Annotated in this window: 41 protein-coding genes and 1 rRNA gene (1 of these 42 running past the window's edge); 25 read left to right on the top strand and 17 right to left on the bottom strand. The window is 71.4% G+C overall.

What is annotated here, in order from left to right; translation table 11 throughout:
• The 7 genes from ACIRVH_RS36630 to ACIRVH_RS36600 all read left to right on the top strand — a co-directional run.
• Positions 1-1,669 carry the 3' end of an FtsK/SpoIIIE domain-containing protein gene (locus ACIRVH_RS36630; RefSeq protein ID WP_403962810.1) on the top strand. It extends 2,093 nt beyond the left edge of the window, so only the last 1,669 of its 3,762 coding nucleotides appear in the window; its start codon lies off the left edge, out of view; the stop codon is at positions 1,667-1,669.
• A gap of 155 nt (positions 1,670-1,824) precedes the next feature.
• Positions 1,825-3,207, top strand: a complete 1,383-nt coding sequence (locus ACIRVH_RS36625) for an ABC transporter substrate-binding protein (protein ID WP_403962807.1) — start codon at positions 1,825-1,827, stop codon at positions 3,205-3,207.
• Positions 3,208-3,214: 7 nt separating this feature from the next.
• Entirely contained in the window at positions 3,215-4,558 is a 1,344-nt protein-coding gene (locus ACIRVH_RS36620; protein ID WP_403962805.1) for a carbohydrate ABC transporter permease, read from the top strand.
• A gap of 91 nt (positions 4,559-4,649) precedes the next feature.
• Entirely contained in the window at positions 4,650-5,561 is a 912-nt protein-coding gene (locus ACIRVH_RS36615) for a carbohydrate ABC transporter permease (protein ID WP_403962802.1), read from the top strand.
• 181 nt (positions 5,562-5,742) lie between these two features.
• Positions 5,743-8,004, top strand: coding sequence for a CDP-glycerol glycerophosphotransferase family protein (locus ACIRVH_RS36610; RefSeq protein ID WP_403962799.1), 2,262 nt, complete (start codon positions 5,743-5,745; stop codon positions 8,002-8,004).
• A 125-nt stretch (positions 8,005-8,129) separates the two neighbouring features.
• Entirely contained in the window at positions 8,130-10,340 is a 2,211-nt protein-coding gene (locus ACIRVH_RS36605; protein ID WP_403962797.1) for a CDP-glycerol glycerophosphotransferase family protein, read from the top strand.
• A 6-nt stretch (positions 10,341-10,346) separates the two neighbouring features.
• Positions 10,347-12,572 (top strand): CDP-glycerol glycerophosphotransferase family protein, encoded by a 2,226-nt coding sequence (locus ACIRVH_RS36600; protein ID WP_403962794.1) that lies wholly within the window; start codon positions 10,347-10,349, stop codon positions 12,570-12,572.
• A gap of 44 nt (positions 12,573-12,616) precedes the next feature.
• On the opposite strand, the gene ACIRVH_RS36595 is transcribed toward ACIRVH_RS36600, so the two are convergent.
• A complete protein-coding gene (locus ACIRVH_RS36595) occupies positions 12,617-13,030 on the bottom strand; it encodes an organic hydroperoxide resistance protein (protein ID WP_403962791.1) in 414 nt (137 codons plus the stop codon).
• 97 nt (positions 13,031-13,127) lie between these two features.
• Here ACIRVH_RS36595 and ACIRVH_RS36590 point away from each other — a divergent pair, with 97 nt between their 5' ends.
• Positions 13,128-13,640 carry a MarR family winged helix-turn-helix transcriptional regulator gene (locus tag ACIRVH_RS36590; protein ID WP_403962789.1) on the top strand — a complete coding sequence of 171 codons (513 nt, stop codon included), beginning with the start codon at positions 13,128-13,130 and terminating at the stop codon, positions 13,638-13,640.
• Here the strand turns inward: ACIRVH_RS36590 and ACIRVH_RS36585 are convergent.
• The gene (locus ACIRVH_RS36585) at positions 13,588-15,156 is read right to left on the bottom strand and encodes a glycosyltransferase family 39 protein (RefSeq protein WP_403962786.1); all 1,569 of its coding nucleotides are present in this window, start codon (positions 15,154-15,156) and stop codon (positions 13,588-13,590) included. The two genes, ACIRVH_RS36590 and ACIRVH_RS36585, sit on opposite strands and share 53 nt — an antisense overlap.
• Positions 15,157-15,403: 247 nt before the next feature.
• On the opposite strand from ACIRVH_RS36585, the gene ACIRVH_RS36580 reads away from it, so the two are divergent.
• The 4 genes from ACIRVH_RS36580 to ACIRVH_RS36565 all read left to right on the top strand — a co-directional run bounded on the left by ACIRVH_RS36580 (position 15,404) and on the right by ACIRVH_RS36565 (position 20,370).
• A complete protein-coding gene (locus ACIRVH_RS36580) occupies positions 15,404-16,675 on the top strand; it encodes a glycosyltransferase 87 family protein (RefSeq protein ID WP_403962784.1) in 1,272 nt (423 codons plus the stop codon).
• A gap of 44 nt (positions 16,676-16,719) precedes the next feature.
• Positions 16,720-18,339, top strand: coding sequence for a glycosyltransferase (locus tag ACIRVH_RS36575; RefSeq protein WP_403962781.1), 1,620 nt, complete (start codon positions 16,720-16,722; stop codon positions 18,337-18,339).
• A 105-nt stretch (positions 18,340-18,444) separates the two neighbouring features.
• Positions 18,445-19,425 (top strand): UDP-glucose 4-epimerase GalE, encoded by a 981-nt coding sequence (galE, locus tag ACIRVH_RS36570; RefSeq protein WP_403962778.1) that lies wholly within the window; start codon positions 18,445-18,447, stop codon positions 19,423-19,425.
• Positions 19,426-19,434: 9 nt separating this feature from the next.
• Positions 19,435-20,370 carry an ADP-ribosylglycohydrolase family protein gene (locus tag ACIRVH_RS36565; protein WP_403962776.1) on the top strand — a complete coding sequence of 312 codons (936 nt, stop codon included), beginning with the start codon at positions 19,435-19,437 and terminating at the stop codon, positions 20,368-20,370.
• Positions 20,371-20,388: 18 nt separating this feature from the next.
• Here ACIRVH_RS36565 and ACIRVH_RS36560 read toward each other — a convergent pair whose 3' ends face one another.
• The gene (locus ACIRVH_RS36560; RefSeq protein WP_403962775.1) at positions 20,389-21,015 is read right to left on the bottom strand and encodes a TetR/AcrR family transcriptional regulator; all 627 of its coding nucleotides are present in this window, start codon (positions 21,013-21,015) and stop codon (positions 20,389-20,391) included.
• 201 nt (positions 21,016-21,216) lie between these two features.
• Here ACIRVH_RS36560 and ACIRVH_RS36555 point away from each other — a divergent pair, with 201 nt between their 5' ends.
• From ACIRVH_RS36555 to ACIRVH_RS36540, 4 genes are all read left to right on the top strand, one after another.
• Positions 21,217-22,131: an ABC transporter permease gene (locus tag ACIRVH_RS36555; RefSeq protein ID WP_403962772.1), complete on the top strand. Its 915-nt coding sequence runs from the start codon at positions 21,217-21,219 to the stop codon at positions 22,129-22,131.
• Positions 22,124-22,990, top strand: coding sequence for an ABC transporter ATP-binding protein (locus tag ACIRVH_RS36550; protein WP_403962769.1), 867 nt, complete (start codon positions 22,124-22,126; stop codon positions 22,988-22,990). The genes ACIRVH_RS36555 and ACIRVH_RS36550 overlap by 8 nt, the downstream gene beginning before the upstream one ends.
• A 102-nt stretch (positions 22,991-23,092) precedes the next feature.
• Positions 23,093-25,288, top strand: a complete 2,196-nt coding sequence (locus ACIRVH_RS36545) for a CDP-glycerol glycerophosphotransferase family protein (RefSeq protein WP_403962767.1) — start codon at positions 23,093-23,095, stop codon at positions 25,286-25,288.
• The gene (locus ACIRVH_RS36540) at positions 25,285-26,949 is read left to right on the top strand and encodes a glycosyltransferase family 2 protein (RefSeq protein WP_403962764.1); all 1,665 of its coding nucleotides are present in this window, start codon (positions 25,285-25,287) and stop codon (positions 26,947-26,949) included. Before ACIRVH_RS36545 ends, ACIRVH_RS36540 begins: the two co-directional genes overlap by 4 nt.
• 189 nt (positions 26,950-27,138) lie before the next feature.
• Here the strand turns inward: ACIRVH_RS36540 and ACIRVH_RS36535 are convergent, their stop codons facing one another.
• From ACIRVH_RS36535 to ACIRVH_RS36525, 3 genes are all read right to left on the bottom strand, one after another.
• Positions 27,139-28,650, bottom strand: a complete 1,512-nt coding sequence (locus ACIRVH_RS36535) for a hypothetical protein (RefSeq protein WP_403962761.1) — start codon at positions 28,648-28,650, stop codon at positions 27,139-27,141.
• Positions 28,631-29,104, bottom strand: a complete 474-nt coding sequence (locus ACIRVH_RS36530) for a GtrA family protein (RefSeq protein WP_403962758.1) — start codon at positions 29,102-29,104, stop codon at positions 28,631-28,633. The genes ACIRVH_RS36535 and ACIRVH_RS36530 overlap by 20 nt, the downstream gene beginning before the upstream one ends.
• A 160-nt stretch (positions 29,105-29,264) precedes the next feature.
• Positions 29,265-34,226: an NAD-glutamate dehydrogenase gene (locus ACIRVH_RS36525; protein WP_403962755.1), complete on the bottom strand. Its 4,962-nt coding sequence runs from the start codon at positions 34,224-34,226 to the stop codon at positions 29,265-29,267.
• Between the two features lie 588 nt (positions 34,227-34,814).
• On the opposite strand from ACIRVH_RS36525, the gene ACIRVH_RS36520 reads away from it, so the two are divergent.
• Positions 34,815-35,381, top strand: a complete 567-nt coding sequence (locus ACIRVH_RS36520; protein WP_393463717.1) for a DJ-1/PfpI family protein — start codon at positions 34,815-34,817, stop codon at positions 35,379-35,381.
• A gap of 108 nt (positions 35,382-35,489) precedes the next feature.
• Here the strand turns inward: ACIRVH_RS36520 and ACIRVH_RS36515 are convergent, their stop codons facing one another.
• Together ACIRVH_RS36515 and ACIRVH_RS36510 are read right to left on the bottom strand one after the other, a co-directional pair.
• On the bottom strand, positions 35,490-36,158 hold the full coding sequence (locus tag ACIRVH_RS36515) for an HAD family hydrolase (RefSeq protein ID WP_403962751.1): 669 nt from the start codon (positions 36,156-36,158) through the stop codon (positions 35,490-35,492).
• A gap of 59 nt (positions 36,159-36,217) precedes the next feature.
• Positions 36,218-36,730, bottom strand: a complete 513-nt coding sequence (locus ACIRVH_RS36510; RefSeq protein WP_403962748.1) for a DUF6912 family protein — start codon at positions 36,728-36,730, stop codon at positions 36,218-36,220.
• Positions 36,731-37,033: 303 nt separating this feature from the next.
• On the opposite strand from ACIRVH_RS36510, the gene ACIRVH_RS36505 reads away from it, so the two are divergent.
• A complete protein-coding gene (locus ACIRVH_RS36505) occupies positions 37,034-37,507 on the top strand; it encodes an Rv3235 family protein (protein WP_403962745.1) in 474 nt (157 codons plus the stop codon).
• 97 nt (positions 37,508-37,604) lie between these two features.
• Here ACIRVH_RS36505 and secA read toward each other — a convergent pair whose 3' ends face one another.
• Complete coding sequence (gene secA / locus ACIRVH_RS36500) at positions 37,605-40,415, bottom strand: preprotein translocase subunit SecA (RefSeq protein WP_403962741.1); 2,811 nt, start codon at positions 40,413-40,415, stop codon at positions 37,605-37,607.
• 253 nt (positions 40,416-40,668) lie between these two features.
• Between secA and ACIRVH_RS36495 the strand changes: the two genes are divergently transcribed.
• Positions 40,669-41,241, top strand: a complete 573-nt coding sequence (locus ACIRVH_RS36495) for a GNAT family N-acetyltransferase (RefSeq protein ID WP_403962738.1) — start codon at positions 40,669-40,671, stop codon at positions 41,239-41,241.
• 63 nt (positions 41,242-41,304) lie between these two features.
• Positions 41,305-42,480 carry a winged helix-turn-helix domain-containing protein gene (locus tag ACIRVH_RS36490; RefSeq protein ID WP_403962735.1) on the top strand — a complete coding sequence of 392 codons (1,176 nt, stop codon included), beginning with the start codon at positions 41,305-41,307 and terminating at the stop codon, positions 42,478-42,480.
• 3 nt (positions 42,481-42,483) lie between these two features.
• On the opposite strand, the gene ACIRVH_RS36485 is transcribed toward ACIRVH_RS36490, so the two are convergent.
• The 7 genes from ACIRVH_RS36485 to mtnA all read right to left on the bottom strand — a co-directional run bounded on the left by ACIRVH_RS36485 (position 42,484) and on the right by mtnA (position 51,666).
• A complete protein-coding gene (locus tag ACIRVH_RS36485) occupies positions 42,484-43,227 on the bottom strand; it encodes a response regulator (RefSeq protein ID WP_403962732.1) in 744 nt (247 codons plus the stop codon).
• A 204-nt stretch (positions 43,228-43,431) separates the two neighbouring features.
• Positions 43,432-44,121, bottom strand: a complete 690-nt coding sequence (gene hpf, locus ACIRVH_RS36480; protein WP_393466868.1) for a ribosome hibernation-promoting factor, HPF/YfiA family — start codon at positions 44,119-44,121, stop codon at positions 43,432-43,434.
• 313 nt (positions 44,122-44,434) lie between these two features.
• The gene (locus tag ACIRVH_RS36475) at positions 44,435-45,304 is read right to left on the bottom strand and encodes a ComF family protein (RefSeq protein WP_403962729.1); all 870 of its coding nucleotides are present in this window, start codon (positions 45,302-45,304) and stop codon (positions 44,435-44,437) included.
• A 186-nt stretch (positions 45,305-45,490) separates the two neighbouring features.
• A complete protein-coding gene (locus ACIRVH_RS36470) occupies positions 45,491-47,335 on the bottom strand; it encodes an LpqB family beta-propeller domain-containing protein (RefSeq protein ID WP_403962726.1) in 1,845 nt (614 codons plus the stop codon).
• Entirely contained in the window at positions 47,325-49,430 is a 2,106-nt protein-coding gene (gene mtrB / locus ACIRVH_RS36465) for an MtrAB system histidine kinase MtrB (protein ID WP_403962723.1), read from the bottom strand. The genes ACIRVH_RS36470 and mtrB overlap by 11 nt, the downstream gene beginning before the upstream one ends.
• A 1-nt stretch (position 49,431) precedes the next feature.
• Entirely contained in the window at positions 49,432-50,121 is a 690-nt protein-coding gene (gene mtrA, locus ACIRVH_RS36460; protein ID WP_199210776.1) for a two-component system response regulator MtrA, read from the bottom strand.
• A 423-nt stretch (positions 50,122-50,544) separates the two neighbouring features.
• On the bottom strand, positions 50,545-51,666 hold the full coding sequence (mtnA, locus tag ACIRVH_RS36455; protein WP_403962720.1) for an S-methyl-5-thioribose-1-phosphate isomerase: 1,122 nt from the start codon (positions 51,664-51,666) through the stop codon (positions 50,545-50,547).
• Between the two features lie 140 nt (positions 51,667-51,806).
• On the opposite strand from mtnA, the gene ACIRVH_RS36450 reads away from it, so the two are divergent.
• The 5 genes from ACIRVH_RS36450 to ACIRVH_RS36430 are packed head-to-tail and all read left to right on the top strand — an operon-like array spanning position 51,807 to position 57,498.
• Positions 51,807-53,219 (top strand): glycerophosphoryl diester phosphodiesterase membrane domain-containing protein, encoded by a 1,413-nt coding sequence (locus ACIRVH_RS36450; protein ID WP_403962718.1) that lies wholly within the window; start codon positions 51,807-51,809, stop codon positions 53,217-53,219.
• 4 nt (positions 53,220-53,223) lie between these two features.
• Positions 53,224-54,006: a DUF4129 domain-containing protein gene (locus ACIRVH_RS36445; RefSeq protein ID WP_403962716.1), complete on the top strand. Its 783-nt coding sequence runs from the start codon at positions 53,224-53,226 to the stop codon at positions 54,004-54,006.
• Positions 54,003-55,199, top strand: a complete 1,197-nt coding sequence (locus ACIRVH_RS36440; RefSeq protein WP_403962713.1) for a DUF4350 domain-containing protein — start codon at positions 54,003-54,005, stop codon at positions 55,197-55,199. Before ACIRVH_RS36445 ends, ACIRVH_RS36440 begins: the two co-directional genes overlap by 4 nt.
• The gene (locus ACIRVH_RS36435) at positions 55,199-56,188 is read left to right on the top strand and encodes an AAA family ATPase (RefSeq protein ID WP_403963069.1); all 990 of its coding nucleotides are present in this window, start codon (positions 55,199-55,201) and stop codon (positions 56,186-56,188) included. The genes ACIRVH_RS36440 and ACIRVH_RS36435 overlap by 1 nt, the downstream gene beginning before the upstream one ends.
• A complete protein-coding gene (locus ACIRVH_RS36430; RefSeq protein ID WP_403962710.1) occupies positions 56,188-57,498 on the top strand; it encodes a DUF58 domain-containing protein in 1,311 nt (436 codons plus the stop codon). The genes ACIRVH_RS36435 and ACIRVH_RS36430 overlap by 1 nt, the downstream gene beginning before the upstream one ends.
• Positions 57,499-57,585: 87 nt before the next feature.
• Here the strand turns inward: ACIRVH_RS36430 and rrf are convergent.
• Positions 57,586-57,671 (bottom strand): 5S ribosomal RNA (rrf, locus tag ACIRVH_RS36425); the annotation flags it as partial.

Below are 57,671 nucleotides of genomic sequence, written 5' to 3'. Positions count from 1 at the left end.
GACGGCCCACCACACCGCCCCGGACCCGGACCCCGTCTCCCCGCACGGCACCACCACCTCCGCCCGCCGCCCCTCCTGGGCCAGGGAAGGCGCCGAGCCGGCCGGATTCGGTGGCTTCCCGGGGCCGTTCACCGTCGTCGTCGTGGACGGGGACCCCGGCGGCGCCTCTCTGCAGGAAGCCCTGGCGCGGCTGGCCGTGTCCGGTCCGCGGGCCGGGATCCATGTCGTCTGCCTCGCCGAGACCGCGGCCACCACGCCCGCCTCGCCCGTGGCGCGGACGTACGAGGCGGCCTGCGCGGTCACGCCCACCTTCCGGCACTGTGGGGCCGTGGCCCTGCTCAGCGGCGACATCGCCGGTGCGCTGCACCTGATGCGCGTCGCGCCGACCGGGCCCGTGGGCCCGGGGACCGTCGCCACCGTCGACGCCGTCTCCCCCGCCTGGGCGGAGCGGTTCGCGCGGGCGCTGGCGCCGCTCCGGCCCGACGGCCCCGTCGGCGAGCGGCACGCGCGCGTGGCCGTACCGCTACCGCAGTCGGCGCGGCTACTGGACGAGCTGGGCCTGGCCCGGGCCACCCCGGCCTCGCTGATGGCGCGCTGGGCGGACGCGGCCGACGACACGGACTCGATGGGCGGCCGGGCCCGGGCGGTGCTCGGTGCCGGGCCGCACGGCCCGCTCACCGCCGACCTGGTGGCCGACGGGCCGCATCTGCTGATCGAGGGGCCGGCCGGCAGCGGCCGTACCGAGCTGCTGCGGGCCCTGATCGCCTCGCTGGCCGCCGCGGAGCGGCCCGACCGGCTGGGCATGGTGCTGATCGACGGCCGGGACGGCGTCGGCGCGGGCGCGGGGCACGGTGAGGGCCTGCGCGTCTGCACGGACATACCCCATGTCACGACCCACCTCATCGCCAACGACCCCGTCCGCATGCGGGAGTTCGCGCAGTCGCTGAGCGCCGAGCTGAAGCGGCGCGCGGAGTTGCTGGGCCGGACGGACTTCGCCCAGTGGCACGCGGGGCGCGAGGTGTCCGGCCGTATCGTCGCGCAGCGCTCCCCGGGCGGGCGCCCGGCGGCCTCCGGGGCCGGGGACATAGAGGCGCCGCCCAGCTCCACGATGCGGCTGCGGCCCGGCGCCGCACGCAAGCGCACCGAGGCCGCACCGCCGCTGCCCCGGCTCCTGGTGGTCGTCGACGACCTGGACGCGCTGGTCTCCCCCGCGCTCGGCTCGCCAGGCCGGCCCGCCGCCGGATCGGTGATGCGGGCCCTGGAGGCGGTGGCCCGGGAGGGCGAGCGGCTCGGCGTGCACCTGGTGGCCGCGGCCGGGACGGGCGGTCGTACGGCGGAGACGGAGCCGGCCCGGCAGGCCACCCTGCGGGTCACGCTGGACGCGCCGACGGCCGGGCCCGAGGAGCCGGCGCCCGGGCGCGGCAGGCTGGCGTACGCGGACGGGCGGACCGTCGGTTTCCAGGGCGGCCGGGTGACGGGCCGTATCCCGCGCACCGCGACCCAGCGGCCCACGGTCGTCCCGCTGGAGTGGCAGCGGATGGGCGATCCGCCGGCCCGTCGTCCCGTGCGCGAACTGGGCAACGGCCCCACCGACCTGGCCCTGCTGGCGAGTGCGGTGGAGCGGGCGGCCCGGCAGGTCGCCGCGGCCGAGGTGCCCTCGCTCCTGTAGCCGGAATCCGTACGCATACTTCCCTGATCACGAGCCGGTCACGATGACCCGCCGGACGGCGCAGGCGCTCTTGCCGCCCTCGTGCGGCCCGGCGTAGACCGGATCGCACGGAACAGTGTTCTGACGTTCAGCGGAGAACGACGAACGGGGAAGTGATGCGTGGCAACAGCAACACCATCCGGACACACAGGGCCGTCACCACTGTCGCCGCCTTGCTCGCGGGAGCCCTCGCGCTCACCGCCTGCTCCAGCGGCGACGACAAGAAGGGCAGCGGCGACACGAGCGGCGGGGACACCGCGAGCGGCTCCGGCGTCACCCTGCCGAAACTGAACGGCGCGAGCCTGGAGGTCGCCGCCGTCTGGACCGGCACCGAACAGGCGAACTTCAAGAAGGTCCTGGCGGAGTTCGAGAAGCGCACGGGCGCGAAGGTGACGTTCGTGCCCGCCCAGGACCCGATCATCAACTTCCTCGGTTCGAAGATCGCGGGCGGTCAGCCGCCGGACGTGGCCCTGCTGCCGCAGCCGGGCGCGATCAAGCAGGCCGTGGACAAGAAGTGGGCGAAACCGCTCGGCCCGGACGCGCTCAAGGAGCTGCAGAAGAACTACTCGCAGGGCTGGCAGGACATCGGCAAGATCGACGGCAAGCAGTACGGCGTCTACTACAAGGCCGCCAACAAGTCGCTGATCTGGTACAACGCCAAGGCCTTCGAGAACGCGGGCGCCAAGGAGCCGAAGACCTGGCAGGAGCTGCTGACCGCCGCGCAGGCGGTGTACGACTCCGGTGTCACCCCGTTCTCGGTCGGCGGCGCCGACGGCTGGACGCTGACGGACTGGTTCGAGAACGTCTATCTGTCCCAGGCCGGGCCGGAGAAGTACGACCAGCTCGCCCAGCACAAGATCAAGTGGACCGATCCCTCGGTGAAGCAGGCCCTGACCACGCTCGCCCAGATCTGGGGCAAGAAGGACTATGTGGCGGGCGGCGCGGACGGTGCCCTGCAGACCGAGTTCCCGAACTCCGTCACGCAGACCTTCACCGGCGGGGACCAGCCGAAGGCGGCGATGGTCTACGAGGGCGACTTCGTCCAGGTCAACATCGCTGACACCAAGGCGAAGGTGGGCACGGACGCGAAGGTGTTCCCGTTCCCGGCGGCCGGCTCGACCGCACCGGTGGTCTCCGGCGGTGACGCGGCCGTCATCCTGAAGGACTCCAAGGCGGCGCAGGCGCTGGCCACCTTCCTGGCCTCCCCGGACGCGGCGACCATCCAGGCCAAGCTCGGCGGCTACCTCTCGCCGAACAAGAACGTGCCGGACTCGGCCTACCCGAACCCGGTGCAGCAGAAGATCGCCAAGGCGCTGATCGCGTCCGGCGACGACTTCCGCTTCGACATGTCCGACCAGGCCCCGCAGGCCTTCGGCGGCACCCCGGGCAAGGGCGAGTGGAAGGACCTGCAGGACTTCCTGAAGAACCCGAAGGACGTGGCGGGCGCCCAGGCGCAGCTGGAGAAGGACGCGGCGGCGGCCTACGGGAACGGGAGCTGATCCGGCGATGGCGTCGGCAGCGGCGGCCGGGCCCCCACCGGGCCCCGCCGCACCGAAGAGCCGCAGGAGCGTGACCGGCACCCGCCGGACGGTGGCAGCCCTGTTCCTGCTGCCCGCACTGGTGCTGCTGGGCGCGCTCGTGGTCTATCCGATCGGGTACTCGCTCGTCCGCAGCTTCTACAACGCCTCGGGCGACGGCTTCGCCGGCATCGACAACTACAAGGCGCTGTTCACCGACGACGGCATCCGCACCGCCCTGAAGAACAACATCATCTGGGTGGTGTTCGCGCCGACCGTCTCCACGGCCCTCGGCCTGGTCTTCGCGGTGCTGACCGAACGGGTGCGCTGGGGCACGGCGTTCAAGCTGGTCGTCTTCATGCCGATGGCGATCTCGATGCTGGCGGCCGGGATCATCTTCCGGCTGGTGTACGACCAGGATCCGGACAAGGGCGTCGCCAACGCGGTGTGGGTGGGTGTGCACGACACCTTCGCGCAGTCGTCGGCGTTCCCGAAGGCGCACCCGGGCCGCGAGTCACCGCTCGAACCGGACCAGGGCGGTTTCATCACCTCGGCCGCGGTGCACACCGGGCAGACGGTCGCGCTCCCGCTGGTCGGCGTCGCCCCCGACCAGATGCCCGACGGCGCGAAGAAGGCCGTGGCCGCCGAGCCGGAGCCGGGGAAGATCACCGGCACCACCTGGCAGGACTTCACCCGCGGCAAGGGCGTCGGGAAGCTGGGCGTGCCCGACCCGTCCGAGCTGGGCTACGCCGGGATGCGGATCGAGGCGGTGAAGGACGGCACGGTGGTGGCGTCCGCCGAGGCGGCCGGCGACGGCACCTTCACGCTGCCCGCGCAGGCCGACGGCGCCCGGCTGCGGCTTCCCGCGAGCAACTTCAGGGAGCCGTACAACGGCGTCGACTGGCTCGGCCCGTCGCTGGTCACCCCGGCCATCATCGGGTCGTACGTGTGGATGTGGGCGGGCTTCGCGATGGTGCTGATCGCGGCCGGGCTCGCTGGCGTGCCCCGGGAGCTGCTGGAGGCCGCGCGGGTGGACGGCGCCAACGAGTGGCAGGTGTTCCGCCGGGTCACCGTGCCGCTGCTCGCTCCGGTCCTGGCGGTCGTCACCGTCACGCTGATGATCAACGTGCTCAAGGTGTTCGACCTCGTCTACATCATCGCTCCGGGCTCCTCCCAGGACGACGCGAACGTGCTGGCCCTGGAGCTGTACCGCAAGGGCTTCGCGGAGAGCCAGCCGGGCATCGCGAGCGCGATCGCGGTGTTCCTGCTGCTCCTGGTGATCCCGGTGATGCTGTTCAACATTCGCAGGCTGCGGCGGGAGGGCAAGCGATGAAGACGCGTGTGCCTTGCGTCGGCTGGGGGTCCGGGGGTTATCCCCCGGGAAGGCGCAGTAACATTCGCAGGCTGCGGCGGGAGGTTCGGCGATGACGACCGCTGCCGGAAGCATCGGAAGGGCGGCACCCGCCGACATGACCGTGAAGGCCCGGCAGTCGCTCGGTTCGAGGATCGCCGAGAGGCTCAGCGGCGGACTGGTCCGTGTGCTCCTCATCCTCGTCGGCCTGTTCTGGCTGGTGCCGACCATCGGTCTGCTCATCTCCTCGCTGCGCACACCGGAGGACATGAGCGCGAGCGGCTGGTGGAAGGTGTTCACCCAGCCGTCCCAGCTGACCTTCGAGAGCTACCAGAAGCTGCTGGAGAACAGCGACATCACCAACTCCCTGCTGAACACCGTGCTGATCACGGTCCCGGCGACGATCCTGGTCGTGGTGATCGGCTCGCTCGCGGGCTACGCGTTCGCGTGGATGGAGTTCCCGGGCCGGGACTGGTGGTTCCTCGGCGTGGTCAGCCTGCTGGTGGTGCCGGTGCAGGTGGCGCTGATCCCGATCGCCGAACTGTTCGGCAGGATAGGTCTGTTCGGGACCATCTTCGGGGTGATCCTGTTCCACGTGGGCTTCGGTCTGCCGTTCGCGGTGTTCCTGTTGCGGAACTTCTTCGCCGAGATCCCGCGGGAGCTGCTGGAGGCGGCCCGCCTCGACGGCGCCGGTGAACTGCGGCTCTTCGCCCGGGTGGTGATGCCGCTCGGCGGGCCCGCGATCGCGAGCCTCGGCATCTTCCAGTTCCTGTGGGTGTGGAACGACATGCTGGTCGCGCTGGTGTTCACCAAGTCCGGTTCGCAGCCGATCACGGTCGCCCTGCAGACGCAGGTCCGGCAGTTCGGCAACAACATCGACGTGCTGGCGCCGGGCGCGTTCATCTCGATGGTGATCCCGCTGGTCGTGTTCTTCGCGTTCCAGCGGCAGTTCGTGTCCGGGGTCATGGCGGGCGCGGTCAAGTAGCACCAAAAGGACACTTTTCGGGGGCGGGCCTCAAGAGGCCCGCCCCTCCGCGTGGGTCTGGAGGTGTCCCCCGGAAAACACAGCACCCGGCGTCCCCCACATGCCGTACGAACCGTAACCAAATCACTCCATTGGCCGTTCCCGGGCAGAACGCCCGCGCCGACCGACCCATGGATGCCCCTTGCCCAGGTTCAGTGTCATTGTCCCCGCGTACAAGGTCCAGGCGTACCTCTCCGAGTGCCTGGACTCGGTGCTCGCACAGTCGTTTCCCGACCTCGAACTGATCGCCGTGGACGACTGCTCGCCTGACGCCTGCGGTGCCCTCATCGACGAGTACGCCGCCCGCGACGCGCGCGTGAAGGCCGTACACCTGGCCGAGAACCAGGGCCTGGGCCGCGCCCGCAACGCCGGCATGGCCCGGGCGACGGGCGACTACCTGGTCTTCCTGGACAGCGACGACACGCTCACCCCGGACGCGCTGCGCTCGATCGCCGACCGGATCAAGGAGACCGGCGAGCCGGACGTGCTGGTCTTCGACTACGCGCGCACCTACTGGAACGGCGCGGTGGAGCGCAACAAGGTCGCCGCCCATCTCACCCAGCAGGGCCCGGCGCCCTTCCGTCTCGAGGACCGCCCGGGGCTGCTGCGGGTGCTGATGGTCGCCTGGAACAAGGTGTACCGGCGGGACTTCGTCGCGGAGCAGGACTTCCGGTTCCCGACCGGCTACTACGAGGACACGCCCTGGACCTTCCCGGTCCTGATGGCGGCAGGATCGATCGCCACCCTGGACCGGGTGTGCGTGCACTACCGGCAGCGGCGGCAGGGCAACATCCTGGGCACCACCAGCCGCAAGCACTTCGACATCTTCGAGCAGTACGACCGGGTGTTCGCGTTCATGGACGGGCGGCCCGAACTCGCCCGTTGGCGGCCGGTGTTGTTCCGCCGCATGGTCGACCACTTCTCCACCGTGTTCACCAAGCGGGACCGGCTCCCGCGCGGCACCCGGGGCGAGTTCCTGCGCAAGGCCCGCGCCCACTACCGCCGTTACCTGGTCCGGGGCGCCTCCGTCCCGCTGCGCACCCGGCTGCGCCACGGCCTCGTCCGCTTCGGCCTGCACCGCACCTACCGCGCCCTCCAGCTGGCGATGACCGTCCGCCGCCGCGCCTTCAAGGCCGCCGTCAAGCTGGCCCGGGCCGTCCGGGCAGCCGTCCTCCAGCTGCACTACCGCGTCCAGCTGCGCCTCCCGCTGCGCTCCGACCGGGCCGTCTTCGCCGCGTACTGGCACCGGGGCCACGGCTGCAATCCGGGCGCCCTGGAGGAGGCGTTCCGCGCCCACGCCCCGCACATCCGCACCGCCTGGATCGCCCGCCCCGAGCACCAGCACGCCGTTCCGCCGGGCCCGCGCCGGCTGCGCCCGGGCAGCTTCGCCTACTGGACGGCGCTGGCCCGCTCCAAGTACCTGGTCAACAACGTCAATTTCGACCGCCGGCTGAGGAAGCGTCGCGGCCAGGTCTTCGTCCAGACCCAGCACGGCACCCCCCTCAAGCACATGGGCCTCGACCTCCAGGAACGCCCGGCGGCCGCCGGTGACATGGACTTCGAGGAGCTTCTGCGGGGCGTCGACAAGTGGGACTACGTGCTGTCCGCGAACCGCCACACCACCCTGACCTGGGAGCGCGTCTACCCCGGCGGCTACACCACGCTGGAGTACGGCTACCCGCGCAACGACGTGTTCCAGCGGGCGACGTCGGCCGACGTGGCCCGGATCCGCGAGTCGCTCGGCGTCCCCGAGGGCACGGTCGCGCTGCTGTACGCCCCCACCCACCGCGACTACCACCGCACCCAGCGCCCCGTCCTCGACCTGGACCGGATCCTGCGCCGGCTGGGCCCGCGCTTCGTGGTCCTGGCCCGCGCCCACTACTGGCACCCCGGCCCGCTCGCCGAGGGCGCCGCCCGGGTCGTCGACGTCGGCGACCACCCGGACATCGCCTCCCTCTGCCTCGCCTCGGACGCGCTGATCACCGACTACTCGTCGCTGATGTTCGACTACGCCAATCTGGACCGGCCGATCGTGGTCCACGCCGAGGACTGGGACGCGTACGACGCGGCCCGGGGTACCTACTTCGACCTGCGTGCCTTCCCACCGGGCGCGGTGGCCCGCAGCGAGGACGAGCTGATCGACATCTTCGCCACCGACCACTGGCGCGGCTCGCGCTCCGCCCAGCTGCGGGCGGCGTTCCGGGAGCGGTTCTGCCGGTACGACGACGGACGCGCCGCCGAGCGCGTCGTACGGCACGTCGTGCTGAGCGAGGAGGCGGGGCGGCCGGCGTTCGTGCCGCTCGCCGAGCGCAAGCCCGTGCCCTCGGCCGCGGCGGCGGCCCACTCCCCGCTCGCCACCGTGTCGCAACCTTCCGGCCCCCTCCCCGTCACCGAGAGCCGCTGAACAGCGTTGGTCCTAACGGGAGTTCCCATGCCCCTCAGCACGACGCGGCCGACTCCGGTCCGGCCGTCCACCTGGCGTCCCGCCGGACGGCCCAGCCGCTTCCGCAAGACAACAGAAAGAGCAGAATGCCCCGCTTCAGCATCATCGTCCCTTCCCATGGGGTCGCTGGTCGGCTGTCCCAGGCGCTGGACTCGGTCCTCGGCCAGTCCTTCGGCGACCTGGAGCTGATCCCGGTCTGCGACGCTCCCGACGCCCCGGCCGCCGCGGTGGCCGCCGCATACGCCGAGCGGGACTCCCGGGTGACACCGGTCGACTCGCCGCCGGCCGCCGGTCTGAGCGGGGCCCGCAACGCCGGGGTGCGGGCGGCGACCGGCGCGTACGTGCTGTTCCTCGACGGCGACGACCTGCTGCTGCCGGGCGCGCTGACGGCGCTGGACGCGCGGCTGACCGAGACCGCCGGTGTCGACATGCTTCTTTTCGAACACGAGCGGACCCCCTGGTGGGAGGGCGAGTCGAGCAACCCGGTGGCCCCGCTGCTGGCCAGGGCACCGAAGGGAGCCTTCGCTCCGGACGTGTTCCCCGAGCTGACGGGCGTGCAGCTGCCGGCGTGGAGCGCCGCCTACCGCCGCACCTTCCTCACCGAGCACCGGCTCACGTTTCCCGAGAGCCACTTCACCGACCTGGGCTGGGGCGGGCTGACCACCATCGCCGCCGGACGGATCGCGGTGCTGCGCCGGGTCGTCGTACGGCACCGGCTGCGCCGGCAGGGCAGCAGGCTCAACGTGCCCGGACCGCACCAGCACGCCCTGCTGGACCAGGTGGAGCTGGTGCTGACCCGGGCGGCCGGCAGCGGGCTGTCCGCCGAGCGGACCCACGCACTCTTCGAGCAGCTCTTCGGGTACGTGCTGAAGACGGCGTCCCGGCCGCAGCGGCTGCCCTGCGGGCATCGGGCGTTCTTCCGCCGGGCCGGCCGGCTGTACCGGCGGCACCGGCCCGCCGGCTACCACACCCCGGGCGGCAGCCTCGGCGTGCAGCACCGGCTGCTGGCGGCCGGCGCGTACACCGCGTTCCGCGCGCTGCGCGGCGCCAACCAGGCGACGGCCAGGGCGGCCGAGACCGTGCCGCGCCCGCACATGCTGCGCACCCGGCTGCGCTACGCCCGCGACCTGCGCCGCCCCCTCGATCCCAACCTGGCGGTGTACTGCGCCTACTGGGGCCGCGGCTACGCCTGCAACCCGGCCGCGATCCACGCCAAGGCCCGTGAACTCGCCCCGCACATCCGCTCGGTGTTCCTGGTCGAGGCCGACCAGGCGCATGCGATGCCGAAGAACGTCGAGTACGCGGTGATCGGCTCCCGCCGCTACTGGGAGGTGCTGGCCCGCGCCAAGTACCTGGTGAACAACGCCAACTTCGCCGAGGACGTCGTCAAACGGCCGGGCAGCGTCCATCTGCAGACCCAGCACGGCACCCCGCTGAAGACGATGGGCGTGGACCAGTCGACGTACCCGGTGGTGGCCGCGCAGTCCGGCAGCTTCACCAGGCTGCTGGGCCGGGTCGACCGCTGGGACTTCAACCTCTCGTCGAACCGCCACTCCACCCAGATGTGGGAGCGCGCCTTCCCCGGTTCGTACGAGCACCTGGAGTACGGCTATCCGCGCAACGACGTCTACTGCACGGCGACCGCCGACGACGTCGCCCGTGTCCGGCGGGAGCTGGGCGTGCCCGAGGGCAGCACGGCCGTGCTGTACGCACCGACCCACCGCGACCACCACACCGGTTTCGAGGCCGGCCCGGACCTGGAGGCGTTCTGCGAGGCGGCCGGCGAGGACGTGGTCGTGCTGCTGCGCGCCCACTACTTCTACGACCGGGGCCGCACCCGGAACTCCGGGCGGATCAGCCGAGTCATTGATGTAACCGCGCACCACTCCTCGGAGGACGTGTGCCTGGCGGCCGACGCGCTGGTCACCGACTACTCCTCGATCATGTTCGACTACGCCAACCTGGACCGGCCGATCGTCGTGTACGCCGACGACTGGGAGGTCTACCAGGAGACGCGGGGCGTCTACCTCGACCTGATGACCGAGCCGCCGGGACCGGTCGCCCGCACCGCCGAGGAGCTGGCCCGTCTCTTCCGCGACGGCTCCTACGCGGGCCCGGAGGCGAAGGCGCAACGGGCGGCGTTCCGTGGGAGGTTCTGCCAGTTCGACGACGGGCTGGCCGCCGAACGTGTCGTACGGCGGGTGCTGCTCGGCGAGCCACGGGAGGCGATCCCGCCGGTGATCCCGCTCGCGGAGCGCATCCCCGCCCCCGCCGCCGCGACCCTCGTGAGGAGCTGACCCGCCGTGCCCCGCTTCAGTGTCATCGTCCCCTGTTTCAAGGTGCAGGGCTTCCTGCGGGAGTGCCTGGACTCGGTGCTGCTGCAGTCCTTCGGCGACCTCGAACTGATCGCCGTGGACGACTGCTCCCCCGACGGCTGCGGCGCGATCCTGGACGAGTACGCCGAGCGCGACCCGCGCGTGAAGGTGCTGCACCTGCCGGAGAACGTCGGCCTCGGCCGGGCCCGCAACGCGGGTGTGCCGCACGCCACCGGCGACTACCTGTTCTTCCTGGACAGCGACGACACGCTCACCCCGGGCGCGCTGCGCGCCGTCGCCGACCGGCTGGCGGACTCGGGCGACCCGGACGTGCTGGTCTTCGACTACGCGCGCACCTACTGGTGGGGCGGCACCCGGCGCAACGTGCTCGCGCAGGTGCTCGCCGACGCCGGCCCGGACACCTTCACGGTCACCGACCGGCCGGAGATCCTGGACCTGCTGATGGTGGTGTGGAACAAGGTCTACCGGCGCGACTTCGTCGAGGAGCACGGCTTCGAGTTCCCGCCCGGGTACTACGAGGACACCCCCTGGACCTTCCCGGTCATGCTCAGCGCCCGGCGGATCGCCGCCCTGGACCGGATCTGTCTGAACTACCGGCAGCGCCGACAGGGCAACATCCTGTCCACCACCAGTCGCAAGCACTTCGACATCCACGACCAGTACGAGCGGGTCTTCGCCTTCGTGGACGCGCACGAGGGACTGGCGGGCTGGCGGCCGTACCTGCACCGCAAGATGGGCGAGCACTGCCTGGACATCCTCGCCAAGCCGGACCGGCTGCCGCCCGCGGACAAGGCCGAGTTCTTCCGGCGCACGGCCGAGATGTTCCGCCGCCACCGGCCCGAGGGCGCCCTGGTGGACGGTGAGGTCGCCCTGCTGGAGGGCGGCTACCCGGCGTACCGGCTGAAGCAGCAGGCCGCACGGGCCGGGCGCGAGGCCGGGCGGCGGACGGAACAGCTGCGCCGGGCGGGCGCGCTGCGGGCCCGCCGCGGCTGGGCCGGGCTGCACGCGCACCGCCCGCTGGACCCGCACCTGGTGGTGTACTCGGCGTCCTCGCACCGGGGCGTGCTGGGCGATCCGGCCGCCGTGTTCCGCACGGCGCGGGAGATCGCCCCGCAGTTGCGCGGCGTGTGGGTGGTCCGCGACGAGGAGGCCGCCGGGCAGCTGCCGCCGGACGTGGAGCACGTGCTCGTGGGCTCCCGGCGCTATCTGGAGGTCACCGCGCGGGCGAAGTTCTTCGTCAACGACGTCAACTGGCCCGGCTCACTGGCCAAACGGCCCGGCAGCGTGCACCTCCACACCCACCAGGGCACCCCGCTGAAGTACATGGGCGCCGACCTGCTGGACAAGCCCGGGGCCCGGCTCGGCTTCGACGTGCCGCAGATGCTGCGCCGGGCCGACCGCTGGGACTACAGCCTGGTCGCCAACCGCCACTCCGAGCTGGTGTGGGAGCGTGCCTACCCCTGCCACTTCACCTCGGTGCGCACCGGCAGCCCGCGCAACGACGTGCTGGTCGGCGCGGCGGGCGGAGCCGGGGAGGCCGGCGCCGCCTTCCGGCTGCGGCACGGCATCCCCGAGGACCACCGGGTGGTGCTGTACGCGCCGACGCGCCGGGACTACCGGCGGGGCGGGCACGTGGACCGGATCGACCTGGCCCGGTTCGCGGCCGACCTGGGCAAGGACTGCACCCTCGTGGTCCGGCTGCACCCGACGCTCGCGACCGGTCCCGCGCGCGGGATGGGCCTGACCGAGCTGGCCCGGCGCGGCATCGTGGTCGACGCGACGGACGAGCCGCACGTCGAGGAGGTGATGCTCGCCTCCGACGTGCTGGTCACCGACTACTCGGCCCTGATGTTCGACTACGCCAACCTGGACCGGCCGATCGTGGTCCACGCCGACGACTGGGCCGCGTACACCGCGAGCCGGGGCGCCTATCTCGACATCACCGCCGAGGCGCCGGGCCATGTGTCCCACTCCTACCTGGAGCTGGCCTGGCTGTTCACCTCCGGGGCCTGGCAGGACGAGGAGGCGGCGCGGCTGCGGGCGGACTTCCGGGAGCGGTTCTGCGAGTTCGACGACGGCCGGGCCGCCGAACGGGTCGTACGGACGCTGCTGCTGGGCGAGTCGATGCCCGAGGGCGCTCCCGTGCGGATCCCGGGCCAGAACGTCGGAGGTGACCTGCTGGCCTCGATGTGAGGGCAGGCAGGTCACCTCAGGTGTTGCCGGGTTGACCCCGGGTCCTACTCGATGACGAGGTCGACCTCGATGTTGCCGCGGGTGGCGTTGGAGTAGGGGCACACCTGGTGGGCGGTCTCGACCAGCTTGCGGCCGGTGGCCTCGTCCAGGGCCTCGGGCAGCTCGACGCGCAGCGTCACCTTCAGGCCGAAGCCCTCGCCCTGCTTGCCGATGCCGACCTCGGCGGTGACGGCGGCGTCGCTGACGTCCACCTTCGCCTGGCGGCCGACGAGGCCGAGCGCGCTGCCGAAGCAGGCGGCGTAACCGGCGGCGAAGAGCTGCTCCGGGTTGGTGCCCTGGCCGTTGCCGCCCAGCTCCACGGGCATGGCCAGGGCGAGGTCGATCTTGCCGTCGGAGGAGACGGCACGGCCCTCGCGGCCGTGGGTGGCGGTGGCGACAGCGGTGTAGAGCGCGTCCATGGAAGACCATCCCTCTCGAAGTCATGTGATCGGCGGCTCCTGTCCGGCCGCCCTCACGACCACAAGTAGAGCACACAATTAAGTTGTACACAACTAAATGGCTCGCAAGAGCTACCCTGGAGACATGACCGCCACCCAGACCCCCGCCCCCGAGGCGGACTGGCTCCGCCTGGACCGCCAGATCTGCTTCTCGCTGCACGCGGCGTCCCGCGCCTTCAACAGCGTCTACCGCGTGATCCTCAAGGACCTCGGGCTCACCTACCCGCAGTACCTGGTGATGCTGGTGCTGTGGGAGCAGGGCGACCTGCCGGTCAAGAAGCTCGGCGAGCATCTGCGCCTGGACTCCGGCACGCTGTCCCCGCTGGTCAAGCGGCTGGAGGGGGCCGGCCTCGTCCGGCGCGAGCGCAGCGCGCAGGACGAGCGGTCGGTGCAGGTGCGGCTCAGCGAGGAGGGCGTGGCGCTGCGCGAGCGGGCCCTTCAGGTGCCGCGCCGCATCGTGGCGGCGACGGGCTTCGACCTGGCGGAGATCGGCGAGCTGCGCGAACGCCTCGACCAGCTCACCACCGCGCTGGACGCGGCGGCGCTGGAAGAGGCCGAGAGCTCCCGCTGACGACCGGCCGGCGGACGTAGAGCCGCACGGTCACATCGCCCTGGACGGACTCCTCGCCGGGCACGAACTGCTCCGCCAGCACGGCGAGTTTCGCCCGCTCGACGGGACTGCCCGGCCGCCAGCGCCCCGCGAGCAGATCCCGGTCGGCGACGACCCAGACCCGGTCGAGCCCTGCCACCCGCCGCAGCAGAGTCTCCGCGCCGACCTCCCTCCCGTACAGACTCCCCGACCCGGCCCCCGACTCCGCCAACGCCACGTCCCGCACCCCCCGGAACGCGCCCGGATAAGCGAGAGCCGCGTTCCGCGTCTGCGCCGGCATGAAGAGCACGGAATCCCCGTCCCGCACGTCCCGTCCGGCAACTCGCGCCACGACAGCCAGGTCGTCGGGACGGCGGCCCGGGTCACGGTCGTCGCTGAGGAGGGGGAGTTGGTGGGACAGGGCCAGGGCGATCAGGAGGACGCCGGTCAGGGGGAGGAGGGAGCCGGGGAGGGAGCCGGTCTTCGAGCGCGGCGGCAGCTTCGAGAGCGGCGGCAGCTGACGGTGCCTTTCCGGCCGACCAGCCGGCCGCAGGCGCCCGCCGACGCCGGCCACCCACTCAGCCCCCGCCGCCACCAGCAACGGCGCCCCCGACAGGGCGTACAGCACGTACCGGTCGACGTACAGCGGGGAAACCTGCGACACCAGCATCAGCACGGCCGGCGGCAGCACGGCCAACGGCAGAGCGACCCCCGCACAGGTCACCTCCCCGCGCCGCCCCACCAACCCCACAAGCCCCACCACGGCCAACCCCAGACACGCCCAGTACACCCCGTCCGTCGGCCCGAGAAACGTCCGCAGCAGCCCTCCCGCCGTCTCCCACGTCGGCTTCCGCAACCACGCCACCTGCGCCGACTGGGCCCGCGACACGAGCACCATCGGCACCAGCGCAACCCCCACCGCACCCGCCGCACACCCCCAGCCCCGCCACACCCGCGCCCCCACCCGGGCCAGCGCCAGCGACACCGCATGGGCGAGCAGCAGCAGGACGGCGAACTCGTGCAGCCAGCAGGTGAGTCCGAGCACGACGCCGTACGCCCGCCAGGACCCCCCCTGCACGGCCCGGACGAACAGCAGCGTCGCCCCGGTGGCGCCGGCCGCGACCAGCGCGTACGAACGGCCCTCCTGTGCGTAGTGCCCGGTCATCGGCGCGATCGCGTACAGCAGCCCGGCCCACAGCCCGACACGCGGCCGCACCAGCCGCGCGCCGAGCCCGGCCACCAGACCCGCGGTCAGCGCCGCCGCGCACACGGACGGCAGCCTGAGGACGACCTCGCCGGGACGGATGCCGAGGACGGCGTGCATGAGCAGGTAGTACAGGCCGTGCACCGCGTCCACCCCGTGCAGCAGCCGCCAGATCTGCGGCACCGTGCGGCGCGCGACCTGGAAGGTGACGGCCTCGTCCCGCCACATCCCGCCACGGTCCAGCCCCCAGAACCCGAACCCGAACATGACCAGCGCGGGCAGGGATACGGACACACACACGGCGAGCGCACTCCGCGCACCTCTCGCCGCGCGAGTCGTTGCACCAGGTGCATCCAGTGCACCCGGTACATCCGGAGCACCAGCCGGTACGACAGCTGCTGCAGCCGCCCTGCGCGACTGCGGTTTCACAAGAGGCCCGATGTTCACCATGGCCCGATCTTTTGCGATTAGCCAACCTTTGCCGGTCATTGACGGCGTATCGGCATGGATACACCATCCGCGCAGATTAGGCTCCCACGTGATGAACCGTCTCCGTGTCACCCCCGGCCCGGTCCTCGCCCTCACCGCCGCATGGCTCGCCACCCGTGCCCTGATGTCGTGGCTGCTCACGCACGACAGCTCGCCCCTGCTGGGCGGGGGTTCGGTGCCGCGCGAGGTGTGGCGGCTGTATTTCCACTGGTACGGCGTCCTGTCGCACGGCGCGTTCCCCGCGCACGACAGCACCTGGCAGTACCCGCCCGGCGCCGGCGCGGTGCTGCTGGCGCCGGGCCTGCTCCCGTGGTTGACGTACTTTCAGGCGTTCGTGCTGTTGACTCTGGCCGCGGACGCGCTGATCGCGGCGGCCCTGGTCCGCGCGGGGACCCGCCCCGGGCGGAGCCTGTTCGGCGCGACCCTGTGGACCTGCGGTCTCCCGCTGCTGATGCACCTGCCGCTCGCCCGGTACGACGTACAGGTGACCGCGCTCGCCGTCGTCTCCCTGCTGACGTTGGGACGCTCCCCCCGCGCGGGCGGTGTTTTCGCCGCGCTGGGCGCGCTGGTGAAGGTGTGGCCGGGCCTGGTGCTGCTGGGCACGCCCCGGGGGCCGATGACGCGGCGGGCGTGGGGGTGGGCGGTGGCCGTCGGAGGCGCCTGCCTCGCGCTCCTCGCCCTTTCGTTCAACAATCCGCTGGCCTTCCTGCGGGAGCAGGGCGGCCGGGGTGTGCAGATCGAGTCGTTCGGCGGTGCGGCGCTCAACCTGGCGCGGCACGCCGGCTGGTCCGGCCGGGCCCGCTACCAGTACGGCGCGATCGAGATGGTCGGCCCGCACGTGCCCGCCGTCGCCACCGCCTCCCTCGTGCTCACCGTGACCGCCTTCGGGCTGCTGGTGCTGTGGAGGGTGCGGGCGCGGCACTGGAGCCCGGCCACGCCGTACGACGCCGCGCTCGCCGCGGTGCTGCTGTTCACCGTCACCAGCCGGGTCATCAGCCCCCAGTACATGATCTGGCTGATCGGTCTCGCCGCCGTGTGCCTGACCTCGCGGCACACCAGCCAGCGCCCGGTGGCCGTGCTGATCCTCGCGGCGAGCGCGCTCAGCTCCGTGGTCTTCCCGATGTTCTACCGCGACGTGGTGGCGGGCAGCTGGACCGGCTGTCTGCTGGTGCTGGCGCGCAACGGGCTGCTGGCCGTCGCCGCGGTGCTGTCCTTCGTCCGGCTGTGGCGCTCCGCGCAGCCGCCGTCCGGAAAGCGTGGGCCCGTGACGCAACCCCGACCGGATTCCGACCGTCTTCCGCACCGAGCACTAAGCGCCTCTTAACAGGGTATTACCGAGTATTTCTACGCTCCCGGCCTGTGGACCCCATGCATCCAGACCCACGAGACCCGCACCCTACGCCTGAGGTCGGTGTCGTCGTCATCGGTTACAACGACGTCGACCACGTGGTCGACGCCATACGCTCGGCGCTCGACCAGGGCGCCGCCGTCGGCGAGGTCATCGCCGTGGACGACTGCTCGACGGACGGCAGCGGCGAACTGCTGGCCCGCCTCGCCGCCGATGAACCCAGACTGCGGATCGTGCGCCGGGAGACCAACAGCGGCGGCTGCGGCAGCCCGCGCAACACCGGGATCGACGCGGTGACGATGCCGTACGTGATGTTCCTGGACAGCGACGACGTGCTGCCGCCCGGCGCGGTGGACGCGCTGCTGACAGCGGCCGAGGGAGCGCGCGCCGAGGTCGCGAGCGGGCTGTGCGTGCGCCGGGAGCTGCCCTCGGGGCGGGAACAGCCCTGGCAGGCGCGCCTCTACACGGCGCACACCGTCCTCGCGCGCCCCTCCCAGAACCCCCGCCTGGTCCACGACACGCTGTGCGTCAACAAGCTGTACCGGACCGCCTTCCTGCGCGAGCACGACATCCGCTTCCCCGAGGGGCGCTTCCTCTACGAGGACTTCGTGTTCACCGCGCGCGTGCTCGCCGCCGCGCCGCGCATCACGCTCGTACCGGACCGCGTGTACATCTGGCACGTGCGCCGGTCGGCCGAGCAGTTGTCGCTCTCCCTGGACCGGGGGCGGATCGACAACTGGACGGCCCGTACGGCGGCGTGCGCGATGGCGTACGACATTCTGCTGAGCGCCGGACAGAAGGAGCTGGCGCGGGCGGCGCGGGCGAAGTTCCTCGACCACGAGCTGCGGATGTACGGGCGCGAACTGGGTTTGCGCGACGGTGACTACCAGCGCGCGTGGTGGGCGCACACCCGGGAGTACCTCGCGCACTACGACGCCGCCGACTGGGAGGCGAACCCGTCGGCGCCCGGCCGGCTGCTGGCGCGGGTCGTCCTGGAGTCCGCCGAGCCGTGCGACCTGCCCCGGCTGAAGGAGCTGGCCGCGCGCCCGGCCCGGCTGCTCCCGCCCTACGCCCGCACGCCCGACGGCACGCCCGTCTGGTCCACCGACCTCCCCCAGGTCACCCTGGCCCCCCTCCTGACCCGCCCCACCCGCCTCCTGCCGCTCACCGTGGACGCGGAACTGCGCCCACGCGCGCGTGGCACTCGGCTGCGCCTGCGGCTGCACGAGCTGTACGGACGGACGGCCGAGGCCGGGCCGCAGGAGGTGGAGGTGGAGTGGCAGTCGAGGGAGGACGGGCGCACGGTCCAGCGCGCGACGACCACATTCACACCCTCCACCCCCTCCGGCACGGACGGCTGGTCGGCCGAGGTGCCGGTCGACCTGGCCGGGCTCGGCGCGGGCACCTGGGATCTGCGCCTGACCGTGCACTTCGCGGACGGGGCGGCCCGGAGCATGACGGCGCACGCCCTCACGGGCGCCGGCCGACTGCGCCGGCACGCCGTCCCGAGCGTCCGGCACGCCGTGCTGCTGGTCCAGCCGTACGCCACCCACTCCGGCGCACTGGCACTGCGCGTGGCGACCGGGATACGCGGTGTCACGAACGTGGCCCACGGACGACTCCGCCGCCTGCTTCACTGAGACCACCTGGACTTCACTCGGGCCCCCTGGACCTCACCGGGGACCCGCACGACCGAGAGCCACCGGCCATGTCACAGCAGGCCGGCTGACGAGGGGAGGCCGCACATGACCTGGCTGATCACCGGCGGCGCCGGATACATCGGGGCGCACGTCGTCCGCGCCATGACCGAGGCGGGCGAGCGGACCGTGGTCTACGACGACCTGTCCACCGGTGTCGCCGGGCGCGTGCCGGACGAGGTACCGCTGGTGCGGGGCTCGATCCTGGACGGCGAGAGGCTGGCGCGCACCCTGGCCGAGTACGAGGTGACCGGGGTCGTCCATCTGGCGGCGAAGAAGCAGGTGGGCGAGTCCGTGGACCTCCCGCTGCACTACTACCGGGAGAACGTGGAGGGGCTGCGCGTCCTGCTGGAGGCCGTGACGCAGGCGGACGTCCCGTCCTTCGTCTTCTCCTCCTCGGCCGCCGTCTACGGCATGCCGGACGTGGACCTGGTCACGGAGGAGACCCCCTGCCTGCCCCTCTCCCCCTACGGCGAGACCAAGCTGGCCGGCGAGTGGCTGGTCCGCGCGACGGGCCGGGCGACGGGCCTGGCCACCGCGTCCCTGCGCTACTTCAACGTGGCCGGCGCGGCCACCCCCGCCCTGGCCGACACGGGCGTCTTCAACCTCGTCCCCATGGTCTTCGAGAAGCTCACCGAGGGTGCGGCGCCGCGCATCTTCGGCGACGACTACCCGACCTCCGACGGCACCTGCGTCCGCGACTACATCCACGTGGTCGACCTGGCCGAGGCCCATGTGACGGTCGCCCGCGCCCTGCGCTCCACCCCCGGCCGCGACCTGACCCTCAACATCGGCCGCGGCGAGGGTGTTTCGGTCCGCGAGATGATCGACCACATCAACGCGGCCACCGGCTACGACCGCCCCCCGATCGTCACCCCACGCCGCCCCGGCGACCCCGCCCGCGTAGTCGCCTCCGCCGACCGCATCGCCACCGAACTCGGCTGGCAGGCCAAGTACGACGTCCAGGACATGATCGCCTCGGCCTGGGAGGGCTGGCTACGACTGCACCCGGAGGCTGCGCGGTCGTAGGCTCCGGGGATGACCGCCCCCTCGCGCACCGAACGCGCCGCCGGCGCCCTGCTCGGCTCCGCTGTGGGCGACGCCCTCGGAGCGCCCTTCGAGTTCGGCCCCGAAGGCGCCTTCTCGGCCCGTTTCCCGCACCCCGGGCACGGCGCCGAGATGTGCGGGGGCGGCGGCTGGGACCCCGGCGAGGCGACCGACGACACGCAGATGGCCGTGCTGACCGCCGAGTCGCTGCTGGAGCGCGGTGGGATGGATCTCCCGGACGTGTTCCGGCGCTTCCGACGCTGGGCGGGCGCCGACCCGAAGGACATCGGCCTCCAGACGGAGGCGGTGCTGACCAGCGGCGCCTCCTGGGACACGGCCGCGGCCCAGCACTTCGGGACGAACCAACGGGCGGCCGGGAACGGGGCGCTGATGCGGGCGGCCCCTTCAGCCGTCCACTTCGCACGCCACGGCCGCGAGGCCACCATGGACGCCGCCCGCCGCCTCTCCGCCCTCACCCACGGCGACCCCGCGGCCTGGGAGGGCACGGCCGTCCTGCACGAGCTGATCCGCGTCGCCCTGACCGGAGAGGATCCGCTCACCGCCGTACCGGACACCCTGGCAGCGCTCCACCCCGACCACCGGGCGCGCTACGCGACCGTCCTCGTCCCCGACTGGCACCCGGACCGGGCCACCGAGTTCAACGGCGCGGTCTGGCCCTGCCTGGGCTCGGCGGTCTGGGCCCTGCGCACGACGGCGTCGTACGAGGGGGCGGTACGCGCGGCGATCGACCTGGGCGGCGACACGGACACGGTGGCGGCGGTCGCCGGGGCGTTGGCGGGAGCGGTGTACGGGATCGACGCGGTACCGGAACGCTGGACAGAGCTGCTGCACGTACCGCTGCCGGGGTTCGGCGACCGGGTACTGCGGGCGCGGGAACTGACCGACTTGGCCCAGCGGTTGGCCTAGCCGGCAGTCTGCGCAAGGTCACAACGCCTTGAGCGCCCCCGCCGTAGCCCGTGCCAGGTTCTCCAGGTAGCCCTTCGGCAGCTTCGGGGAGCGGATCACCACCGAGCGCCAGTACAGGGGGCCGGAGATCAGGTCCAGGGCCAGGTCGGGGTCGACCCCGGTCCGGACCTCGCCGCGGGCCTCCGCCGCCGCCAGGATCTTGCTGGCAACGCCCTCCTGGCCGTCCCGCAGCGCCTTCTGCATGGCCTCCGCGATCTCGGGGTTGCGGGCCGCCTCCGCCTGGAGGTCGGGGATGATCTGCGAGGCGACGGGGTGGCGCAGGGCGCGGGACGTCACTTCGTACAGCAGCCGCAGGTCCCCTTCCAGGGAGCCCGTGTCGGGGACCGGCAGGCCCAGTACCGCCATCGCCGACACCACGTCCAGCACCAGGTGCAGCTTGGAGCGCCAGCGGCGGTACACCGCCGTCTTGCCGACGCCCGCCCGCCGCGCGATGCCCTCGATGGACATCCTGGCGTACCCGACCGCCGCGAGTTCCTCGAAGACCGCCGCACGGATGGCCTCGGTCACGTCCTCCCGGAGCACGGCAGCCCCGGCAGGTGTCCGGCGGCGCACGCGCTTCGGGGCCTCGTCGGCGTTCGTCGTCATGCGACCCAGCATAGGGCGTTACGACGAAACGGTTGCGTTCCGACGGTCGATGGTTCTAGGCTCACGTTGCGACGATACGGTCCCGTCCCGACGTAAGAGAACGTGAAGAGAAGCGTAAGGAAACGCCGGATGGCGGACGAGGACCACGCAGGCCCGGCGGCAGCCGGACGCACCCCCCTCCCCCGAGCGAAAGCAGCGGATGTGAGCCAGGTCCTCCACACACCGCCCCCCACCCAGGTCCCGGCCGACGACGACCTCTCGGCGCTGGCCGCCCGGCACGGCCTCACGGTCAGCGGCGCCCGCCCCACCCTGCCGGAGTACGTCCGCCAGCTGTGGGCCCGGCGCCACTTCATCACCGCGTTCGCCACCGCCAAGCTCACCGCCCAGTACAGCCAGGCAAAGCTCGGCCAGGTCTGGCAGGTCATGAACCCGCTCCTGAACGCGGCGGTCTACTACTTCATCTTCGGCGTGCTCCTGGGCACCAGCAAGGGCGTGCCGGACTACATCCCCTTCCTGGTCACGGGCGTGTTCATCTGGACGTTCACGCAGAGCTCGATCATGGCGGGCACCCGCGCGATCTCGGGGAACCTCGGCCTGGTCCGCGCCCTGCACTTCCCGCGCGCCGCGCTGCCGATCTCCTTCTGCCTCCAGCAGCTCCAGCAGCTGCTGTTCTCGATGACCGCGCTGGTCGTGATCATCCTGTCCTTCGGCATCCCGATCACGCCCCGCTGGCTGCTCGCGATCCCCGCGCTGATCCTGCAGTCCGTCTTCAACGCGGGCGTGTCGATGATCATGGCCCGGTGGGGTGCCAAGACCCCGGACATCGCCCAGCTGATGCCGTTCGTGCTGCGCACCTGGATGTACGTGTCCGGTGTGATGTGGAGCATCAGCAAGCTCACCAAGAAGGACAACCTGCCGCACATCGTCACGGTCCTGCTGGAGACCAACCCGGCCGCCGTCTACATCGACCTCATGCGGTACGCGCTGATCCACAGCTTCCACGGCAAGCAGCTCCCCCCGCACGTGTGGGCAGCGGCCACCGGCTGGGCGCTGCTGGCCGGCATCGGAGGCTTCATCTACTTCTGGAAGGCTGAGGAGACGTACGGCCGTGGCTGAGCAGATCGCAGAGAACATCCCCACCGTCGTCGCCGACGGCGTCGACATCGTCTACCGAGTCAACGGCACCGGCGCCGGCCGCGGCACCGCCACCGCCGCCCTCAACCGCATGCTGCGCCGCGAGCAGGCCGAGAAGGCGGCCGGCGTGCGCCGGGTGCACGCGGTCAAGAAGGTGTCGTTCGTCGCCTACAAGGGCGAGGCGATCGGACTGATCGGCACGAACGGCTCCGGCAAGTCCACGCTGCTCAAGGCCGTCGCCGGGCTGCTCCCGGTGGAGAACGGCCACATCTACACCCACGGCCAGCCCTCCCTGCTCGGCGTCAACGCGGCCCTGATGAACGACCTCACCGGCGAACGCAACGTCCACCTCGGCGGTCTCGCCATGGGCATGTCCCGCGAGCAGGTGAAGGAGCGCTACGAGGACATCGTCGACTTCTCCGGGATCAACGAGAAGGGCGACTTCATCACGCTCCCCATGCGGACATACTCCTCCGGCATGGCCGCCCGCCTGCGCTTCTCCATCGCCGCCGCCAAGGACCACGACGTCCTGCTGATCGACGAGGCCCTCGCGACCGGCGACCGCTCCTTCCAGAAGCGCTCCGAGCAGCGGATCCGCGAGCTGCGTGAGCAGGCGGGAACGGTCTTCCTGGTCAGCCACAACAACAAGTCGATCCGCGACACCTGCGAGCGGGTCCTGTGGCTGGAGCGCGGCGAGCTGCGCATGGACGGCCCGACCGAGGACGTCATGAAGGAGTACGAGGCCTTCACCGGCGACAAGACCGACAAGACGGCGAAGAAGCCGGCACCCAAGAAGGCGGCGCCGGAACCCGAGGCTCCCAAGGTCCCTCTTCCTTCGTGAGCCTTGCTCTTACCTCAGGCGTGGTTATCCCTTTCATACCTCTAGTGACAGTATGTTATGAAAGGTGCCCCCTGAGACCGCGAGCCGAAGGAGTCCCCTGCGATGCCCCAACTCAGTGTCGTCGTCTACGGGCCGAACGCCCAGGGGCATCTGACCGAACTGCTCGACTCGCTGGAAGCCCGCCCGCTCCCGGACGCCGAGGTGATCGTCGCCGCGGTCGGCGACTGGGCGCGGGAGACGGCCGAGGGTCACGCTCCCGAGACGGTCGTGGTGCCCCTGCCGGAAGGTACCGGTGACGCGGCGGCCCGGACGGCGGGCGCCGCGCGGGCGTCCGGCCGCTGGCTGCACTTCGTGCACGCCAAGGACGGTCTGCCCGCCGGCGCGCCCCGGCTGATCGCCGAGCGCACCGCCGAGCTGGACGATTCGGTGGACGTCCTCCTCCTCGACCACGTCACCACCACCTGGCAGACCGCCGCCGCCCCCTCCCGCGACGGCCGCCTCCTCGCCGGCGCCGGCCGCGCCGACCTCGCCCTGGACGAGGCGGCCGACCTGCTGCGCCTCACCCCGCTGTTCGGCACCCGTGCCCTGCGCACCGCGTTCTGGCGGGCGCACGAGGAGCAGCTCACCACCGACGACGAGGCGTACGCCGCCCACGCGGCCCTGCTGCACGCCGGCCGCGTCGCCTGCCTGAACCAGGCGGCGTACGAGAACCGCGTGCTGCGCCCCGAGAGCGTGCCGCCCCTCACCTCCGAGGACCGCTTCGCGCTCATCGACCGGTACGAGTCCCTGCTCCCGCTCGCCCGGGACCGCCGTGCCGCGCGCACGGTCCTGTACGACCTGATGGTCCGCGACCTGGTGCGCACCTTCGCCGGCGAGAACCTGCCCGACGCGGTGGCCCGTGAGTTCTTCCGCCGGGCCTCCCTGGCGGCGGTCCGCTGGCGCCCCGAGGGCCACCAGCGCCCGGCCGGCATCGAGGGCGTCCGGCACGCCCTGCTCGAAGAGGGCGCCTACACCAAGTACCGCGCCTTCCAGGCCGCCAACCGCACCCGCCGCGCCGCCAGGAAGACCGTACGGACCCGTAAGCGCCAAGTGGGCGCGAAGCTCCGCGACCAGCAGTACCGCAGGGCGCTCGGCCGCCCGGTCGATCCCGACCTGGCCGTGTTCGCGGCCTACTGGGAGCGCGGGGTCTCCTGCAACCCGGCCGCCATCGCCGCCAAACTCGCCGAACTCGCCCCGCACATCCACAGGGTGTGGGTGGTCAACAAGGAGAACGCGGCCCTCCTGCCGCCCGGCACGGACCACGTGGTCCCCGGCACCCGCCGCTACTGGGAGACCCTGGCCACCGCCAAGTACCTGATCAACAACGTCAACTTCCCCAACGCGGTGGTCAAACGCCCCGGCGCGATCCACCTCCAGACCCACCACGGCACCCCGCTCAAGCGCATGGGCCTGGACCAGATGGAACACCCGGCCGCCGCCAAGGGCCTGGACTTCGCCGCGCTGCTGGCCCGTATCGACAAGTGGGACTACAGCGTCAGCGCCAACAGCCACTCCACCCGCATGTGGGAGCGCGCCTACCCGGCCCGCTACACCTCCCTGGACTACGGCTATCCGCGCAACGACGTCTTCTACACCGCCACGGCCGCCGACGTCCGCGCCGCCCGCGAACGCCTCGGCATCGCCCCCGGCAGGACAGCCGTCCTCTACGCCCCCACCCACCGCGACTACGAGGCCGGCTTCACCCCGCGCCTGGACCTCGCCGCGCTCGCCGACCGGCTCGGCGAGGACACGGTCCTCCTGGTCCGCGCCCACTACTTCTACGGTGGCGCCGCCTCCCCGCTGACCGGCCTGCGCCGCTCCGGCCGGATCATCGACGTCTCCTCCTACGACCCCGTCGAGGAGCTGTGCCTGGCCGCCGACGCGCTGGTCACGGACTACTCGTCGATCATGTTCGACTACGCCAACCTGGACCGCCCGATCGTCGTCTACGCCGACGACTGGGAGACGTACCGGACCACCCGGGGCGTCTACTTCGACCTGATGGCCGAGGCGCCCGGCCAGGTCGCCCGCACCCAGGAGGAACTCGCGGAGATCTTCCTCTCGGGCGCCTGGCGCGACGAGGGCGCGGCCAAGGCACGGGCCGCGTTCCGGCGCCGGTTCTGCGAGTACGACGACGGGCGCGCCGCCGAACGGGTCGTACGCCGGGTCTTCCTCGGCGAACCCGAGGATGCGCTGCCCCCACTGATCCCACTCGACGAACGCACCCCCGCCCCGACCCCCGAGGAGGCCACGGCATGACGACCCCCGACGTCACGGTGACGGTCATCGTCTACAACGACGCGGCCCGTCTCCCCCGGGCGGTCGCATCGCTTCGCGCCCAGACCCACGCCAACATCGAGATCGTCATCAGCGACGACCACTCCACCGACGAGACGCCTTCGGTGGCCCGGGAGTTGGCGGCCCAGGACCACCGCATCCACTACCTGCGCCTGCCGGAGAACAGCGGCGGCTGCAGCGCCCCGCGCAACCGGGCCATCGAGATCGCCCGGGCGCCGTACCTGATGTTCCTCGACAGCGACGACGAACTCCCGCCGCACGCGGTCGAGTTGCTGCTGGCCGCACACCGGGAGCGGGAGGTGGACTTCACGATGGGTGCGGTCCGCCGGGTCCGGGTGGACAACGGGCGCCGCTCGACCTGGATGCCCCACCTGGTCGCCGAGCACCGCACCGTGGAGGGCATCGAGTCCGACCCCCGGCTGCTGTTCGAGCACCTGTCCACCAGCAAGATGTACGCCCGCGCGTTCCTGGACCGCCACCAGCTCCGCTTCCCCGAGGGCATCCACTACGAGGACCAGCTGTTCTCGGCGCAGGCGTACTGCCTGGCGAAAGCGTTCACGATCATCCCGGACCCGGTGTACGTCTGGTACATCGAGCCGTTCGCGGCCGCCGCGTCGGCGTCCATCTCCAACCAGCGGCACAAGATCTCCAACGTCGGCGACCGGGTGCACGTACAGCGCCTGATCGACGACTTCCTGGTGGAGAGCGGACACGCGGCCCTGCGGGAGGACAAGGACTACAAGTTCCTCAAGCACGACTTCCGGATGTACGCGGGCGACCTGCCCTACCGGGACACCGAGTGGCTGGAGTCCTTCGCCGAGATCATGAACCCGTACCTGGACACGCTGGCCGAGGGCGCCTTCGCCCGGCTGCCCCGCCCGGAACGGGTGGTCCTCCAACTCCTGCGCGACGGCCGCCTGTCCGACGCCCAGCAGGCGGCGCGGGGCATGGGCAACGGCGTGGCACCGAGGCACATCACCGCCGACGACTCCGGCACCACGTACTGGGGCGACACCGTCCCCTCCTCCGACCGGGCCCGCCACGAACTGGACGTCTCCGACCTGGAGCTGGACACCCGTCCCTTCCCCAGTGCCCACTTCCGCCACGAGATCACCGAACTCATCCCGGGCCCCGGAGCCTCCGTCACCCTCGCGATCCGCACCTACGACCCCGGCCTGCGACTCCCGGTGGGACCGCAGCGCGCGAGCCTGGTGCTGGCCCCCGGCCGACGCCGCATGACGGTCCCGTTCCGCCTGGACCCGATCCGCCCGGGCATCTTCGAGGGCCGCGTCCGCCTGGACCTCTCGACGGCACAGCTCCCTGTGCAGGGCTTCGCCGGAGTACGCCACCCCCTGCTCCGGCTCGAACAGCAGGGCTTGGCCCACTCGGGCGTCCTCCTGGCCCCCCTGGACTTCCCCGCCGTCACGGCCCGCATCGACTACCGCTCCGGCGCCACCCCGCACGACGTCACCATCGAACCGGAGGGCCGAAACCCCGGCCGCCTCCAGGTCCGCTGGCACCCGGTGGGAGTCACGGCTCGCGTCATCCGCCCGATGGTCCAGAAGGTGGCCCGCCCGAAGGTCCGGAACGCGGTCCGGCTTGCGGCGAGCCTGCTGCGCTAGCAGGGCCGTCATCCGTCTGCGGGCGCGTGGGGGCTGGTCACGCAGTTCCCCGCGCCCCTCAGGAGTTGCGGTGCCGTCGGCCGCACAGGCGCCGTAGCCACGCAGCCGCAGACAGCCGCGGCCCGGCCGCCCTCGCGGCACCCGCACGCACCGGTGAGCGGACCCACGCCCGCCCAGCTGCAGCACCGGTCAGCGCGCGACTTGGTACAGCACCTGTCCCCCCGGCCCGGTGGCAACCTGCCGCAACCACGGCTCCGCGACCCCCTTGCCGCCCACGACCCACCGAACCCCGTACTCCCGCACTATCGCCCGCCGTGCATCGCCGGGCGTACCCGCCGCGAAATACCGCGTCACCGCCGCATCCCGCCTCCCCGCATCCGGCAGGAACACATCGGGATACCCAGGAGCCACGGTGTAGGGCCCGTACGCGGGAATCTGCCGGGACGGAAACGTACGGGCCATGACCACGTCCCCGTACTTCACCCAGGGCGTGATCCACTGGTACCCGACCCATGGCGTCCGGTACTTCGCGGCGACCGCACCCGGCAGCGCGTCCCGCCCGACCACATAGCCGAGCGTCCCCGCCTGCGCCCACGCGCCCACGGCCAGCGCGGCGCCGAGCGCACACGCCCACCCCACCCTCCCCCACGTTCGGCTTCGCTCACGCGGGGGCACCCCCATGGCCCGCTTCCCGGCCGACACGACCTCCAGCGCGGCCGCCAGCTGAGCCGGGATCAGTACGGCCGGCAGGGCGCGGCCCCACGAGTAGTGCCCGGTCAGCCCGCCCGCGGCGAACACCAGCACACCGAGGGTGAAGAAGAGGACGAGGGGATCCCAGCGGTCCCGCCGCCAGCGCAGACCCAGCGCCACGACCCCCAGCAGCACCAGCCCGAATCGCCCCGCCAGGTGGTCGTACAGCGGCCGGTGGATCGCCTCCAGGTCCGCGCCGGCGGAGAAGAGCGAGAAGAAGTCGTAGTACGGCCAGAGCCACAGCAGCACCATGCCGAGGACCAGAGCGGCACCGAGCCGCAGCAGAACCGCACGGCCCGGCCGTGCCGCGATCACCATCGCCAGCGCGCCCAGCGACGCCACCACCCCGGTGAACTGGTGGCACAGCAGGATCAGCCCCCACAGCAGCCCCAGTCCCAGCCACACCGCCCAGCGGGTCTCGGAGCGCAGCGCCCGGGTGAGCCAGGCCCAGAAGTGGAAGGACAGGCCGAGCGCCAACACGCTGGGGTACGACACCGTCAGCGCGAGCGAGTTGAGGCCCAGGAAGCCGCTCCAGTTGAAGAGGGCAGGGCCCCAGAGGAAGACCAGGCTCAGGATCGCGAGGGCGGGCGCCGCACGGTGGGCGCTGAGCGTGCGGACGTACCGCCACACCCCGGTGGTCAGCAGCCCGAACCCGATGACCGCGCCGATCCGCAGCACGTCGAACACCGACAGGCTGGTGATCCGGGCGAGGCAGCCCAGCAGCAGCATCCAGGGCGAGTAGTACGGGCTCGGTGTGTCGACGTCGACCAGCGGGTTCCCGGGGTTCAGCAGGCTGTGCCGCAGCCGCTGCACGGTGGCCGCGTGCATGCCCAGGTCGCCCGCCCAGGGCAGACGGACGATCACCAGAAGCATCAGCACCAGTACCAGCGCGGCGGCGGCCTGCGGCAGCGCCCGTACCGCGCTCGCGGTGCTAGGCGGCGCGGCGCGCATCCTGCTCGAACACCCACGTGCGGTAGACAAGGAAGCGGAAGGCGGAGGCGAGCACGATCGACAGCGCCTTCGCCACATTCGATTCGAACGCGCTGTGCATTTCGAGCCCGTGATAACCGACCCAGAACAGGCCGCTTTCCATCACCACGCCGAGGCCGCTGAAGGCGAAGAACAGGACGATCTGGCGGCGGGTGCGCGAGGCCCGGTCGCGGTAGGCGTAATAGCGGAAGCCCAGGTAATTGGTCGCCATCGCGATACAACTGGCCAGGACCGTCGCGGTCATCGCCTGCCAACGCAAGCCGTGCAGCAGCAGGTTGAACACCAGGAAATTGACGAGGACGCCGCTGCCGCCGACGATCCCGAATTTCACGACTTCCAGCACGACGCGCGTGACGGGCCGGGCCGGAGCCGGCGCGGTTGCCACCGGGCGGGTCTCGGTGAGGTTCACTGTCACAGCCCAGACCCTATCCGAAACATATCGATTAGCAGGAAACGGTAAATTCACCGCACGTTTTTGCCTAAGGGTCGGCAAGAAGGGCCGTCGAGATCGGTCAGAGAGAAGAGGAGAGCGCCCCGGGCCTCACCAGGCCCGGGGCGCTCTCCTCGCCGTACGGCTACGAATGCGTGCGCAGCAGCGTCCGCATCGTCCGCATCGCCACCGACAGGTTGGCGAGGTCGAAGGACTCCGAACCGCGGATCTCCTCCAGGGTGGACCGCGCCCGGCCCAGGATCGCCGAGTTCTTCTGCTCCCAGGCCTGGTAGCGCTGCTCCGGGCTCGACGAGCCGTTGCCGGCCGCGAGGACGTCCGCCGTGAGCGCCGAGTGGGCCGCGTACAGGTCCTCGCGGATGGAGGCGCGGGCCATCGACTGCCAACGGTCGGCACGGGGCAGCTCGATGATGCGGTCCATCAGCTGCGTGATGCTGAGCCGGTCGGCGAGGTCGTAGTAGACCTCGGCGACGTCCAGCGGCTCCTTGCCCATGCGGTCGGCCACCGAGACGATGTCCAGCGCCGGGAAGGCGGAGGAGAACCCGGCCACGCGGGTGGCCAGCTCGTCCGGGACGCCGGTCGCGGACAGCTCGTCGTACACGTGCTGGTACCACTCGAGGTCCGCGCCGCGCAGCAGCTTGGGCAGCTCCTGCCAGACCTGCTCGACCCGCTCGCCGAAGAACTCCATGGTCTCCGCGAGCTGCAGCGGCTGCGGCCGGTTGTTCAGCAGCCAGCGCGTGCCGCGCTCCACCAGGCGGCGCGAGTGCAGCCGGATCCGGGTCTGGACGGTCGCGTCGACCTTGTTGTCCAGCTCCTCGACCGCGTCCCACACGGGCGCCGAGCGGAAGATCGCGCGGGCCGCGGTCTGGGCGCGGACGATCTCCTCCAGCGAGGCACCCGTCTCCTCGCGCAGGCGGTGCAGGTACGTCGTACCGCCCGTGTTGACCGTGTCGTTGACCAGCACGGTCGTGGTGATCTCGCGGCGCAGCGGGTGGCTGTCGACCGCGTCCGCGAACCGCTCGCCCAGCGCCGTCGGGAAGTACGCGTGCAGCAGGGTGCGCAGGTACGGGTCGTCCGGCAGCGAGGTGTGCAGCAGCTCGTCGGCGACCGTGATCTTCGTGTACGCCAGCAGGACGGCCGTCTCCGGACCGGTCAGGCCCTGGCCCTGGCCGAGCCGCTCACGGATCTGGCGGTCGGTGGGCAGGAACTCCAGCGCCCGGTCGAGGTCGCCCTCGCGGACCAGGTGGCGGATGAACCGCTGCTGCGCGTGCAGCATGTCCTTGGACTGGGCGAGGGCGTTGGCGAGCGCCGTGTTCTGCGCGTAGTTGTTGCGCAGCACCAGGGCGCCGACCTCGTCGGTCATCTCGGCGAGCAGCTTGTTGCGCTGCTTGACGGTCATGTCGCCGTCCGCGACCAGGCCGTTCAGCAGGATCTTGATGTTCACCTCGTGGTCGGAGGTGTCCACACCGGCGCTGTTGTCGATCGCGTCGGTGTTGATCCGTCCGCCGTGCAGCGCGAACTCGATGCGGCCCAGCTGGGTCAGGCCCAGGTTGCCGCCCTCGCCGACGACCTTGACGCGCAGGTCGCCGCCGTCGACGCGGATGGCGTCGTTGGCCTTGTCGCCGACGTCGGCGTTGGACTCCGCCGACGACTTCACGTACGTGCCGATGCCGCCGTTCCACAGCAGGTCCACTGGCGCGTGCAGGATCGCCTTCATCAGGTCGGCCGGGGTCATCTTGGAGATCTTCTCCTCGATGCCCAGGGCCTCACGGATGTGCGCGTTGAGCGGGATCGCCTTGGCCGTGCGCGGGAAGATCCCGCCGCCCGCCGACATCAGCTCGGTGTTGTAGTCCTCCCAGCTGGAGCGGGGGAGCTCGAACAGACGGCGGCGCTCGGCGTAGGAGGTGGCCGCGTCCGGCGTCGGGTCGATGAAGATGTGCCGGTGGTCGAAGGCGGCGACCAGGCGGATGTGCTCGCTCAGCAGCATGCCGTTGCCGAACACGTCACCGGACATGTCACCGATGCCGACGACCGTGAAGTCCTCGGTCTGCGTGTCCACGCCCATGTCGCGGAAGTGCCGCTTCACGGACTCCCAGGCGCCGCGCGCGGTGATACCCATGCCCTTGTGGTCGTAGCCGGCCGAGCCTCCGGAGGCGAAGGCGTCGCCGAGCCAGAAGTTGTACTTCTCGGCAACCCCGTTGGCGATGTCGGAGAACGTCGCCGTGCCCTTGTCGGCCGCGACCACCAGGTAGGTGTCGTCGCCGTCGTGCCGGACCACGTCCTGCGGCGGCACGACCTCGCCGGCCACCATGTTGTCCGTGATGTCGAGCAGCGCCGAGATGAACGTCTTGTAGCTGGCGATGCCCTCGGCCAGCCACGCGTCCCGGTCGACGGCCGGGTCCGGCAGCTGCTTGGCGACGAAGCCGCCCTTGGCGCCGACCGGCACGATGACGGTGTTCTTCACCATCTGCGCCTTGACCAGGCCGAGGATCTCGGTACGGAAGTCCTCCCGGCGGTCCGACCAGCGCAGGCCGCCTCGGGCGACCTTGCCGAAGCGCAGGTGCACGCCCTCGACGCGCGGCGAGTACACCCAGATCTCGTACGCCGGGCGCGGCGCGGGCAGGTCCGGGATGGCCTGCGGGTCGAACTTCATGGACACGTACTCGTGCGGCTTGCCGCCGAGCGCCTCCTGGAAGAAGTTCGTGCGCAGGGTCGCCTTGATGACGGTCAGGAACGAGCGCAGGATGCGGTCCTCGTCCAGGCTCGCCACCTGGTCCAGGGCCGCCTCCAGCTCCTCCAGCAGGGCGTCCACGATCTCCAGGCCGGCCTTCTGCCGGTCCGGGGACATCCGCGCCTCGAACAGGGAGACGAGGAGCCGGGTGGTGTGGACGTTGTTGCGGAGGGTGTCCTCCATGTAGTCCTGGCTGAAGGTGGAGCCGGCCTGCCGCAGGTACTTGGCGTACGCGCGCAGCACCGTCGCCTGCCGCCAGTTCAGCCCGGCGCTCAGCACGAGGGCGTTGAAGCCGTCGTTCTCGGCCTGGCCGGTCCAGGTCGCGGCGAACGCCTCCTGGAACCGCTCACGGCCGTCGTCGCCGAGGTAGTCGCCGTTGGGGCCGGCCAGCGCCTTGGGCAGGCGCAGGCCGAAGTCGTAGATCCAGGCGACGGTGCGGTCCGAGCAGCGCAGCTCGTACGGCCGCTCGTCCACGACCTCGACGCCGAGCCGGTTGAGGACCGGCAGCACGGCGGACAGGGAGACCGCGTCGCCCTTGCGGTAGATCTTGAAGCGGCGCTCACCGGGGGCCGCGCCCACCGGCTCGTACAGGCTGAGCGAGAAGTCGTTGCCCTTCTCCTCGCTGAGCCGCTCCAGGTGGACCAGGTCGGCGACCGCCGCACGCGGGCTGTGGTCGGCCTTGTAGCCCTCCGGGAAGGAGTTGCCGCCGTAGTAGCGGCGCAGCAGCTCGGCCGCGCGCTCCTCGCCGCACTCGGCATTCAGCGCCTCGCCGAACCCGTCCGACCAGGAGCGGGCGGCCTCGACCAGGCGGGCCTCGATGCGGTCCCTGTCGCCGTCCGACAGCTCGGGCAGCTCGGTGCCCGGCGGGACCCGGACGACGAAGTGCAGCCGGGACAGGATCGACTCGGTGTTCCAGGCGGTGAAGTCGACGCTGATGCCGCCGAGCTCCTCCTTCAGGATGTCGATGATCCGCAGCCGGACGCCGGTGGTGTAGCGGTCGCGCGGGAGGTAGACGAGGGCCGAGTAGTAGCGGCCGTACTCGTCCTGGCGCAGGTACAGCCGCAGCCGGCGGCGCTCCTGCAGGTACAGGACGCTCGTCGCGATGGCCTGCAGCTCGGCGGCGGGGGTCTGGAACAGCTCGTCGCGCGGGTAGGTCTCCAGGATCTGGAGCAGGTCGCGGCCGTCGTGGCTCTCGGGCGAGAAGCCGGCGCGCTGGAGGACCTCGTCGACCTTGCGCCGGATGACCGGGACCCGGCGGACGGACTCGGTGTAGGCGGCGGAGGAGAACAGGCCGAGGAAACGGCGCTCGCCGACGACGTTGCCGGCCGCGTCGAACTTCTTCACGCCGACGTAGTCCAGGTACGACGGCCGGTGCACGGTGGCCCGGCTGTTCGCCTTGGTCAGCACCAGCTGCTTGTGCTCGCGGGCCTTGGCCCGGGCGTCGGCCGGCAGCCGCTCGAAGGAGGGGCTGACCGGGTGCTGGTCGTCCTCGGCGTGGTGCGGGTCGGAGCGCAGGATGCCGAGGCCGGTGCCGGGCACGGCGGCGAGGGTGTCGTCGTCGCGCAGCTGGTACTCGCGGTAGCCGAGGAAGGTGAAGTGGTCGGCGGACAGCCAGCGCAGCAGCTCGCGGGCCTCCTCGACCTCGGGCGCGGAAAGGTCGCTCGGCCGGGGCTCGCTCGCCAGCTCGTCGCCGATCCGGGCCGCCGCGTCCCGCATCTTCTCCCAGTCCTCGACGGCCTCACGGACGTCGGACAGGACGCGCAGCAGGTCGGCGGTGATCTGCTTCAGATCGGCGCGGTCCGTCCCGCGGTCGATCTCGACATGGATCCAGGACTCGATGTGCGCGTCGTGCGGAAGGTCACCGACGCCGGTGGGCGCGGTGGGCAGCACCTCGATGAGCTTGCCGGTGAGGTCGCGCCGGACGACGATCTGCGGGTGGATGACGACGTGGATGCCGCGTCCCTGCCGGGTCAGCTCATTGGTGACCGAGTCGACGAGGAAGGGCATGTCGTCGGTGACGACCTCCACGACGGTGTGGCTGCAGGTCCACCCGTTCTCCTCCACGGTCGGGGTGTGCACCCGGACGTTCGCGGTGCCCTGCGGGCGGTTCTCGGCGAGCCGGTAGTGCGAGACCGCGGCGCCGAAGACGTCGACCGGGTCGCGGTCCGAAAGGTCTTCCGGGGCGGTGTGCAGGTAGTAGCGCTGGAGGAACGCGAGCACGGACTCGGTGTCGGGAGTGCCGGCGGATCCCTCGCCCGTCGTCCCGGTCGGTAGGTGCCCCCCGACCGGGCTGTTCTCAGCTACCCGGGCGGCCCGTTCGAGCAGCTCGGCCTTGGCTTCGTCCAGCTTGGTCTGCATTGTCCTCTGGCTCCTGTCGCGCGCCGTTGCGTGACGTAGAAAGAAAAACGGTTTCTTCCCCTCCGGCTCGACGCCACGGCCCGGGGTCTCCGGACCGATCCGACGCTATGCCGCGAGGTGAGATGAGCGGGGGGTATTCGGCCATTGTTGGCGCGCCCGTCAGATGTGACGCTGCTCTCGGCACCGCCGCTTCCCGGGCCGTCATCGGCGTCCTGGGGGCATCGGCGCCCCCGTCCCGCCCGCGAGGACCAGCGACCGCCGCCCGGTCACGGATGTGTTCCGTGCAACCCGGGCGCAGGGCAGGAGCAGGATCGCCCCCGCGAGATATCGCGCTGATCACGCCACAAGGCTATCGCTCATTACCCGGGCCCCGTCATGAGCCGTATGTGTACAAAACAGGGGGCCGAAGTTTGACGTTCTGCACAGGGGCGGAGCGGTGGTGGGTGACGTATCCGGTCGCGCCGGAACGCCGCGGGACGCACCCTGAAAGCGACGGGCCCTCTTGGCAAGCACGCCCTGGGAAGGCACGTTGCCTGCAACAGTGCCCGTCCCCCGTGGAGGGGACAGTGCCGCCCCGGAGGAGCCGACATGCCCGCGAAGATCCTCATCATCACCGGCGACGCAGCGGAGTCCCTGGAAGTCCTCTACCCCTACCAGCGGCTGCGCGAGGAAGGCTACGACGTCGACATCGCGGCCCCCACCCGCAAGACGCTCCGCTTCGTCGTCCACGACTTCGAGCCCGGCTACGACACCTATACCGAGAAGCCCGGCTACACCTGGCCCGCCGACCTCGCCTTCTCCGAGGTGGACCCCGGTCAGTACGCGGCGATCGTCATCCCCGGCGGCCGGGCCCCCGAGTACCTGCGCAACGACCCCGAGCTGCGCAAGATCCTCAAGGCATTCTTCGACGCGGACAAGCCCGTCGCCCAGATCTGCCACGGCCCCCTGCTCACCGCCGCGATCGACACCCTCCGCGGCCGCCGCGTCACGGCGTACCCGGCCCTCGAACTGGACATGCAGACCGCCGGAGCCCACTTCGAGGACAGCGAAGCGGTGGTCGACGGCACCCTGGTCTCCTCCCGCGCCTGGCCGGACCATCCGGCGTGGATGCGAGAGTTCCTGAAGGTGCTGAGGGCCAAGGCGCCGGTCAACTGAGCGCTGGGGAGAGGGTGGGCGCAACGGCACCCGTCCGGCGCCGGTGAGCGGGCCCACCCCTGCCCACCCCTGCCCAGCCGCAGCACCGAGCGCCGCATCGGACGACGCTCACGCCGCCAGCCGCTGCGCCTCCGCCACCGCCTCGGCCAACGTGTCCACGACCGGCACCCCGACCTCCTCCAGACTGGCCCGGCTGTGCGACCCCCCGGTGTACAGCACGGCCCCGGCCCCCACATGGCGCGCGGCAACCGCATCGTCAGCGGCGTCACCGATCACCACGGTCCGCGCAATCTCAACCGCCCCGGACAGCGCCTCGAGGTGCCGCACCATGTGCTCGGCCTTGCTGCCACCGGACGGTCCCGTACGCCCGTCGACCCGTATGAAGTGCGGCTCGATCCCGAAGCCCCGTACGAGCGGCACAAGCTCCTCGTGCCCGTACATGCTCAGCAGCGACTGGCTGTGCCCCGCCGACCGCCACCCCGCGAGCAGCTCGGCCGCCCCAGCGGTCAGCCCGCAGCGGACCCGGTGCTCCGTGTAGTACCGATGGAAGACCCCGTCCATCTGCTCCCACTCGGCATCCGTGGGCAGCCGTCCGAGCAACCGCTCGTAGAACTTCGGCACCGGCACGCAGTACAGCGTCCGGTACTCCTCCAGCGTGATCGGCGCCAGCCCCAGCTCGGCGAAGGCCGCGTTCGTCGCCCCGATGATCGCGTCATTGTCGTGGAACAGGGTTCCGTTCCAGTCCCAGACAATGTGCGCGCTTCCGTGCATCCCCATGCCGAAAACCGTACCCGCCCCCACTGACAATCAAGGCGGGCAGGCGGCGCGAGGCCCGCTCAGACGCCGCCCACCAGGTTGGGAATCTCCTGCGTGGCGAACCACAGCAGCTCATGATCGTCGGCCCCGTCCACGACGAACTGCGCGTCGTCGTCCCCGCCGTCGGCCGCCGCCAGCGCCTCCGCGGCCGCGGCCACATCCTCCTCGGCGTCGTCGGCGTCGACATGCACCGCCGCCGCCTTCGCGAGCGCCACCGTGCCGGCCACCGTCACCTCGCCGAGCGCGGCCGGATCGAGCCCGCGGTCCGGGTCGGCCGTGGCGGCGCCGTCGGACACGTCGACGGCGACCACGACCCGGCGCCGTACGGCACCCGGATCGGCCGCCAGCAGCCGCAGCGAAGCCAGCGCGGCGCGGCTGAGTGCGGCGTACTCCAGCTCCTCGATGTCGTCGGAGAGGTACCACTCACGCAGCGCGGGCGTGACGGCGTACGCGACGAACGGGCCGGTCCCCAGCTCACCCGTCTTGTGCGCCTCGGCGAGACCGGGGAGGGTCAGGGGGACGTAGACGCGCATGGCTGGCCGCTCTTTCCTGGTCACCGACGGGCCTTCAGGATACGTGCGCCCGTCCCCTTTCGAGTCCCCGCCCACACCCCCGGCCGCGTCCACCCGGCGCCCCGCACCTCACCCGGTTCCGCCGCTCAACCACGGGATTTCCTGGCCCCCGCACCACCCGGATAGGTGAACAAATCCGCCTCCTCGCCACCCGCCCCACCTTCCTTGCGACGGCCGCCCCCACCCCCGTACAAGATCCCCACCAGCGAGTTACCGCCCGGTATCAACCGGGCCGACCGAACGGGGACTCCGATGAACAAGGTCATGAGCCGCAAGCCCCAGCCTCGCCCGCGCCACCGCCCGCCGACCCGCCACGACTCCCGCCGACCCGGCACCGCACCACCCCGCAACCCCGCCCGCGGCAGGGCCCGTACGACGCCGGGGACGGCCGTGGCGCAGCCACGCCCCACCGACCTCTTCGCCGACCGTCTGCTGGCCGTCCTGAGCGGTCAGCGCCCCGTCCACTGGATGCTCCGGCACACCGCGGGCCGCGCCTACGACGACCTCGCCCGCCTCGCCGAACGCGGCCCCCTGCGCACCCACGGCAGCCGCGCGGTCGTGGACGACATCGGCTACTACGTGCCCCGCGCCGGCGCCCTCGAGGTCTTCGCCCGCATCGCCGCCGGCGACCAGCGCCGCGCGATGGCCTTCCGCCTCGAACAGGGCCCGGACCACCGCTGGCGCTGCACAGCGGTGGAACTCGGCATCCCCGGCCGCCCCCACACGGACGAGCCCTGACAGGCCCCTGCACAGCTACGGACAGCCGCACGACAAGCCAAGGGCCGAGTCCCCGACAGGAGACCCGGCCCTCGTTCAACGGCTAACGCACCGCAGCTCACTTCTTGCGGCGCCGACCGCCCTTCGCCTGCCGACGGCGCTCCGCACGCGTCAGCCCGTCCGACTCGGACCGCACCGGCTCGTCGTCCTCGAGGTCGCGCTCCAGGATGCCGCCCTCACCGTCCACGGTGGGCGCGGAGAAGTGCAGGTCACGACGCTGCGGAACATCGAGCCCCTTGGCCCGGATCTCCGGACGCGCACCCGCCTGCGCCGGCACCGTGTCCTGGACGCCCTCGGCCACCGGCTGGGCCTCCTCGACCGGGACCTCCTCGACCTGCTGCTCGACCTGGACCTCCAGGTTGAACAGGTAGCCGACGGACTCCTCCTTGATGCCCTCCATCATCGCGGTGAACATGTCGAAGCCCTCGCGCTGGTACTCGATCAGCGGGTCCTTCTGGGCCATCGCGCGCAGGCCGATGCCCTCCTGGAGGTAGTCCATCTCGTAGAGGTGCTCGCGCCACTTGCGGTCGAGGACCGACAGCACGACCCGCCGCTCCAGCTCACGCATGATCTCGGAGCCGAGCTGACCCTCACGCGCCTCGTACTGCTCGCGGATGTCGTCCTTGATGGACTCGGAGATGAACTCGGCGGTCAGACCGGCCCGGTCACCGGCCGCCTCCTCCAGCTCGTCGATGGTGACCTTCACCGGGTAGAGCTGCTTGAAGGCACCCCACAGCCGGTCCAGATCCCAGTCCTCCGGGAAGCCCTCGGCGGTCTCCGCGCCGACGTACGCGTCGATCGTGTCGTCCGTGAAGTGCTGCACCTGCTCGTGCAGGTCCTCGCCCTCCAGGACGCGACGGCGCTCGCCGTAGATGACCTCGCGCTGCCGGTTGAGCACCTCGTCGTACTTCAGGACGTTCTTACGCGTCTCGAAGTTCTGCTGCTCGACCTGCGACTGCGCGGACGCGATCGCGCGCGTGACCATCTTGTTCTCGATCGGCACGTCGTCCGGCACGTTCGCCATCGCCATCACGCGCTCGACCATCTGGGCCTTGAACAGGCGCATCAGGTCGTCGCCCAGCGACAGGTAGAAGCGGGACTCGCCCGGGTCGCCCTGACGGCCGGAACGACCGCGCAGCTGGTTGTCGATACGCCGCGACTCGTGCCGCTCGGTACCGAGCACGTAGAGGCCGCCGAGCTCCTCGACCTCGTCCTTCTCGGCCTTGACCGCCTGCTCGGCCTTCTCCAGGGCGGCGGGCAGGGCGTGCGCCCACTCCTCGATGTGCTCCTCGGGGTCGAGGCCGCGCTGGCGCAGCTCCGCCTCGGCGAGGTCCTCGGGGTTGCCGCCGAGCTTGATGTCCGTACCACGGCCGGCCATGTTGGTGGCCACCGTCACGGCGCCCCTGCGGCCGGCCTGGGCGACGATCGAGGCCTCGCGCTCGTGGTGCTTGGCGTTCAGCACCTCGTGCTGCACGCCGCGCTTGCTGAGCTGCTGGGAGAGGTACTCCGACTTCTCGACGGACGTCGTGCCGACGAGGATCGGCTGGCCCTTCTCGTGCTTCTCGGCGATGTCGTCGACGACCGCCTCGAACTTGGCCACCTCGGTGCGGTAGATCAGGTCCGACTGGTCCTTGCGGATCATCGGCTTGTTCGTCGGGATCGGGACCACGCCGAGCTTGTAGATCTGGTGGAACTCGGCGGCCTCGGTCATGGCCGTACCGGTCATGCCGGAGAGCTTGCCGTAGAGGCGGAAGAAGTTCTGCAGGGTGATCGTGGCGAGCGTCTGGTTCTCGTCCTTGATGTCCACCGCTTCCTTCGCCTCGATCGCCTGGTGCATGCCCTCGTTGTAGCGGCGGCCGGCGAGGATACGGCCGGTGTGCTCGTCGACGATCATGACTTCGCCGTCGATGACGACGTAGTCCTTGTCCTTCTTGAAGAGTTCCTTGGCCTTGATGGCGTTGTTCAGGTACCCCACGAGCGGGGTGTTCACCGACTCGTAGAGGTTGTCGATGCCCAGCCAGTCCTCGACCTTGGAGACGCCGCTCTCGTGGATGGCGACCGTGCGCTTCTTCTCGTCGACGTCGTAGTCGCCGGTCTCCTCCAGGCCCTTGAGCGGGTTGCCCGCCTCGCCCTTCTTCAGGCGCGTGACGAGCTTGGCGAAGTCGCCGTACCACTTGGTGGCCTGGTCGGCCGGGCCGGAGATGATCAGCGGCGTACGGGCCTCGTCGACCAGGATGGAGTCGACCTCGTCGACGATGGCGAAGTTGTGGCCGCGCTGGACGAGCTCGTCCTTGGACCACGCCATGTTGTCGCGGAGGTAGTCGAAGCCGAACTCGTTGTTCGTGCCGTACGTGATGTCGCACTCGTACTGCTCGCGGCGCTGGGCCGGCGTCATGTTGGCGAGGATGCAGCCCACGGTCAGACCGAGGAACCGGTGAACGCGGCCCATCATCTCGGAGTCGCGCTCGGCCAGGTAGTCGTTGACCGTGATCAGGTGGACGCCGTCGCCGGAGAGGGCGTTCAGATACGCGGGCAGCGTACCGACGAGGGTCTTGCCCTCGCCGGTCTTCATCTCGGCCACGTAGCCGAGGTGGAGGGCGGCGCCACCCATCATCTGCACGTCGTAGTGCCGCTGGCCGAGGACGCGCTTGGCGGCCTCGCGGACGGTGGCGAACGCCTCGGGGAGCAGGTCGTCCAGGCTCTCACCATCGGCGTAGCGCTGCTTGTACTCCTCGGTGAGGGCACGCAGCTCGGCGTCGGAGAGGTCGACGAAGTCCTCTTCGATGGAGTTGACCTGGTCCGCGATGCGGTGCAGCTTGCGCAGGATCTTGCCTTCGCCTGCACGCATGATCTTCGAGAGGACGGACACGGGGGCTGGTCTCCTTGCCGGTCGGGCCTGGGACGGTCGGTTTTCCTTTTGACGTACTGAGCAACGGCCATGGTATGCGAGGACCTGGCTGCGCCGGGAGGCCCGGCGGCCCGACGGCTGCTTCACCCTGGACAACGGGCGGGCCCTGCGGATAGTGCCGCCCCGCGCCAAGGAATTGCGCGAAATGTGATCACCCGCTCACACACGGCGAAAAGGGCTGGCGCGGCGCGTGCCGCCCGCGCAGAATCGGCCGATGGAACCCGTCACCCTCCCCACCGACCGTCTCGTGCTGCGCACCGTCGGCCCTGACGACACCGAGGCGGTGTACGCGGCCGCCCAGGACCCCGACCTGCAGCGCTGGATCTCCCAGTTCCCGTCGCCCTATCTGCGCGAGCACGCCGAGAGCTTCATCGGGCAGCTGGTGCCCGACGGCTGGGCGAACGACTCGATGTACACGTTCGGCGTGTTCCTCCCCGAAGGGGAACTGACGGGGATGCTCGGGATCACCATGCGCGCCCTGGGTGTCGGCGAGGTCGGATTCTGGGCCGTGAAGGAGCACCGCGGCCGCGGCTACATCACGGAGGCCACCCTCGCCGCCGCCCGCTGGGCCTTCCTCGCACTCTCCGTCGACCGCCTGGAATGGCGCGCGGAGGTCGGAAACGTTCCCTCGCGCGCGGTGGCTGAGCGCGCCGGTTTCACCATCGAGGGCACCCTGCGCTCGGGCGTCAACAACAAGGGGGTACGCCGGGACTGCTGGCTCGGCTCCCTGCTCCCGTCGGACCTGGGCCTGCCGTCGACGGCGCCGTACCTGCCCGCCCGGACCTGACCCCAAGGGGGTGAAACCGCAGGTCATCCCCCACTGTCAGTGCCGCCCTCTATCGTCCGAGGCATGACGACCCTGCCGCGCCCCACCACCACCCTCACCGCGGACGACGCCCGCCGGATGGCCCTTCGGGCCCAGGGCTTCCTCGGTGCGCCCGACCGGCGGGCCGGTGTCCGTGGGGTGCTCCGCCACCTCGGCGCGGTCCAGCTCGACACGATCTCGGTCCTCGCCCGCTCCCACGAGCTGATCCCGTACGCCCGCCTCGGCGCGGTCGGCCGCAAGACCGTCGAGTCGGCCTACTGGACGGACACGCATGCCTTCGAGTACTGGTCGCACGCGGCGTGCATCCTCCCGGTCGAGGAGTGGCCGCACTTCGCCTTCCGCCGCCGCGCCTACCGCGGCCGCCCGCACTGGAACCACCAGCTGCCCGACGGCGCCTACGACCAGGTCATCAAGCAGCTGCGCGCGGAAGGCCCGCTGACGGCCACGGAATTGGGCGGCGCCAAGAAGACCAACGACTGGTGGGACTGGTCGGGCACCAAGGTCGCCGTGGAGCGCGCGCTGATGTACGGCGAGGTGGTGTGCGTCGAGCGCCGCGGCTGGAAGCGGGTGTACGACCTCGCCGAGCGCGCGATCCCGGACGCACTGCTGCACGACGAGCTGGACGACACCGAGTGCGTGCGCCGCCTTGTCCGGCTGGCCGGCGAGTCCCTGGGCGTCGGCACGCGCGCGGACATCGCGGACTACCACCGCCTCAAGGGCGAGCAGGTCGACGCGGTGATCGCCGACTCGGGTCTGGTGCCGGTCGAGGTGGAGGGCTGGGGCAAGCCTGCCTGGGCGGACCCGGCGGCCCTCGCCACACCGCCGCGCGGCCGTCACCGCACCACGCTGCTGTCCCCGTTCGACTCGCTGATCTGGGAGCGGGCGCGCACGGAGCGGATCTTCGGCTTCACCCACCGTCTGGAGGCCTACGTCCCCAAGCCGAAGCGGGTCTACGGCTACTTCGCGATGCCGGTGCTGGCGGGCGGCCTGCTGGTCGGGCGTGTCGATCCGGCCCGCGAGGGCAGCACCCTGGTGGCCAGGCAGGTCACCCTCGACGGCCCGAAGGCGGTCCCGGCGGTGGCACAGGCCCTCATCGAGGCGGCGACCTGGGTGAACTGCACGGACGTCCGGGTGGAACGGGTGGACGCACCCGAGCTCCGCGAGCCCCTCACCAGGGAACTCGCCGGCCTTCTCGGCTAGGAGCTACCGGATCTCGAGGATCTTCTCCCGCATCGCGTAGACCACCGCTTCCATCCTGGAGTGCAGCTGCAGCTTCTCCAGGATGTTGCGGACGTGGTTCTTCACGGTGTTCTCGGAGATGAACAGCTCCTTGGCGATGTCCCGGTTGTTCATCCCGGTGGCGACGAGCTTGAGGACCTCCAGCTCGCGGTCGGTCAGCCGCGGCGCGGGCACCAGCCGGCGTTCGTCGGTGCGCTGGATCATCGACTTGAACTCGGTGAGGAGCTTGGACGCCATGGACGGGCTGATCTGCGACTGCCCGTCGGCCACCGCACGAATGGCGGTCGCCACCTCGTCCGTGGAGATCTCCTTGAGGAGGTATCCGGTCGCGCCCGCCTTGATCGCGTCGTAGAGGTCGGCCTCCTCGTCGCTGATCGTCAGCATGATGATCTTCGCGCTGGGGGCGACCTCCTTGATGGAGGTGCAGGCCTCGATCCCGCCGCGCTTGGGCATCCGCACGTCCATCAGCACGATGTCGGGCAGCAGGTCCGCGGCCTTGTCGACGGCCTCGGCGCCGTCTCCCGCCTCGCCGACGACCTGGATGTCCTCCTCGGCCGCGAGCACGATCTCCAGGCCACGGCGGAAGAGCGCATGGTCGTCCACGACCAGGACTCTGATCGGCTCCTGGCGTGAAGAGCCCGTGTCCGGGCCCATGCCGATGACATCGCCCGCGTCATCGCTTCGCATCGGTCCGAAGGTGTCCGCCATCGTTCCTCCCCCTGAAGGCTGTGACCTGTGGTCCTGTGCCATCGCCAACCCAAGGCTGCGGCCCACCGGTTGGGCCGGTGCGGTCATGATTTCATGCCCGGACGGCGCCGAGGTGACGAGCGGGGCGCGAAGTGGTCGCACACGGGTGCCCCTGGGGGCGCACGAGCGCGTCCAGGGGCACCGGCTCAGCTTCGGCCGGGTGGGTCAGCCACCCAGCGTGCCCCCTGCCGCCGGGGGCGCCTCAGCGACCATCGCTTCGGTGCTGAGGTGGATGACGCCGTAGTCGTAGGCGTGCCGCCGGTAGACGACACTCGGTTCCTTGGTCTCGGAGTCGACGAACAAGTAGAAGTCGTGGCCGACCAGTTCCATCTCATAGAGGGCCTGGTCGAGGCTCATCGGGGAGGCGACGTGCGTCTTCTCGCGGACGATCAGGGGACCTTCGCCCTTGACCTCCAGCGAGCCGATCTTCCTGGTCGGCACTCCGTCCGACTCGTCCTCGTGGACGGGGAGGCCGTTGCCATTGAGCGTCGCCACGCCCGGGACGTGGTCGGGAACTTCCGCCGCCGAGATCCGGCGGGCGCCGCGGCGCGAGAATCGCTTGTCGTGCTGCTTGCGCAGCCGGGCGTCCAGCTTCTCCGCCGCCAGGTCGAGTGCCGCGTACGGATCGCTGGCCGCTGCCTCCGCCCGGATCACCGGACCGCGGGACCTGAGCGTGATCTCCACTCGGTCACACCGGTCGGCCTGACGGGGGTTGGGCTCCTTGGACACCTCGACGTCGAGGCTGATCACCTTGCCATCGAGCTTCTGGATCTTCTCCAGGTTCAGCTTCTCGGCCACGTGCTTGCGGAACCGCTCGGGCACCTCGGTCTTGCGGCCCTTGACGACGATGTCCACGCAGAACTCCGTTCCCGGATCGCTCCGCTCCATCGGCGGAGCATCTCCCTTTTGCACCAGGTTCCGGTGAGCCCCGGAACCTCGGACTCGGTGACTTCACCTCCTCCTCCCCCATGGGCAAGATCTCCACCCCAGCGCTGCGGGTGATTGCGGAAAACCCGCAGCACAGCATTCGGATATGGGAGGTGTGGCCTGCGCCTTTCCTCACAACCGAACATATCTCGCCCGGACGGATGTCGTCACCCTCTACCGCGGCGTACCTCCGTTCAGGTGAATTGACCCTCTCGCTACCTGCAACGATGCAGGTAGGTGCTCAGTTCCTGTTTATTTCAAAGGAATCCCTCGGAGCGGCGACCACGGCTGCGCGGAGCGCCTCTCCGATGACGTTCGGCGCCACTATTTCCGGTGCACCATGCACCCAGTTCTCCCTGTCCGGCCGTGCTCCGATCCGTCGTTCCCACCTTCCTTCCCGAGTTCCGGCCCCGTACACAGCCGTTCCCCCATTGCGGCGTGATACGACCGCCTCCCGCACGGCCCGCGCCGCCTCCGCAAGGCTCGCTCCCGTCGTCATCAGGTCGTCGACGAGCACGACACGGCTCCCGGTGAGCAGCCGCTCCCCGCCCGCCGTCACCTCCAGCGCACCGGCGAGGTTCTCCAGGCGCTGCCGGGCGTCGAGCTCCGTCTGGTCCGCCACCGCCCGCCGCTGCCGCAGCACGGCGGCCACCCGGGCCTGTGTCCCGGTGCGCCGCAGCTCACCGGCCGCCGCGAGCGCCATCCGTCGTACCGGATCGTGCCCACGAGCCCGCACGGCCCACCGGGCGGAGGGCACGGGGACGAGCAGCACGCTCCCGGACCCCGGCCGCCTCGTGGGCACGCCACCGGGCCCAGCCGGCCCGAGACCCGTCCGCACGGCCCCCGCCAGGGCCGCGCCCAAGGCCCCCGCGAGCGCCAGCGCACCGCGCTCCTTGTGGGCGAGGAGGAGAGCCCGGACCTCCCCCGCGTAGGGAGCCGCCGCGTGCACCACCGGCAGCCCGGGCGGCTCCGGCAACGGCCGCACCCGGCGCGGCACTGCTCCGCCCAGTGCGGTGCGGCACCGCGGGCACAGCTCCGTACGAGGTGCCCCGCAGCCCGCGCAGTCGGCCGGCAGCACCAGGTCGGTGAGGTCCCGCCACCACCCCCGCATGTCCACCACTGTGCCAACGCCCGGGACGACCTGCCACCCCTGGGGAAAACGCCCTGTGGACAGCCCGGAACAACGGCCACCGACCATCACCCACGCGGGTGCGGGCCATATGGACATGCCTGCCGAACGGGCGTCTGCGCAGGACGGACGTCCACGCGAGGCAGACGTCCCCGTGCGACAGGGTTCTCAGCCCGGATAGACCGGCGCGGTCCCGTCCTTGTCCACCTTCTGCCACTGCGCCCCGGACGGCAGTCGAACGATCCCGTCCTCCGAGTAGGCCACCAGCGGCACCCGTTCGTCCTCGGACGCGGCGATCGCCTTCACACCCGACAGGGCCGCGGGCGCCGGACCGTCCAGGGTGGAGCCGTCGACCTGGACGTACCGCATCTGATGCACGCCCCCCTGCTCCAGGCCGACCACGACCAGCCGGCTGTCCCCGGCCCAGGACATGGTCGTGACCTGCTCCAGATCGGGGGCGGCGGAGCGCAGTTCGACGACCGAAGGACGGGCCCCCGACTTGTCGTCGCGCTCGATCCGGCCGATGAGCAGGGACTGCTGCTTGTCGTCCTTCTCCACGACCAGCGCGACCCGCACGCCGTCGGCGGCCACGCGCACGTCGCGGATGCGTCCGGGCAGGTCCGGGATGGTGACCTCCACCGGCTTGCCGACGCCCTGCTCGAGGACGTAGAGCTTCGGATGGCGCGGGTCGCGGTCGGCCACCCACAGGTCGCCGCGTGCGTCCCAACTCGGCGTGGTCAGCCGGTCGGTCGCGGTCGCCCCCTGGCTGCTGACCACCGCTTCCCCGAGCGCACCGCCCGCCGCCAGCGAGGTCACGTACAGCGCCTTCCCGTCGGCGCCGATCCCGGCCACGGTGTGCTCGTCCCGCGAGACGGCCACCGACTGCAGCTGCTTCTCGCCCTCCCCGAGCGGGCCCGGCACCGGAACGGCACTGGTCCCCGCGCTTCCGGTGAGCAGTCGCACCAGCCGGTGCTTGCCGTCGAGGAAGTACAGGTACTCGGGGCTCTGGGCCGAGGCGTGCCAGGCGGCGGACTCGGCGCGCTGCTCGGTGAGGTCGCACAGCGGGTGCCCGCCGGGCCCCTGCAGCTCGACCGACTCCAGCGTCGGCGTCAGGTTCCGCAGCGTGAACAGCAACTGGGTCGCCATCTCCGTGCACTTGGCGTTCCCGGCGTGGGCGACCTTGGAGTTCAGCGGCACCGTCAGCCTGTTCTGGTCGTCCGGCGTCAGCCCCGACACACCCTCCTGCAGGGCCGTATCGGTCGGGAAGCTGGACCTGACCACCGGCTCGAGCCACCTGGTCGGCCCGCTCAGCAGCGACCGCACCATCTGGGTCATCGGGTCCACCTTGCTGCGGACGAACACCGGGTCGGCGACCGCCACCGGCTGCCCGGTCGCCCCGACCGTCGTGGTGGAGGCGAAGTAGTACTTGTTGACGGACGTGTAGTTGCGCTGGAAGTCCGACTTGCCCATCACGACGCCCTGGGGCAGCGCGTCGATGCGCCACTGGCCGCTCTTGGCGTCCTTGGTGAGGTGCACCTTCTTGCTGTAGGGCCCGGCGGCGGGCGCGTACGCCTGCTGCGCGTCGACCGTGGCGACCATGCTGCCCGTCAGGACGTAGGTGAGGCTGCCGCTGTCGGTCGCATCCCGGCCGCCGGGATGCTGCTGGCCGGGCACGGCGCTCGGTCCGTTCGCGAGGACGGTGGCCGACCGCTCGGGCCGCCAGGTGCGCGCGGCATCGGCGGTCAGGTACTTGCGGGCGGTGTCGTACTGCGGATCGTCGCTGGTCAGGGCCTCCAGGAAGCCCTGCATGATCTCGCCGGGCTCGGCGTCCTCGGCGGGCGGCACGGCGAACACGCGCACCCCGGTGTCCTGCCGTGGCGTGGACTCGACGTCCCGCAGGTCCCCGCTGTCGGGCATCGAGGCACACCCGGCCAGCAGAACGGCCCCACAGGCCGCGTAGGCCACCGCGCGTCCCGGCCTGCGCCGGACGCCCCCCTCGCGGTCAGCGCCCACGAAATGCCTCCCCTGGCTCGGTCGAGTCCTTGGGCCCGGCCGGATCCGGACGGCCCGCGTGTGTGTCGGATGCGGGACCGGCCGCGGGCCTGTCGTCGGGGCGCCGTCCGCCCCCGGCGGGCCGGGGAACCACGCGCGCGCCGTTGCCGTTGCCCGGCAGCGCGGTCGGGTCGGCGGCCGGGGTGACGGAGGCCAGACGCGGGGCGATCGGGGCGCGCGCGGGCAGTGGCGGCACCTGGCCGCCACCCGGCTGCACCGGAACGGTCGCCCGCTTCTCCTCGCCCCCGCGGGGCAGGCCGGCGTCGTCGAGCCCGCGGTTGCGCCGCGAGTCCTTGGGTTCCAGCGGTATCGGAGAGCCGCGCAGCGTTTCGTCCGCGGTCCGCGGCAGCGTCAGCCGGAACTGCGAGCCGCCGCCCGGCTCGCCCCAGGCCTGCAGCCAGCCGCCGTGCAGCCGGGCGTCCTCCAGGGCGATCGACAGCCCGAGGCCGGTGCCGCCGGTGGTACGCGCGCGTGCCGGGTCGGCACGCCAGAAGCGGCTGAAGACGCGGGTCGCCTCGCCGGGCTTGAGTCCGACGCCGTAGTCGCGCACCGCGATGGCGACCGCGCCGCCCGCGGAGGCCAGCTTGACGATGACGTCCTTGCCCTCGCCGTGCTCGACGGCGTTGACGACGAGGTTGCGCAGTACGCGCTCCAGCCGCCGGGCGTCGGCCTCGGCGACGACGGGCTGCTGGTCACCGACGACGCGTATGTGTGTGCCCTTGCGCTCGGCGAGCGGCTCGGCGCCGCCGACGACCCGCCGCACGACCTCCCTGAGGTCTATCGGCTCGGCCTCCAGCGCCGCGGCACCGGCGTCGAAGCGGCTGATCTCCAGCAGGTCCGCGAGCAGCGACTCGAACCGGTCCAGCTGGTCGGCGAGCAGCTCGGCCGACCGCGCGGTGACCGGATCGAAGTCCTCGCGGGCCTCGTGGATGACGTCGGCGGCCATCCGTACGGTCGTCAGCGGCGTACGCAGCTCGTGCGACACGTCGGAGACGAACCGCCGCTGCATCCGCGACAGGTCCTCCAGCTGCTGGATCTTCAGCTGGAGGTTCTGCGCCATCTTGTTGAAGGCCTCGCCCAGGCGGGCGATGTCGTCCTCGCCGGTGACCTTCATCCGCTCCTGCAGCCGCCCGGCGGACAGCCGCTCGGCGATCCCGGCAGCCATCCGCACCGGAGTGACGACCTGCCGCACCACCAGCCAGGCGATGGCGCCCAGGAGTACGACGACGAAGAGCCCGGCGGTGGCCAGCGTGCCCTTGACCAGACTGAGCGACTTCTCCTCCTGCGTGAGCGGGAAGAGGTAGTACAGCTCGTAGGGGTGGCCGTTGGGGTCGTTGACCTGCTTGCCGATGACCAGCGCCGGCTGGGACTCCTTGCCGTTGAAGTAGACGATCCGGGTGTAGCTCTGGGCAGCCGTCGTACTGCTGTTGATCCGGTCGCGCAGATCGGCGGGCACGCTGGAGGAAGGGTCGACGTTTCCGGAGCCGCGCGGGCTGCGCCCGCCGCCGCTGTCGTCACCCACAGGGAGCGTCACGACGTCGAAGGCACCGGCACCGCCGCTGGAGAGCGACTCCACGAGATCGCTCATCCACGGGATGACGTTCTGCGACTGCCGTCCGTCGGCCGTCTCGGTGCCGTCACCGTTGCCGGTACCCGTGCCCGTGCCGCTGCCGGCCTCGTCGGCCTTCTGCTTGGCCACCGCGAACCCGCCGGTGGCCTGGCTCTGCGACGCCTTCACCTTCGCGTCCAGCAGGCCGTTGCGCACCTGCCCGATCACGACGAAGCCCAGCAGCAGGACGACGCCCAGCGACATCAGCAGTGTCGTGGCGACGACCCGCAGCTGGATGTTGCGCCGCCACAGCCGCATGACGGGCAGCAGCGGACGGCGCACCCAGCGCATGAACAGCCGGACGACGGGGCTGCCCTGGACCCCGCCCTGGAGCAGCCCGCCCTCGAAGAAGCGTCCCCAGCCCGAACCCGCCGTCTTCCGGCCGACAGGCCGCCCCGGACGGGCCCCGGGCCGGCCGGGAGCCGAAGCGGTCCTGTCCCCGGACATGTCAGCTCGGTCCGGCCTTGTAACCGACACCACGGACGGTCACCACGATCTCCGGCCGCTCCGGGTCCTTCTCGACTTTGGAGCGCAGCCGCTGGACGTGCACGTTGACGAGCCGCGTGTCAGCGGCGTGGCGGTAGCCCCACACCTGCTCGAGCAGCACCTCACGCGTGAACACCTGCCACGGCTTGCGGGCCAGCGCGACCAGCAGGTCGAACTCCAGCGGGGTCAGCGCGATCGACTGCCCCTCCCGCTTCACCGAGTGCCCGGCCACGTCGATGACGAGGTCACCGATGGTGAGCTGCTCCGGCGCCGGCTCCTCCGACCTCCTGAGCCGCGCCCGGATCCGGGCCACCAGCTCCTTCGGCTTGAACGGCTTCACGATGTAGTCGTCGGCGCCCGACTCCAGGCCCACGACGACGTCGACGGTGTCGCTCTTGGCCGTGAGCATCACGATCGGCACCCCGGACTCCGCCCTGATCAGGCGGCACACCTCGATACCGTCCCGGCCGGGCAGCATCAGGTCGAGCAGCACCAGGTCGGGCTTGGACTCACGGAAAGCGGCCAGCGCCTTGTCGCCGTCGGCTACGAAAGACGGCTCAAAACCTTCACCACGCAGCACGATGCCGAGCATCTCGGCCAGTGCGGTGTCGTCGTCGACGACAAGGACTCGTCCCTTCATAAACGACATCATCCCATTCTCATAACAGCGACAGGTGCCCTGGTGAGGGAGGTCACGGCCTCGTGACGATAGTCGTAGGAGCCCGTCACTGTCTGCCCTCGTCCGCCGACAATGCCTTCGGCAACGGATGTCAGCTACCCAGAGCACCCACCGCCGAGCCCGGCCCTACGGCGATGTGCGGCATAAACCACCCCATGATCACTGAAAGGGGTGAACCGGGCACGAGGACCGATGGGGACGCAAGCGCTCCGGCACGCCCCGGGGCTGTCCGGATCAATTGTGGGGGTTGGGATGCACTGGTGGAAGCGGAAGCCCCATGAACGGGCGCAGTGAGTGCTTGATCCGTTGGATGTCACGGCCCCTTTGTCTGCGGATCACCGCAGGTCGAGGGGCCGTTGCCGTTGAACGACGCGACATCGTCCCACTGGTTGATCATTACCTGGCACACAGCTCCGCAAGTGCCTCGGCCGTCACAGGAGACACGGCCCCCTCCTCGGTGACGATCGCCGTCACCAGCTCGGGCGGCGTCACGTCGAACGCCGGGTTGTACGCCTGGGTCCCCAGGGGTGCCACCGGAATCCCGCCTCCTGCTCCCGCCACCGGAACCTGGGGTGCCGTGACCTCGGTGACCTCGAAACCGGGGCGCTGCTCGACCTCTATGGACGCCCCGTCCGGCGTCTGCGGGTCGACCGTCGTCACCGGCGCCACCACGATGAACGGCACATGGTGGTACCGCGCGAGCACCGCGAGCGGATAGCTCCCGACCTTGTTCGCCACGGAACCGTCGGCCGCGATCCGGTCCGCCCCTATGAGCACCGCATCCACCTCGCCCGCCGCGAACAGCGAACCGGCCGCGTTGTCGGTGAGCAAGGTGTACGCCATGCCGTGGCGAGCCGCCTCGTACGCCGTCAGACGAGCGCCTTGCAGCAGCGGACGCGTTTCGTCCACCCACAGCCGCCGCAGCTGCCCCGCACGGTGCGCAGCGAGAGCCACCGCGAACGCCGTGCCTTCTCCGCCCGACACCAGCGATCCGCTGTTGCAGTGGGTCAGGATCCGCTGCCCGCCGCCCGGCAGCAGCTCGTCCAGCAGCGCCAGGCCGTGGGCGGCCATCCGGGCACTGGCCTCGGCGTCCTCCCGGTGCAGCGTCCGCGCGGCGGTCAGCGCCGCCGTCGCTGCCGCCGCGGTGTCGCCGGTGCTCGCGAGCGCCGCGCGGTAGGCGGACTCGGCTCTGTGCACCCCGACGGAGAGGTTCACCGCGGTCGGCCGGGCACCCTCCAGGGCCCGCGCGGCCTCCTCCACGTCGAAGCCCCGCGCGGCGGCGAGCGCGACGCCGTACGCCCCCGCGATCCCGAGCAGCGGCGCCCCGCGCACGGCGAGCGAACGAATCGCCTCCACCAGCGCGGGTGCGTCCGTGCACACCAGCTCGACCTCTTCGCCGGGCAGCCTCGTCTGGTCGAGAAGGACCAGTACAGGGCCTTCAGGTGGTTCCTCCCATCGGAGCACAGGGATCTCGGTCGGCCGCTTGTCCTCGCCGGTTTGCGCGTACTGATCAGCCATGCGGTCAGTCTGCCCCGTATCCGGCAGACAATTGAAGGCGTCCAGCCCCTACCGCGGCCGGTCACGCGATGACCACCCCATGGCACGATGTCTGCCAACCTGCCGTCGCGACCGCGGACGGGCACCGTAGAGGAGCATCGATGACAGACACTCCGGGCTGGGCCTCGCCCGGATCCGCCCCGTCGCCCGACGGGCGGGAGCCCGGCGCGTCCGGCCCCGCCGAGCCCACCGACCGTCCCGGCGGCCCCGCCGAGCCGGCCGCGCAGCCTGGCACGGACCCGCAGGGGCCAGGCCCGAAGTGGTCCAAGGAACAGCCGCCACCCGGCCAGTGGTCCGCGCCCACGGGTCCCCCGAGCCCCGGCCAGGCCCCGCCGCCGCCACCGCCCGGTCCGGGCTGGGGCGGCGGGTACGGCGGCGGACAGCCCGGCGGGCACGGAGGCGGCTCGTACAGCGGCCCTCCCGGCGGCTACGGCCCTCCCGGCGGCTACGGCCCTCCTGGCGGCTACGGCACCCCCGGCTACGGAGCCTGGGGCGGTGGTTGGGGCGGTCCCCCGCCCGCCGCCAAGCCCGGCGTGATCCCGCTGCGCCCGCTCGGCGTCGGCGAGATCCTCGACGGTGCCGTCTCCACCATGCGCACCTACTGGCGCACAGTCCTCGGCATCTCGCTCACCGTCTCGGTCCTCACCCAGATGAGCGTGATCCTCCTCCAGGGCTTCCTGCTGAACGACGGCGGGACCACCAGCGCCCTCAACGACCGCAACGCCACGCCGAGCGAGATACTCCAGGCCGTGAGCGCGCTGATGGCCGGCACCGGTCTCGTGGCCGTGATCACCATCGTCGGCACCATCGTCGCGACCGCCCTGCTCACGACGGTCACCAGCCGCGCCGTCCTCGGCAAGCCGGTCAGCACCGGCGAGGCCTGGCGGGACGCCCGCCCGCAGGTGCCGAAGCTGTTCGGCCTCCTCCTCCTGCTGGGCCTCATCACCTTCGGTGTGCTGCTCTGCGGCGCACTGCCCGGCATCCTCGTCGCCGTCGCCGGCGGAAACGAGGCAGCCGGCATCGCGGTCATCGTTCTGGGCATCCTCGCCGCCGCCCTCGTCGCGGTGTGGCTGACGGTCCGCTTCTCCCTGGCCTCGCCCGCGCTGATGCTGGAGCGGCAGAGCATCGTGAAGTCGATGAGCCGCTCCGCGAAGCTGGTCCGCGGCTCCTGGTGGCGCGTCCTCGGCATCCAGCTGCTCGCCGGGCTCATCGCCAACATCGTCTCGTCGCTCGTCGTGATCCCCTTCACCCTCATGGCGGCTGCCGTCAGCGGCCACGGGATGGTGGGCCTCTTCGCCCCCGACGCCCAGAGCCCCGGCTGGAGCTTCCTGCTCATCAGCGGCATCGGTTCGGTGATCGGCACCATGATCACGCTCCCGATCAACGCGGGCGTCACCGTGCTCCTGTACATCGACCAGCGCATCCGCCGCGAGGCCCTCGACCTCGAACTGGCCCGCGCCGCCGGCGTCCAGAACTACGGCACGAGCACTCCCGGCCCCGTCCCGGGGAGCTGATGCGGTGAGCCTGACGGGGGGAGTTCTCACGGCGGCCCCGGCCCTGCCGGGCGCCGCCGGATCGGCCGTACGAGGCCTGCTGGGCGCGGCACACACCAGGATCCTGGCGGCCGGCGGCTCGGGCGACGAGCCGCCCGTGACCATCCCGCGCGATCCCGCCCGGGAGGCGGCACGCCGTGAGCTGTCCAAGCGGATGTACCACGAGAACGACCCCAGCCTGCTCCAGCATGCCCTGAACGCCTTCTGGGACTGGCTGGACAAGCTCTTCAGCACAGCCGCCGCCGCGACACCCGGCGGCACGCTCGGCCTACTCGTCGTCGTCCTGTTCGTCGTCGCCGTGCTGGCCGCCCTGTGGTGGCGCCTGGGCACACCGCACCGCCAACCGGTCTCCACCGCAGCCCTGTTCGACGAGCGCCCCCGCAGCGCCGCCGAGCACCGCGCGGCCGGCGAGGCACACGCCGCCCAGGGCCACTGGAACCAGGCCGTCCAGGAACGCATGCGGGCCATCGTCCGCTCCCTGGAGGAGCGAACCCTGCTCGACACCCGGCCGGGCCGCACCGCCGACGAAGCCGCCGCCGAGGCCGGCCGCACCCTCCCCGCGCACACGGACCGACTGCGCTCCGCGGCCCGGGACTTCGACGACGTCACATACGGCGGGCGCAGAGCGAGCGAGCAGTCGTACCAGCGGATCACCGAACTCGACCGCGACCTGGAACGCACCCGGCCGGTCCTCGCCCACAGCTCCACCGGCACGGCCCACAACACCAGCCAGGGGGCCGCCGAATGACCGCCGAGGCCACACTGTCGACCACCTCGGCGTCGCCCACCGCCCGCCAGATCTGGACTCGCGGGCGAGGCATCGCCCTCGCCGTCGTGCTGATCCTGATCGCTGCCGTCGCGATGGCCGCCGTACGCTCTCAGACCCGGCACGGCGAACTCGACCCGCGCTCCGCCGACCCCTACGGCAGCCGCGCCGTCGCCGAACTCCTCGCCGACCGGGGCGTCTCCACACGCGTGGTCACCTCGCTCGGCGCGGCACGCGCCGCCGCCGGCCCGGACACCACGCTTCTCGTGGCCGTGCCCGACCTTCTGACGCCCGGTCAACAGACCAGGCTGCACTCGGCCGTGGCGGACTCCGGTGGGCGCACCGTCCTCGTCGCCGCCGGCAGCTCGTCCGTCGAGCGACTCGCCCCCGGGGTCACCGCGGACCCCGCCACCAGCTTCGACTCGACGCTCGCCCCCGACTGCAACTTGCCCGAAGCCCGGCGCGCGGGCACCGCCGACACCGGCGGCATCCGCTACACCACCACGCACCTCGACGCCGACTCCTGCTACCCCAGCGAGCGCCTCGCCACCCTGCTCCGCCTTCCGGCGGCCTCCGGGGACGGCGACACCGTCGTGCTCGGCGCGCCCGACATCTTCTTCAACAAGCGCCTCGACGAACAGGGCAACGCCTCGCTGGCCCTCCAACTCCTCGGCTCCCGCCCCCATCTGGTCTGGTACCTTCCCTCGCTCTCCGACGCCTCCGCCGCCGGCACCGGGGAACAGAAGAGCTTCTTCGACCTGCTCCCCTCGGGCTGGCTCTGGGGCACCCTGCAGCTGTTCATCGCCGCAGCCCTCGCCGCCTTCTGGCGGGCACGCCGGTTCGGCCCCCTCGTGCCCGAGAAACTCCCCGTCGCGATCCGCGCCTCCGAAACCGTCGAAGGCCGCGCCCGCCTCTACCGCAAGGCCAACGCCCGCGACCGCGCGGCCGCCGCTCTTCGCTCCACCACCCGCACGCGCCTCGCCCCCCTCGTCGGCGTCCCGGTCACCCAGGCGCACGCGCCCGAAGCTCTGCTCCCCGCCCTGTCCGCCCACCTCAACGGCGACGGACAGGCCCTGCACTCACTGCTCTTCGGACCGCCGCCCGGCGACGACGCAGCCCTCATCGCACTCACCGACCAACTCGACGCCCTCGAAAGAGAGGTACGCCGTCCATGATGGACCCGACCACTGACAACGCCGGGAACACCGGGGACTCGGCTGCCGCCCGGGACTCCCTGGAAGCCCTGCGCGCCGAGATCGCCAAAGCCGTGGTCGGCCAGGACCCCGCCGTGACCGGCCTCGTCGTCGCCCTTCTCTGCCGCGGACACGTTCTCCTCGAAGGAGTCCCCGGAGTCGCCAAAACGTTGCTCGTCCGCGCACTCGCGTCCGCGCTCGAACTCGACACCAAGCGTGTCCAGTTCACCCCCGACCTGATGCCGAGCGACGTCACCGGCTCCCTCGTCTACGACACCCGCACCGCCGAGTTCTCCTTCCAGCCCGGCCCGGTCTTCACCAACCTCCTGCTGGCGGACGAGATCAACCGCACCCCGCCGAAGACCCAGTCCTCCCTGCTGGAAGCCATGGAGGAACGCCAGGTCACGGTCGACGGCACCCCGCGCCTGCTGCCCGATCCGTTCCTGGTGGCCGCCACCCAGAACCCGGTCGAGTACGAGGGCACCTACCCCCTCCCCGAGGCCCAACTGGACCGCTTCCTCCTCAAGCTGACGATCCCTCTGCCCTCCCGCCAGGACGAGATCGACGTCCTCACCCGCCACGCCTCGGGCTTCAACCCGCGCGACCTGCGCGCCGCCGGCGTCCGCCCGGTCGCCGGTCGGGCCGATCTCGACGCGGCCCGCGCCGCCGTCGCCAAGACGACCGTCTCCCCCGAGATCACGGCCTACGTGGTGGACATCTGCCGCGCCACCCGCGAGTCGCCGTCCCTCACCCTCGGCGTCTCCCCGCGCGGCGCCACCGCACTGCTCGCCACCTCACGGGCCTGGGCCTGGCTGACCGGCCGCGACTACGTCATCCCCGACGATGTGAAGGCCCTCGCCCTGCCCACCCTGCGCCACCGCGTCCAGCTGCGCCCCGAAGCCGAGATGGAAGGCGTGACCGCCGACTCCGTCATCAACGCCATCCTCGCCCACGTCCCGGTCCCCCGCTGATGGCGCTCACCGGACGCGCCGCTCTTCTCGCGGCCCTCGGCTCGATCCCCGTCGGCATCCTGGAACCCGGTTGGACGGGCGTCCTCGCGGTCAACGCCCCCCTGGTCCTGGCCTGCGCCTGCGACTTCGCACTCGCGGCACCCGTACGACGGCTCGTCCTGTCCCGCTCCGGCGACACCTCCGCACGCCTCAACGAAACCGCCGACGTCACCCTCACGATCACGAATCCCACCGGCCGCCTTCTGCGGGCCCGCCTGCGGGACGCATGGCCGCCCAGCAGCTGGCAGCCCGGCACCGAGGTCGAGAGCTCGCGCCACCGCGTCACCGTCCCGGCCGGCGAACGCCGACGGGTGACGACCCGACTGCGCCCCACCCGTCGCGGCGATCGCCAGGCCGACCGCGTGACGATCCGCTCCTACGGCCCCCTCGGTCTCTTCTCCCGCCAGGGCACCCACAAGGTTCCGTGGACGGTACGAGTCCTGCCCCCCTTCACCAGCCGCAAGCACCTGCCGTCGAAGCTGGCCCGATTGCGTGAACTCGACGGCCGCACCAGCGTCCTGACCCGCGGTGAGGGCACCGAGTTCGACAGCTTGCGCGAGTACGTCCCCGGCGACGACACCCGCTCGATCGACTGGCGCGCCACCGCCCGACAGTCCACAGTGGCCGTCCGTACCTGGCGCCCCGAACGCGACCGCCACATCCTCCTGGTCCTCGACACGGGCCGCACCTCGGCCGGCCGCATGGGCGACATCCCCCGCCTGGACGCCTCCCTGGACGCGGCCCTGCTTCTCGCAGCGCTCGCCTCCCGCGCCGGTGACCGCGTGGACCTGCTGGCCTATGACCGCCGGGTCCGCGCCCTGGTCCAGGGCCGCTCCGCCGGCGATGTCCTGCCGTCCCTGGTCAACGCGATGGCAACGCTGGAACCGGAACTCGTCGAAACCGACGCCCGCGGCCTCACGGCGACTGCTCTTCGTACGGCTCCTCGACGCTCCCTGATCGTGCTGCTCACGACGCTCGACGCCGCACCGGTGGAGCAGGGTCTGCTGCCCGTGCTCCCACAGCTCACCCAGCGCCACACGGTCCTCGTCGCTTCGGTGGCCGATCCGCACATCGCGCAGATGGCCCAGGCCCGGGGCGACGCCGAGGCCGTGTATGAAGCTGCCGCGGCCGCGCAGGCGCAGAGCGAACGTCAGCGCACGACGGAACAACTCCGTCGTCATGGAGTGACGGTCGTGGACGCGACACCGGACGATCTGGCGCCGGCATTGGCTGATGCATATCTCGCTCTGAAGGCGGCAGGCCGGCTCTGATCTGCCGCTGCCCGCCCCTTCGGGGGAAATAGACCCTGAACGCAGAAAACCCCCGCATCCGAAGATGCGGGGGTTTTCTCAAAATTTGTTCGGCGGTGTCCTACTCTCCCACAGGGTCCCCCCTGCAGTACCATCGGCGCTGTGAGGCTTAGCTTCCGGGTTCGGAATGTAAC

Source organism: Streptomyces sp. NPDC101165 (genome assembly GCF_044768135.1).
Classification (GTDB): domain Bacteria; phylum Actinomycetota; class Actinomycetes; order Streptomycetales; family Streptomycetaceae; genus Streptomyces.
The sequence above is the reverse complement of the archived record's forward strand: the minus strand, read 5'-3'. Positions and strand labels throughout refer to the sequence as shown.

What these genes read in the sequence shown, in the direction of transcription:
- ACIRVH_RS36625 (WP_403962807.1), top strand. Translation starts at nt 1,825, where the DNA reads ATGCGTGGCAACAGCAACACCATCCGGACACACAGGGCCGTCACCACT.
- ACIRVH_RS36620 (WP_403962805.1), top strand. Translation starts at nt 3,215, where the DNA reads ATGGCGTCGGCAGCGGCGGCCGGGCCCCCACCGGGCCCCGCCGCACCG.
- ACIRVH_RS36615 (WP_403962802.1), top strand. Translation starts at nt 4,650, where the DNA reads ATGACGACCGCTGCCGGAAGCATCGGAAGGGCGGCACCCGCCGACATG.
- ACIRVH_RS36605 (WP_403962797.1), top strand. Translation starts at nt 8,130, where the DNA reads ATGCCCCGCTTCAGCATCATCGTCCCTTCCCATGGGGTCGCTGGTCGG.
- ACIRVH_RS36595 (WP_403962791.1), bottom strand. Translation starts at nt 13,030, where the DNA reads ATGGACGCGCTCTACACCGCTGTCGCCACCGCCACCCACGGCCGCGAG.
- ACIRVH_RS36590 (WP_403962789.1), top strand. Translation starts at nt 13,128, where the DNA reads ATGGCTCGCAAGAGCTACCCTGGAGACATGACCGCCACCCAGACCCCC.
- ACIRVH_RS36580 (WP_403962784.1), top strand. Translation starts at nt 15,404, where the DNA reads ATGAACCGTCTCCGTGTCACCCCCGGCCCGGTCCTCGCCCTCACCGCC.
- ACIRVH_RS36575 (WP_403962781.1), top strand. Translation starts at nt 16,720, where the DNA reads ATGCATCCAGACCCACGAGACCCGCACCCTACGCCTGAGGTCGGTGTC.
- galE (WP_403962778.1), top strand. Translation starts at nt 18,445, where the DNA reads ATGACCTGGCTGATCACCGGCGGCGCCGGATACATCGGGGCGCACGTC.
- ACIRVH_RS36565 (WP_403962776.1), top strand. Translation starts at nt 19,435, where the DNA reads ATGACCGCCCCCTCGCGCACCGAACGCGCCGCCGGCGCCCTGCTCGGC.
- ACIRVH_RS36560 (WP_403962775.1), bottom strand. Translation starts at nt 21,015, where the DNA reads ATGACGACGAACGCCGACGAGGCCCCGAAGCGCGTGCGCCGCCGGACA.
- ACIRVH_RS36545 (WP_403962767.1), top strand. Translation starts at nt 23,093, where the DNA reads ATGCCCCAACTCAGTGTCGTCGTCTACGGGCCGAACGCCCAGGGGCAT.
- ACIRVH_RS36540 (WP_403962764.1), top strand. Translation starts at nt 25,285, where the DNA reads ATGACGACCCCCGACGTCACGGTGACGGTCATCGTCTACAACGACGCG.
- ACIRVH_RS36535 (WP_403962761.1), bottom strand. Translation starts at nt 28,650, where the DNA reads ATGCGCGCCGCGCCGCCTAGCACCGCGAGCGCGGTACGGGCGCTGCCG.
- ACIRVH_RS36525 (WP_403962755.1), bottom strand. Translation starts at nt 34,226, where the DNA reads ATGCAGACCAAGCTGGACGAAGCCAAGGCCGAGCTGCTCGAACGGGCC.
- ACIRVH_RS36520 (WP_393463717.1), top strand. Translation starts at nt 34,815, where the DNA reads ATGCCCGCGAAGATCCTCATCATCACCGGCGACGCAGCGGAGTCCCTG.
- ACIRVH_RS36515 (WP_403962751.1), bottom strand. Translation starts at nt 36,158, where the DNA reads ATGGGGATGCACGGAAGCGCGCACATTGTCTGGGACTGGAACGGAACC.
- ACIRVH_RS36510 (WP_403962748.1), bottom strand. Translation starts at nt 36,730, where the DNA reads ATGCGCGTCTACGTCCCCCTGACCCTCCCCGGTCTCGCCGAGGCGCAC.
- ACIRVH_RS36505 (WP_403962745.1), top strand. Translation starts at nt 37,034, where the DNA reads ATGAGCCGCAAGCCCCAGCCTCGCCCGCGCCACCGCCCGCCGACCCGC.
- ACIRVH_RS36495 (WP_403962738.1), top strand. Translation starts at nt 40,669, where the DNA reads ATGGAACCCGTCACCCTCCCCACCGACCGTCTCGTGCTGCGCACCGTC.
- ACIRVH_RS36490 (WP_403962735.1), top strand. Translation starts at nt 41,305, where the DNA reads ATGACGACCCTGCCGCGCCCCACCACCACCCTCACCGCGGACGACGCC.
- ACIRVH_RS36485 (WP_403962732.1), bottom strand. Translation starts at nt 43,227, where the DNA reads ATGGCGGACACCTTCGGACCGATGCGAAGCGATGACGCGGGCGATGTC.
- ACIRVH_RS36475 (WP_403962729.1), bottom strand. Translation starts at nt 45,304, where the DNA reads ATGCGGGGGTGGTGGCGGGACCTCACCGACCTGGTGCTGCCGGCCGAC.
- mtrB (WP_403962723.1), bottom strand. Translation starts at nt 49,430, where the DNA reads ATGTCCGGGGACAGGACCGCTTCGGCTCCCGGCCGGCCCGGGGCCCGT.
- mtrA (WP_199210776.1), bottom strand. Translation starts at nt 50,121, where the DNA reads ATGATGTCGTTTATGAAGGGACGAGTCCTTGTCGTCGACGACGACACC.
- mtnA (WP_403962720.1), bottom strand. Translation starts at nt 51,666, where the DNA reads ATGGCTGATCAGTACGCGCAAACCGGCGAGGACAAGCGGCCGACCGAG.
- ACIRVH_RS36450 (WP_403962718.1), top strand. Translation starts at nt 51,807, where the DNA reads ATGACAGACACTCCGGGCTGGGCCTCGCCCGGATCCGCCCCGTCGCCC.
- ACIRVH_RS36440 (WP_403962713.1), top strand. Translation starts at nt 54,003, where the DNA reads ATGACCGCCGAGGCCACACTGTCGACCACCTCGGCGTCGCCCACCGCC.
- ACIRVH_RS36435 (WP_403963069.1), top strand. Translation starts at nt 55,199, where the DNA reads ATGGACCCGACCACTGACAACGCCGGGAACACCGGGGACTCGGCTGCC.
- ACIRVH_RS36430 (WP_403962710.1), top strand. Translation starts at nt 56,188, where the DNA reads ATGGCGCTCACCGGACGCGCCGCTCTTCTCGCGGCCCTCGGCTCGATC.